This window comes from Alistipes sp. 56_sp_Nov_56_25, from assembly GCF_001915285.1.
Lineage (GTDB): Bacteria > Bacteroidota > Bacteroidia > Bacteroidales > Rikenellaceae > Alistipes > Alistipes shahii.
Genome location: NZ_MNQF01000006.1, coordinates 1 through 55,166 on the forward strand (window position 1 = coordinate 1; position 55,166 = coordinate 55,166).

38 protein-coding genes, 1 tRNA gene and 2 pseudogenes are annotated in these 55,166 nt (G+C 58.7%); 26 read left to right on the forward strand and 15 right to left on the reverse strand.

Annotation, left to right across the window (positions count from 1 at the left end; genetic code table 11):
• Window positions 1-280: 280 nt before the first annotated feature.
• From BHV64_RS03590 to BHV64_RS03615, 6 genes and pseudogenes are all read left to right on the forward strand, one after another.
• A complete protein-coding gene (locus tag BHV64_RS03590; RefSeq protein ID WP_288115564.1) occupies window positions 281-721 on the forward strand; it encodes a hypothetical protein in 441 nt (146 codons plus the stop codon).
• A 3-nt stretch (window positions 722-724) separates the two neighbouring features.
• Window positions 725-1,498, forward strand: a complete 774-nt coding sequence (locus tag BHV64_RS03595; protein WP_288115565.1) for a hypothetical protein — start codon at window positions 725-727, stop codon at window positions 1,496-1,498.
• 160 nt (window positions 1,499-1,658) lie between these two features.
• Window positions 1,659-2,477: a hypothetical protein gene (locus BHV64_RS03600; protein WP_288115566.1), complete on the forward strand. Its 819-nt coding sequence runs from the start codon at window positions 1,659-1,661 to the stop codon at window positions 2,475-2,477.
• A 178-nt stretch (window positions 2,478-2,655) separates the two neighbouring features.
• The gene (locus tag BHV64_RS03605) at window positions 2,656-3,225 is read left to right on the forward strand and encodes a hypothetical protein (protein ID WP_288115567.1); all 570 of its coding nucleotides are present in this window, start codon (window positions 2,656-2,658) and stop codon (window positions 3,223-3,225) included.
• A 320-nt stretch (window positions 3,226-3,545) separates the two neighbouring features.
• Window positions 3,546-3,650: transfer RNA gene (locus BHV64_RS03610), tRNA-Lys, on the forward strand.
• A 166-nt stretch (window positions 3,651-3,816) separates the two neighbouring features.
• Window positions 3,817-4,341 (forward strand): annotated as a pseudogene (locus tag BHV64_RS03615) (phage integrase SAM-like domain-containing protein); the annotation flags it as partial.
• A 120-nt stretch (window positions 4,342-4,461) separates the two neighbouring features.
• On the opposite strand, the gene BHV64_RS03620 reads toward BHV64_RS03615, so the two are convergent.
• Both BHV64_RS03620 and BHV64_RS03625 read right to left on the reverse strand, forming a co-directional pair.
• Window positions 4,462-4,926, reverse strand: coding sequence for a lipocalin family protein (locus tag BHV64_RS03620; RefSeq protein WP_178845695.1), 465 nt, complete (start codon window positions 4,924-4,926; stop codon window positions 4,462-4,464).
• A 19-nt stretch (window positions 4,927-4,945) separates the two neighbouring features.
• The gene (locus BHV64_RS03625) at window positions 4,946-5,485 is read right to left on the reverse strand and encodes a hypothetical protein (protein ID WP_217727328.1); all 540 of its coding nucleotides are present in this window, start codon (window positions 5,483-5,485) and stop codon (window positions 4,946-4,948) included.
• 227 nt (window positions 5,486-5,712) lie between these two features.
• Between BHV64_RS03625 and BHV64_RS03630 the strand changes: the two genes are divergently transcribed.
• The 3 genes from BHV64_RS03630 to BHV64_RS03640 are packed head-to-tail and all read left to right on the forward strand — an operon-like array spanning window position 5,713 to window position 10,377.
• Window positions 5,713-7,020: an alpha-L-fucosidase gene (locus BHV64_RS03630; RefSeq protein ID WP_217727327.1), complete on the forward strand. Its 1,308-nt coding sequence runs from the start codon at window positions 5,713-5,715 to the stop codon at window positions 7,018-7,020.
• Window positions 7,017-9,638 carry a transglutaminase domain-containing protein gene (locus BHV64_RS03635; protein ID WP_217727326.1) on the forward strand — a complete coding sequence of 874 codons (2,622 nt, stop codon included), beginning with the start codon at window positions 7,017-7,019 and terminating at the stop codon, window positions 9,636-9,638. Before BHV64_RS03630 ends, BHV64_RS03635 begins: the two co-directional genes overlap by 4 nt.
• 7 nt (window positions 9,639-9,645) lie before the next feature.
• A complete protein-coding gene (locus BHV64_RS03640) occupies window positions 9,646-10,377 on the forward strand; it encodes a copper homeostasis protein CutC (protein ID WP_217727325.1) in 732 nt (243 codons plus the stop codon).
• A 197-nt stretch (window positions 10,378-10,574) separates the two neighbouring features.
• On the opposite strand, the gene BHV64_RS03645 is transcribed toward BHV64_RS03640, so the two are convergent.
• Complete coding sequence (locus tag BHV64_RS03645; RefSeq protein ID WP_015546327.1) at window positions 10,575-11,189, reverse strand: nitroreductase family protein; 615 nt, start codon at window positions 11,187-11,189, stop codon at window positions 10,575-10,577.
• A gap of 218 nt (window positions 11,190-11,407) precedes the next feature.
• Here BHV64_RS03645 and dinB point away from each other — a divergent pair, with 218 nt between their 5' ends.
• Together dinB and BHV64_RS03655 are read left to right on the forward strand one after the other, a co-directional pair.
• Window positions 11,408-12,478, forward strand: a complete 1,071-nt coding sequence (gene dinB, locus BHV64_RS03650; RefSeq protein ID WP_149885986.1) for a DNA polymerase IV — start codon at window positions 11,408-11,410, stop codon at window positions 12,476-12,478.
• A 62-nt stretch (window positions 12,479-12,540) separates the two neighbouring features.
• A complete protein-coding gene (locus BHV64_RS03655; RefSeq protein ID WP_147344308.1) occupies window positions 12,541-12,759 on the forward strand; it encodes a hypothetical protein in 219 nt (72 codons plus the stop codon).
• Window positions 12,760-12,875: 116 nt separating this feature from the next.
• Here BHV64_RS03655 and BHV64_RS03660 read toward each other — a convergent pair whose 3' ends face one another.
• The 3 genes from BHV64_RS03660 to BHV64_RS03670 form a co-directional block, all read right to left on the reverse strand.
• Entirely contained in the window at window positions 12,876-14,060 is a 1,185-nt protein-coding gene (locus BHV64_RS03660) for a hypothetical protein (protein WP_138266038.1), read from the reverse strand.
• A 135-nt stretch (window positions 14,061-14,195) separates the two neighbouring features.
• On the reverse strand, window positions 14,196-15,488 hold the full coding sequence (thrC, locus tag BHV64_RS03665; RefSeq protein ID WP_217727324.1) for a threonine synthase: 1,293 nt from the start codon (window positions 15,486-15,488) through the stop codon (window positions 14,196-14,198).
• 15 nt (window positions 15,489-15,503) lie between these two features.
• A complete protein-coding gene (locus BHV64_RS03670; RefSeq protein ID WP_044054038.1) occupies window positions 15,504-16,430 on the reverse strand; it encodes a homoserine kinase in 927 nt (308 codons plus the stop codon).
• An 869-nt stretch (window positions 16,431-17,299) separates the two neighbouring features.
• Here BHV64_RS03670 and ilvD point away from each other — a divergent pair.
• The 6 genes from ilvD (at window position 17,300) to BHV64_RS03700 (ending at window position 24,746) form a co-directional block, all read left to right on the forward strand.
• On the forward strand, window positions 17,300-19,126 hold the full coding sequence (gene ilvD / locus BHV64_RS03675) for a dihydroxy-acid dehydratase (RefSeq protein WP_149887715.1): 1,827 nt from the start codon (window positions 17,300-17,302) through the stop codon (window positions 19,124-19,126).
• A 14-nt stretch (window positions 19,127-19,140) separates the two neighbouring features.
• On the forward strand, window positions 19,141-20,877 hold the full coding sequence (ilvB, locus tag BHV64_RS03680) for a biosynthetic-type acetolactate synthase large subunit (RefSeq protein WP_253092202.1): 1,737 nt from the start codon (window positions 19,141-19,143) through the stop codon (window positions 20,875-20,877).
• A gap of 13 nt (window positions 20,878-20,890) precedes the next feature.
• The gene (gene ilvN, locus BHV64_RS03685; protein WP_015546319.1) at window positions 20,891-21,442 is read left to right on the forward strand and encodes an acetolactate synthase small subunit; all 552 of its coding nucleotides are present in this window, start codon (window positions 20,891-20,893) and stop codon (window positions 21,440-21,442) included.
• 38 nt (window positions 21,443-21,480) lie between these two features.
• Window positions 21,481-22,527: a ketol-acid reductoisomerase gene (gene ilvC / locus BHV64_RS03690; RefSeq protein WP_138266035.1), complete on the forward strand. Its 1,047-nt coding sequence runs from the start codon at window positions 21,481-21,483 to the stop codon at window positions 22,525-22,527.
• A 134-nt stretch (window positions 22,528-22,661) separates the two neighbouring features.
• Window positions 22,662-23,768, forward strand: a complete 1,107-nt coding sequence (locus BHV64_RS03695) for an ROK family protein (RefSeq protein WP_015546317.1) — start codon at window positions 22,662-22,664, stop codon at window positions 23,766-23,768.
• Window positions 23,769-23,780: 12 nt separating this feature from the next.
• The gene (locus BHV64_RS03700; RefSeq protein WP_138266034.1) at window positions 23,781-24,746 is read left to right on the forward strand and encodes a type I phosphomannose isomerase catalytic subunit; all 966 of its coding nucleotides are present in this window, start codon (window positions 23,781-23,783) and stop codon (window positions 24,744-24,746) included.
• A gap of 77 nt (window positions 24,747-24,823) precedes the next feature.
• On the opposite strand, the gene BHV64_RS03705 is transcribed toward BHV64_RS03700, so the two are convergent.
• From BHV64_RS03705 to BHV64_RS03725, 5 genes are read right to left on the reverse strand one after another with little or no spacing between them, the layout of a single operon-like run.
• Window positions 24,824-27,073 (reverse strand): PL29 family lyase N-terminal domain-containing protein, encoded by a 2,250-nt coding sequence (locus tag BHV64_RS03705; RefSeq protein WP_288115568.1) that lies wholly within the window; start codon window positions 27,071-27,073, stop codon window positions 24,824-24,826.
• Window positions 27,074-27,093: 20 nt separating this feature from the next.
• On the reverse strand, window positions 27,094-29,670 hold the full coding sequence (locus BHV64_RS03710) for a DUF4955 domain-containing protein (RefSeq protein ID WP_168949574.1): 2,577 nt from the start codon (window positions 29,668-29,670) through the stop codon (window positions 27,094-27,096).
• A gap of 13 nt (window positions 29,671-29,683) precedes the next feature.
• On the reverse strand, window positions 29,684-31,222 hold the full coding sequence (locus BHV64_RS03715; RefSeq protein WP_288115569.1) for a sulfatase family protein: 1,539 nt from the start codon (window positions 31,220-31,222) through the stop codon (window positions 29,684-29,686).
• Between the two features lie 6 nt (window positions 31,223-31,228).
• On the reverse strand, window positions 31,229-34,261 hold the full coding sequence (locus BHV64_RS03720; RefSeq protein WP_288115570.1) for a chondroitinase family polysaccharide lyase: 3,033 nt from the start codon (window positions 34,259-34,261) through the stop codon (window positions 31,229-31,231).
• A gap of 11 nt (window positions 34,262-34,272) precedes the next feature.
• Window positions 34,273-35,487, reverse strand: coding sequence for a glucuronyl hydrolase (locus BHV64_RS03725; RefSeq protein ID WP_288115571.1), 1,215 nt, complete (start codon window positions 35,485-35,487; stop codon window positions 34,273-34,275).
• A 186-nt stretch (window positions 35,488-35,673) separates the two neighbouring features.
• Between BHV64_RS03725 and BHV64_RS03730 the strand changes: the two genes are divergently transcribed.
• The 9 genes from BHV64_RS03730 to BHV64_RS03770 all read left to right on the forward strand — a co-directional run bounded on the left by BHV64_RS03730 (window position 35,674) and on the right by BHV64_RS03770 (window position 50,803).
• The gene (locus BHV64_RS03730; protein WP_195525711.1) at window positions 35,674-38,625 is read left to right on the forward strand and encodes a chondroitinase family polysaccharide lyase; all 2,952 of its coding nucleotides are present in this window, start codon (window positions 35,674-35,676) and stop codon (window positions 38,623-38,625) included.
• Between the two features lie 28 nt (window positions 38,626-38,653).
• Window positions 38,654-41,791: a SusC/RagA family TonB-linked outer membrane protein gene (locus BHV64_RS03735; protein WP_288115572.1), complete on the forward strand. Its 3,138-nt coding sequence runs from the start codon at window positions 38,654-38,656 to the stop codon at window positions 41,789-41,791.
• A 23-nt stretch (window positions 41,792-41,814) separates the two neighbouring features.
• A complete protein-coding gene (locus tag BHV64_RS03740) occupies window positions 41,815-43,644 on the forward strand; it encodes a RagB/SusD family nutrient uptake outer membrane protein (protein WP_288115573.1) in 1,830 nt (609 codons plus the stop codon).
• 23 nt (window positions 43,645-43,667) lie between these two features.
• Window positions 43,668-44,663, forward strand: a complete 996-nt coding sequence (locus tag BHV64_RS03745; RefSeq protein WP_022062216.1) for a DUF5017 domain-containing protein — start codon at window positions 43,668-43,670, stop codon at window positions 44,661-44,663.
• 144 nt (window positions 44,664-44,807) lie between these two features.
• On the forward strand, window positions 44,808-45,905 hold the full coding sequence (locus BHV64_RS03750) for a phosphotransferase enzyme family protein (protein WP_217727314.1): 1,098 nt from the start codon (window positions 44,808-44,810) through the stop codon (window positions 45,903-45,905).
• Between the two features lie 3 nt (window positions 45,906-45,908).
• A complete protein-coding gene (locus BHV64_RS03755) occupies window positions 45,909-46,553 on the forward strand; it encodes a carbohydrate-binding family 9-like protein (protein WP_015546306.1) in 645 nt (214 codons plus the stop codon).
• A gap of 254 nt (window positions 46,554-46,807) precedes the next feature.
• Window positions 46,808-48,757: a 6-phosphogluconolactonase gene (locus tag BHV64_RS03760; RefSeq protein WP_138266025.1), complete on the forward strand. Its 1,950-nt coding sequence runs from the start codon at window positions 46,808-46,810 to the stop codon at window positions 48,755-48,757.
• A 59-nt stretch (window positions 48,758-48,816) separates the two neighbouring features.
• Window positions 48,817-49,617: a glucosamine-6-phosphate deaminase gene (nagB, locus tag BHV64_RS03765; RefSeq protein ID WP_015546304.1), complete on the forward strand. Its 801-nt coding sequence runs from the start codon at window positions 48,817-48,819 to the stop codon at window positions 49,615-49,617.
• Window positions 49,618-49,777: 160 nt separating this feature from the next.
• Complete coding sequence (locus BHV64_RS03770) at window positions 49,778-50,803, forward strand: LacI family DNA-binding transcriptional regulator (RefSeq protein WP_217727313.1); 1,026 nt, start codon at window positions 49,778-49,780, stop codon at window positions 50,801-50,803.
• Window positions 50,804-50,897: 94 nt separating this feature from the next.
• On the opposite strand, the gene BHV64_RS03775 is transcribed toward BHV64_RS03770, so the two are convergent.
• From BHV64_RS03775 to BHV64_RS03790, 4 genes and pseudogenes are all read right to left on the reverse strand, one after another.
• The gene (locus tag BHV64_RS03775) at window positions 50,898-52,007 is read right to left on the reverse strand and encodes a DUF4465 domain-containing protein (protein WP_217727312.1); all 1,110 of its coding nucleotides are present in this window, start codon (window positions 52,005-52,007) and stop codon (window positions 50,898-50,900) included.
• Between the two features lie 170 nt (window positions 52,008-52,177).
• Window positions 52,178-52,606, reverse strand: a complete 429-nt coding sequence (locus BHV64_RS03780) for a GNAT family N-acetyltransferase (RefSeq protein WP_118337323.1) — start codon at window positions 52,604-52,606, stop codon at window positions 52,178-52,180.
• 48 nt (window positions 52,607-52,654) lie between these two features.
• Window positions 52,655-53,257: pseudogene (locus BHV64_RS03785) on the reverse strand (sugar O-acetyltransferase); the annotation flags it as partial.
• Window positions 53,258-53,644: 387 nt separating this feature from the next.
• Window positions 53,645-55,048 carry a mobilization protein gene (locus BHV64_RS03790; protein ID WP_288115574.1) on the reverse strand — a complete coding sequence of 468 codons (1,404 nt, stop codon included), beginning with the start codon at window positions 55,046-55,048 and terminating at the stop codon, window positions 53,645-53,647.
• Between the last annotated feature and the right edge of the window lie 118 nt (window positions 55,049-55,166).

The window sequence follows — 55,166 nt, forward strand, 5'->3', positions numbered from 1 at the left end:
ATCAAATAGAATGCCACGCTATCGGCACCCGTTTTGACCTATAGCGTGGCGTTTTCCTGTTTTTGAGGCGTTTCAGCACCCGTTTTGACTAATAAGTCTCTTTTTTGCTATAATCATCTTTTGGTATAAAGTAGAATCATTCCCGTTCTCGTTTGATTTCATTTCGGATGATTGCGGCTTTTCTTTCCATAAAGGCAATTATCGAATATTAAGAATCTTCTATTGCCTCGGATTTATATTACTTGCATCCATTCTGCCGATATTTTTCAAATCAACTGCTATGCCCCAACTTGCCAAATTCGGAAAGATATGGATTTGGACAGCCATTCTCATATTGGATTTTGCAGCCGCGATGCCTAATATTTATTTTTCAGAGCAGCAGGCTGATAAACTATATATGGGTTTCCGTGAAATGGGAACTGTATATAAATATGCTCCTATATATGCTGTGGGGACAGGCGATTATTTCAATGTGCTTATTCCGCAAGATTCGGTTTACACCTCTTCCGAACATTATCTGAAAGTTTACTATGAGCGTCATGGCGATTTATTGATTCAGCCCGAAACGCGGGATACGATATGGATAGAGAAAGGCGGGGTATGGGCGAATCCAAACCGTCAGACCATTGAAAACAATACAAGTTGCCTGATGCGTTGGCAATGGCAATACTATGCTTGGCATAAAATCAAGGGATTGTTTTGCAAAGAAGAAAACAATTAGGCAATGAAACACGACATAATCATACTGCTTGGGATTTTGCTGATTGGATGTCAAAGCCAGCCCATACAATCGTGTTCTGAATCTGATGATTTGCTCTATGAGCAATATTGGCAGTTTCAAGAATCTATGTTGTTTGGGATTGGAGATGAAGATACCGCAATCGAAAGCCTTTTTAAGTCGGCAGAAGCGGGTTATGCAGAATCACAGAGCCAATTAGGGGGTGGCTATGCCTATCGTCCCGACTTGATTAAACGAAAGGGGGCAGACATTGATTCTGCTGTTATATGGTGGCTCAAAGCGGCTGAACAAGAAGATTATGTTGCACAAAAGGAATTGGCAATATTCCATGTAAGAATGAAAGAGTGGAAACAAGCTAAATACTGGCTCAAACGCGCTGAAAAGAATGGCTTTGAAGATGAAACACTCTATCACGAAATTAGAGGCTATGAACGCAGGAATGTGCAACCTATTCCAAAGGAGAGTAGAATTGCTGTCAAACAGTACTATCAATTTTTGAGTTATGTCCAATCTGGTTATAAATTGAATTTCGACATTAAGAATCTGATTGAATCCGCAGAATCGGGCTATGTTCATTCCCAAACGGAATTAGCGTGTTGTTATGCCTACCGTCCCGATTTACTCGGATGTGAAAAGCCAAATATTGATTCTGCTGTAATCTGGTGGCATAAAGCCGCAGAGCAAGACGATTGGGTTGCACAAGAAAAATTAGCCCAGCATTATGCCGATATTCAAGATTGGAAGCAAGCGAAATTCTGACTGAAACGAGCCAAGAAGAACGGATATAAAGATAAGGAGTTGCAAAAGAAGATTAGGAAAAACTTATAGCATTGATGAAATAATTTTAAAGGCCAATATTAATTACAATCTTCATAAATACTTTACATTAATTAATTATCAATCTATAACACTCAATCCGATGACACGAGAAGAACGAGTAAAAATATGCGAAACCTGCAAACATTGCCAAAAGGACATAGAGCGAGGAATTTTGTGTGGCCTTACCAATGAATATGCAGATTTTGACGATAAATGCCACTTATACGAACCGAGCGAGAAACAACAAGTAAAAACTCGCGCCAGACAAATTATTGCTAGAATGAAAGAACCTTCTGACAAAGGATTATCGTTCGGTGAATGTATTGCTGTTGTTGTAACTTACTTGTTTTGCTTGATAAGTACGCTTGTTGGTGATGAGGCAAAGTCATCAATCGTAATCTTGGCAGTAGGGTTCATGTTGGTAGCATTAATCTGTCTGGATTATTATTACCTTAAGTATAAACGAAAAAAGAAGATATTTGGCGAACTGACGTCATCTGCTATCGAACAAATCATTAAAATCGAAGGTTTCTATCCCTACAAGGAAAACGGGGATATATACTTTAAGTCAGAAAGTATATTCTATCGTATTATGCACGAGGCTCCCAAATTCTCACTGCTTTTACAAAGGCCATTCCAAGGCTATTATAAGATTGCTCTTCTTGCCGCCACCAAGGTTATGAGTAATACCATAGTTGGGAAAATAGAGGTATTGGAACAATCAGGAAAATCGTCACAATTATTCATATCATTTTCTGCCGAGAGTCTTATTCACTACGTGGATGAATTAAGAGTAAACTTTTCTTCCTATTTTGAAATTATAAATATAATGCAGGCCCAATTCTTAGATGAATATCACAAACTGGAAGAAGTTGAACAGGCGCATAATCCATTATATGACACAACATTGATTAACTAATTATGAAACCCTACCTACTCCCCATATTCGCCTTGCTGATTGTCGGATGTGGAAATCAACGCCAGCAACATACGATGTTGAAAAGCGATTGGTTAAGAAAGAATATGTCAAACGAGATTGAGTGACATAATTTTTAAGGGCTATATAAACAGAGATTTTCAAAATTGCGTCACAGAAGATGAAAAACTACTTACTAATACTTACACTATTGATTGTTGGGTGTGGAAATCGACACTCCCAACAAGTAGCAACTACACAATCTATCGAAACAGGGGCAACCGATTCTACGGCAGAGCATGTTACAGAAGAAACCGATATTGAGATATTACCAGATTCCATGAACATTGTAGGTGGAAAATCATTGAATGACATCCGTTTCGGAAACTGGACAGAAAAAGATTGGTTCGACAATGATTATTTTCGTACTTTACGCACGTACATTGATGCGTGTTACAAAGGGGAAATTAAAGATGAAGTTTTAGAGCCCTATAAATTTGCGTTAAAGGGGAAATTTGCAATATTTAACGCAGAGCCATTCATTGGTGGTGGTATGTTTATTTATTTCGTTTTTTTAGATGCTCCGAACAAAATTTTTAATACTTGGATTTATAGTTACGTAGATGAAAATACTGAAACCGTTGTAGATTATCAAGTACGAGGAGTAAAAATTATCGAAGAGGATTCCGAATTTACAAAAGAGGAGATTGTGTCCATAATTGAGGAGCATCCCGAAAATAAATTATGGTAAAACTACATTTTATAGCAGTTCATATAACAATGATATATCCTCGGCCATATGGTCGAGGATTTTTCTTTATAGAAATCAAAGCTACTGAAAATTACTGAAAACAGACGAACGGCGAGAGGGGAAAATTTTTCGCCGATTTTCTGCCAATAAAACAGCCCATAACTCAAAAAACATGAATGACACAAGCTAAATCATCGACAAGCCCCAACGCAACGACTAATTCATTAACCAGCAGAAGATTATAATAAAATTACTGTTTACCCTTTTGTTTACCCTACCCCCCAAAATACAGAATTGCTCGCAATCAGATAATGATTGATGCCTCTTTAGCTCAGTTGGTTACGGACGAAAACGAAGTTTTTGTCCGCGAAGGAGACACGACACTCTTAATGTTGGGGTCCAGGGTTCGAGCCCCTGAGGGGGTACAAAGCAAAAGACTGATAATCAATGATTATCGGTCTTTTTTGCGTTTATACCATTCCTTTCTCTTTGGCATTTTCAGGGCAAAAACAGCCCGTTTGAGGGTGCAGGGTACACATTAGGCTCCACATAGGGAACTACACATCCAACTGCATATAACAATGTAATCAAATGACATTCAAAGTTATATGCCGCAAAGAAATTATTTATAAAAATTCCACCTCTCCATTGTGCCTTTTATTCTTTCAAGGCAAACGCAAAAAGGCAGTCGGATTGGGTGTTTCCGTTGCGCTTAAACATTGGGACGCAGAAGCACAAAAGGTAACAGACGACTGCCCCGACAGGGACAATATTCAGTTTCAGATAACAGCCAAAGTAAAAGAGTACGAGAAGAAAATCCGACGTTTAGAGATTATGGATATTCCCGTAACCTTTGAAAATCTCTTTGAACAGAACAGCAAACGACTGAATTGTTCCATAGGCGAATATCTAAAACAAACAATAGAAAGACTTGAAACGCTCGGCAAATACGGCTCGGCATCCAAACACCGTTCCCTACTCTCCCGCCTGTCTGAATTTAGGTCGCTGAACACTCGGTTCGATGAAATAGATTTAGCGTTCCTGCGTGATTTTGAACTGTTCCTGCGTAAAGAGGGTAACACAAACAACAGCATAGCCACCCAATACGCCATTTTGCAATGTTTGTATATTCGTTGTCATGGAGGCCTGTGTCCTCTTTTTCGGACCCCATCAGAATCAACGCAAAAGCAGCCTGACCATATGGTCAGGCTGCTTTTGGACTTCAACGTCATCGTATTAGAAAACCCGCAGCAACGCACCGGAAAGCGCGGAGCGCACTTCGGGAGCGTTCCGCACCTCTTCGGGAATGGCAGTTCTCGTATAGACGCTCTCCTCGGCCTTATCGGTCTGGCTGATCATCGTCAGCGTTTTTCCGTCTTCGCTCAACTCAAAGGCGTAGCTGGCGCCCCAAGGCTCACCGTCGCGGTAACGGCCCGAAAGCTGCGCACCGTTGACCGCAAAATCGCCGGAATAGCACACAAAGGTCGGAGTTTCCACCTTCTGGAAGATGTTGAACGTCCCGTCGGACAGAAACTCGACGTAGACATCGAAATCCGCATATGCCTCGTTGCTCCACTTCGTCTGGCGCCACTCGCCCACAACGCCCGAATCAATGTTTTTCGAGCCGTCGTCATCCTTCGAACAACCGGCTGAAAACAGGAACAAAACAGCCGCAAACAGGGAATAAATATATTTTTTCATTGTATTTTAACTCTATCGTTTATAACCAGCCTCCGTTTTCAGCACCCGTTTCGCGGGCAATGACGGCAAACGTCTTGGTAATTTCGATGCCGCCCATAACCGACCCCGTTCCGGGCCTGTTGCCGCCGCCCACCGCCTTCACGGTGATGTGCGCAACTCCCGGCTTCGTACATTTGATCATCAACTGACCATTGTACATCTTCGGTTCCACGGCCATGCCGAGTTTCTGCATATCTTCCGCCGAGACTTCGACACCCATATAGGTCAGATCCTTGGCCGAACCTCCGAAATGTTTCGTAAGGGTGACAAGCTCCAGTTTGCCGGTCTTGACTTTCAGACAGGGCGTTCCTTCGATCTGCATCAGCAACTGGTAGGCATCGGTCAAACCCGTACCCATTTTGCCGCGGTATTTTTCGAGATTGATCGTCCCGCCGGAGGTTTTGGACCCTTCAAACCGCGAGTCGATGTCGTTCACCGAGGTGAGCAGCATCGAAACAAACTCCTCGCGCGTGAAGTGTTTGCCCTTGGCCAGCGCATAGGAAAGCCCCAGAGCGGCCACTCCCGAAACATGCGATCCGAGCCTGCGATTTTGCTTCCGGGGGAGCGAAGGGCGGAAGGGAGATCGGAAGCCCGACAGTTGCGCCCGAACATCGCAATAAAAAGTAACTTTTTCGACGCTAAAAAGCTCCGATTGTAACAAACGAAAAGAAAAAACGGGAAAAAGCGGCATGATTGTCGCGAATTTGTATTACTTTTGAATAAAGTATATAATCCGAACCAAATACGATGAAAAACCGCTGGATCGTTGCGGCCTGCGCCGCCGTTTGCTGGACGGCCTCCGCGCAGACGACTGCGCCCTATGCCCCGGCGCCTGAAAACCTGCAAGCCCGGACGGCGTTTCAGGACGCCAAATTCGGCATTTTCCTCCACTGGGGACTTTACTCCATGCTCGGCACGGGCGAATGGACGATGACCAACCGCAATATCAATTATCAGGAGTACGCCAAGCTGGCCAACGCGTTCTATCCACACGATTTCGACGCGGCGGAGTGGGTCTCGGCCATCAAATCCTCGGGTGCCGGATACGTCTGTTTCACGACGCGCCACCACGACGGCTTCTCGATGTGGGACACCGCGCAGACGGATTACGACATCGTGGACGCCACGCCGTATAAACAGGATATTGTAAAGGCGCTCTCCGGCGAGTGCGCCCGCCAGGACATCCGGCTGCACCTCTATTATTCGCTGATCGACTGGTACCGCGACGACTGCCCGCGCGGCAGGACCGGACTGGGAACGGGCCGCCCCGGCACGGCGATCAGCTACGAGCGTTACTACGACTTTATGAAACGCCAGCTCACGGAGCTGCTGACAGACTACGGCCCGGTCGGCGCCATCTGGTTCGACGGGGTGTGGGACCAGGACCAGAACCCGGATTTCGACTGGAAACTCCGCGGGCTGTACGACCATATCCATGCCATCCGGCCGGCCTGTCTGGTGGGTAACAACCACCACCTCGTTCCGTTCGAAGGCGAGGACATCCAGATTTTCGAGCGCGACCTTCCGGGCGAGAACACCGCCGGGCTTTCGGGGCAGGAGATCGGCCGCCTGCCGCTTGAAACGTGCCAGACGATGAACGGCATGTGGGGCTACAAGATCACCGACCTCGATTACAAATCGTCGAAGACGCTGATCCACTACCTCGTGCGGGCTGCGGGCCGCAACGGGAACCTGCTGCTCAACATCGGTCCCCAACCCGACGGGAAACTGCCTGCGACGGCCGTCGAACGGCTGCGGGAGATGGGCGAATGGCTCGCCCGGTACGGCGAAAGCATCTACGGAACCCGCGGCGGCGACATCCCGCCTCACGACTGGGGCGTAACGACGCGCAAGGGCGACAAACTCTATGTGCATGTGCTCGATTTGCAGGACGATGCGCTGTACCTGCAGCTCGCGCAACGGGTGAAGAGCGCCCGGTGCCTGAACAACGGCGAGCGGGTGAAGTTCGACACGCTCCGGGGAAAAGGGATCGTCCTGAATCTGGAGCATGTTCCCGAGGATACCGACCGAATCATAGAACTCACTTTACGATGAAAAAAACGACACAGCTATTCGCCGGCCTGCTTATACTCACGGGCGTGTTGTCGGCGTGCTCCCCGGCCGGCAACGAGGGTTTCATGCGGCGCGTGGAGACCGATTTCCGCCACAAACAGGAACTGCTTCCCCGGGGCGATCTGTTCGGGATATTCGACGAACCGATGACGCGGCAGGAGCGCGAAGCCATGATGTTCCTTTATGCCTATATGCCCGTGGGGGACATGACCGACTACCCGGGCGATTTTTATCTGGAAAACGTGCGCAGCGCGCTGGCCACCCGCCGGGAAATGCCGTGGGGAGACATCGTTTCCGACGAACTGTTCCGGCATTTCGTGCTGCCCGTGCGGGTGAACAACGAGAACCTCGACGATTCGCGCCGGGTGTTCCACGACCAGCTGGCGCCGCGCGTCGAAGGGTTGCCGATGTACGACGCCATCCTCGAAGTGAACCACTGGTGTCACGAAAAGGCCAACTACCAGCCGTCGGATGCGCGGACCAGTTCGCCGCTGGCCACCGTGCGCACGGCCCACGGCCGCTGCGGCGAGGAGTCGACGCTGCTCGTCGCTGCGCTGCGCTCGGTGGGCATTCCGGCCCGGCAGGTCTACACGCCCCGCTGGGCGCACACCGACGACAACCACGCCTGGGTCGAGGCCTGGGCCGACGGACGGTGGCATTTCCTCGGGGCCTGCGAGCCGGAACCGGTGCTCGACCTGGGGTGGTTCAACGCCCCGGCCAGCCGCGGGATGCTGATGCACACCAAGGTCTTCGGTTATTACGACGGCCCGGAGGAGGTGATGAAAACCACGGCCAACTACACCGAAATCAATGTGATTTCGAACTATGCCGCATGCGCTCCGCTCACCGTGACGGTCACCGACACGGCGGGCAGTCCCGTGGAGGGTGCGACCGTGGAGTTCAAACTTTACAATTACGCCGAGTTCTTCACCGTGTCGCGCAAAACGACCGACGGCCGGGGACAGGCGTCGCTGTCGGCAGGACTGGGCGACATGCTCGTCACGGCCGTCCGCGACGGGCGGTTCGGCATCCGGAAGGTCTCTTTCGGGCGGGAGCCGCAGGCGACGGTGGCGCTGGATCACGCGATCGGCGACGAATTCTCCTTTCCCGTCGACATCGTTCCCCCGGCCGAGAGCGCGAATTTGCCGGAGGTGACGGCCGCCCAGCGCGCGGAAAACGACCGCCGCTTCAACCGCGAAGACTCCATCCGCAACGCCTATATCGCCACGTTCCCCGCACAACCGGCCGTCGATTCGTTCGCCCGCGCCATCGGAGTGAAGCCCGGCCAGATCGCCCGGTTCATAACCGCATCGCGAGGCAATCACGGCGAGATCATGGATTTCCTGCGCGAAGCGAGCCGGAAAGGATGCACCGGGCGGGCGCTGCAACTGCTCGCCACGCTGTCGGAAAAAGACCTGCGCGACACGCCGTCGGCGGTGCTCGCAGACCATCTTTATAATACGGACAAGGATGCCGACGCCGCGACCGTGCTGGCTCCGCGTGCGGCCAACGAGATGCTCACCGCCTACCGGTCGTTTCTCCGGCGTGAAATCCCGGCGGCCGATGCCGCGGCATTCCGCAACGATCCGCAGCTGCTCGCAGCGTGGTGCCGCGACAGCCTGACGCTGCGGCCCGAACTCTGCACCGTTTTCACAACCGTCTCTGCGGAGGGCGTATGGCGCAGCCGCGTAGCCGACAAACCCTCGCGCAAGATCTTTTTCGTTGCCGCAGCCCGTTCGCTCGGCATTCCGGCGTGGATCGACCCCGTGACCGGGAACCTCTTCTACCGCCACGCCGGAAAGGATGTGCCCGTCGATTTCGAGTCGGCGAACGACCGGCAGATGGAAACCGGCCGGCTGAAACTGCGCTACGAGCCGATTCCGCGTCTCGACGATCCGGAATATTTCAGACACTTCACGCTCTCGCGCTTCGACGGGCAGTCGTTCGCGCTGCTGAACTACCCCGATTTCGAGCCATGGAGCGCGCGCTTCGACACACCCACCGACCTGGAAACCGGCTACTACATGCTCGCAACGGGCAGCCGCCTGGCCGACGGCAGCGTGCTGGCAAACGTGTCGTTCCTCAACATCGGGCCGAACCGGACGACCGAAACCGATCTACCGATGCGCGACAACTCGGAAGCGGTCCGCGTGATCGGCAGTTTCAACTCCGAATCGAAATTCATCGACGCCCGGACCGGCCGGGAGACCTCGGTGCTGCTCACCGCGGGACGCGGCTATTTCGTGGTCGGACTGGTCGGCGTCGGGCAGGAACCCACCGATCATGCGCTGAAGGACATCGCCGCCAAGGCCGCCGAACTGGAGCAATGGGGCCGTTCGATCATCCTGCTCTTCCCCGATGAAACGGCATACGCGAAATACGCGGCGTCACCCGCTGCCTCGCTGCCGCAAACCGTCACGTTCGGCATCGACCGCGACGGCTCCGTCCGCAGACAGATCCTCGACGCGATGCATCTGCCGGGGAACGTTCCGCTTCCGGTGTTTATCGTCGGCGACACGTTCAACCGCGTCGTGTTCGAATCCCACGGTTACACGATCGGCCTGGGCGACCGTTTCCTGCACACCATACACCAATTATAACCGGATTATGACGACTGAACTCTGCACCTATACCCGCAATGCATGCGACATCGCCCGGCGGACGGGCGTTGAGCGCATCGAACTCTGCGCCGCTCCCCTCGAAGGCGGCACGACCCCTTCCGCCGGACTGATCCGCTATGCCCGGAGCCTGCCGGACCTGCGGCTGAGCGTGATGATACGCCCCCGGGGCGGAGATTTTCTCTACACCGACGACGAGGTGGCGCTGATGGCCGAAGAGATCCGCCTCGCCCGCGAATACGGAGCCGACGGGGTGGTTTTCGGACTGCTGACACCGGCCGGAGAGGTGGACGAGACGCGCACGGCGCAGCTCGTGCGCGAGGCCGAGGGGATGGAGGTGACGTTTCACCGGGCGTTCGACATGACGCGCGATTCCCGGCAGGCGCTCGAAGCGGTCATCCGCACCGGATGCCGCCGGGTGCTCACCTCCGGAGGCCGCAACACGGCGCAGGAGGGCATCGGAACGCTGCGTGCGCTGGCGGCGCAGGCGGCCGGACGCATCGAGGTCATGGCGGGGAGCGGCGTCGGTCCGTCGAACGCCCGACTGCTGGCCGCCACAGGGGTCGACGCCCTGCATTTCAGCGCCCGCCGGGAACGCGAAAGCGGCATGCGCTTCCGCAATCCGCAGGTCTCGATGGGCGGGTGCGCCGGCGTTCCCGAATACACCCTGACCGATGCCGACGAGAGCGTCGTGCGGCAGATCCTTGCCGAGCTCGGCTGACGCAGGAGATTCGGGCATCGGAGGCCGCGGCACCCCGGCAGAAAAAGAATAACAGCACGGCGGGAACGACTCCGAGGAGGTCTCCGGCGCGTTTATCCGTCCTGGGAAACCAGCGCCCTGTTCACCCACAACAAGGAATCTGCGCTGTTCAGCGGGCCGCCCCGAAGGGAGGGGCAGCGGGCGGCGTAAAATCCGACTTACCCGATAATCAGATCTTCCACACGGACTTTAGGGACATAGTGTATGCCGTCCTTGCGGAAATAACGGTGATCGTCGTTTTCGGAAATCTCCACCAATTCGATTTTCTCGATGCCTTTGCCGATGGCCAGGATCAGCAGCGGCTCGGACTCCAGATGGAATTTCTGCCGGATCCGCTCTTTGTCAAACGCGCCGATACAGATGCCGTTCAGTCCGATTTCAGCCGCCTGGAGCAGCATGCTCTGAACCGAAATACCCAAATCAATATCGACATAACGATCTTCCGGAACCGTCGAGCAGACGATGATGAAAGCGTTCGGCCCGGTTCCCGGAAGCGGTAAATGAAGCTCGGGCAAGGCCCCTCCGAGGCGGATTTCGGCCAAGACCCCGGGCGCTTCGTCCGCCAGGACGGGCCGGAATCGCAGGACCTGCTGATTCCGCGCCGAGGGGATGCGGGTATTGACCCCGATAATGCGGCGAAGCTGGTCTTCGCGCACGATGAAGCGGGGATCGTAGCCGCGATGGCTGCGGTTTTTCAGCAACAGCCGGCTCAATGTTACCAGCGGCCGGCGACTGGCCTGGCCGGATGCCGAACGGGCCAGGTACTCTTCCATTTTTCGGCCTAAATAATCATCTGCCATTTTTCATCGGATATATAAACAAGGACAAAGATACGCAATCCGTTCGCATTCCCTCAATCCGGAAGAGATTTTCAACCGCCAATACGCGCCGGCAGCCAACCGGGCCTCAACCTGCCGGTATGAAACGCCGGATTCGACCGGCAAAAAAGAAATAATTTGCATTATCTTTGCGTCCGTCCGACAAACGCCCGATGTCCCAACGCAAGATTATCCATATCGACATGGATGCTTTTTACGCATCCGTAGAGCAGCGCGACCGTCCCGAATACCGGGGCCGTCCGATCGCCGTCGGATATGACGGACCGCGCGGGGTCGTCGCCACGGCAAGCTACGAAGCCCGCCCCTATGGGGTTCATTCGGCCCTCTCGTCCGTGCTGGCGAAGCGGCTGTGTCCGGAACTGATCTTCGTTCCGGCACGGTTCGATGTCTACAAAGCCGTTTCCCGACAGATCCGCGCCATCTTCGGCGAATACACCGAACTCGTGGAGCCTCTCTCGCTCGACGAAGCGTTTCTCGACGTGAGCCACGTCCGTTCGGCGACGCTGGTCGCCCGCGAAATCAAAGCCCGCATCCTCGCCGAAACCGGACTGACGGCCTCGGCCGGAATCTCGGTCAACAAGATGCTGGCAAAGATCGCCTCCGACTATCGGAAACCCGACGGACTGTTCACGATCCCGCCGGAGCGGATCGAGGAGTTCGTAGCCGGACTGCCCGTCGAACGCTTTTTCGGCATCGGCGAAGTGACGGCCGAAAAGATGCACCGCCTCGGCATCCGTACGGGAGCCGACCTGCGGCTCTGGAACGAAGCGGCACTCGTGCAGCAGTTCGGGAAGGCCGGACACAGCTATTACGGCTATGCCCGGGGCATCGACGAACGGGAGGTCACGCCGAACCGGGTCCGCAAGTCGCTCGGAGCCGAAACGACCTTTGCCGAAGACACGGACGACCGGGAACGGCTGCGGCTCGAACTGTCGGCCGTGCGCGAGGAGGTCTGGAACCGGGTGATGCGGCATGAATTTCGGGGCAAGACCGTCGTCCTGAAGCTCAAGTTCGACAACTTCCGGCAGATAACCCGCTCGAAAACCCTATTCACGCCCGTCGATTCGGCAGAGACCCTCCGGCGCGTGTCGGAAGAACTGCTGGCCGCGGCGGATTTCCACGGGCGTAAAATCCGGCTGATCGGCCTTACGGTCGGCAACTCGCCGGAGGCCTGCCCGGAGTGCGTGCAGCTGCGGTTCGACTTCGGGAACCCGGAAACGTAAAGGCGCCCGCCATCACCGGAAACGGTATGGCCTTTGCAAGGCTCCCGTCCAAAAAGGGAGCCATGAAACATACCGATAGAACAGGGGCGGAACAAACCGCCGCCCGGCAGCCGGAACCGACGCAGGAAATCACCGTAACGCAAGTCACCCCCGACGACATTCTCAACGACGGTGGTCCGATCACACCTGCAACCGGGGACGGGACGCCCACAGAACGGCAGCTGGAACAGGACGTGGTGACGGTCAACCCGTCGGTCGACAGCATGGAAAGCCGGGGATAACCCGGCAACATGCAGGCTTACCCCGCAGCATTCGCTGGCTGCCCCTCATGCAGCCGACAAGAAGACGCCCGGCCGCTCCTGCGAGCGGCCGGGCGCATGGCACAACCGGAGAGGGGCTATTCGACCGGCCGGAAGGGGGCATCCGCATCGCCGGTCCACCGATAGAGGCGAACGGTGCTGCTCTGCTGTTTGGTCTCCTTCGAACGGGCGTTCTGCGAAATGTAGAAATAGCCGCCGCCGAGCGGACACAGCCCCGTCGTTCCCCATTTGAAATCCCAGCCGTAGATGCCGCCGGCCGATTTCCCGGCGGGAACCAGCGAGAGCACCTCACCCTCGGTGGGCGTATCGAATCCCTGCAAAAGCTCCCTGCGAGCCGGTTTGCCGCCGTCGATCACAAAGAGCGAATAATTGGGGTACTGGGATTTTTTACCTTTGTAAACCGCGGCATAGCAGTTTCCCGACGCGGGATCATAGGCCAGGTTCTGAATTCCCCACGAGGTATTGCCCGTGCGGACGAAATACTTGTGATCGGGCGCCGCAGGGCCGCTTTTATGCAGACTTCCCTGCGAGAGCGGCTGCTCGAAACGCTTCCAGTCCTTCGTGTCGTAGGCGAGCAGCACCTGGTAATCGTTGTCCGTGCGCAGGGTGTCGCCGTAAACGCCGTAGGCCACATAGAGATAATCGCCGCCCTCCTTCGCTCCGAACCGGGGCGCGAAGGTCACGCCGTCGATGCCCGAACAGCCGAACCGGTGCTCGACCGTCCGTCCGCCGTTCTCCGCCGTTGCGAAATAGTCGTCGACGGCCTCCTTGATATAGACCGTGGTCATCACACGATCCTTTTCGGCATCCATGTCCGGGCGCGTGATGCGGTCCACGTCGAAAATGGCGACGTAGAATCCTGTCCGGTCCTTTTCGTCTTCAGGCGCCACCTGCCCGGCGTCGAGCGTCCGGCGGATGCCCTTGCCGATCGCATCGTCCTTGTATTCCAGCGAGCCGTAAACGCGGCCGTCGGCAGGATTCATCGTCAGGCAGCCCAGATGGCCCGTCATGCCGTCCACGCTGCCTATCAGATTGCCTTCGAAGTCCATCTTCAGCAGTTTGGTCGTGAAGGAGAAATAGATGTAGCCGCGTTCGAGATCGACGGCAATGCCCTGCACGTGGAACGGACCTTGTTCGCCCGAGCGGATTTCGCGCGGCAGGTTACGCAGATCGGGACCGTTTTTCGTCCGGTTGGCGCCCGACGGGCAGGCCGTCAGCAGCAGCGGAACGATCAGCAAAGGGAGCAGACGTTTGAGGTTCATCGGAAGTTTTTTTTACGTTAGCATCGGATTTATTTGCTTTTCCGCAACAAATATAAACAAAAACAACCAAAAACACAACCGAAAACACAACAAAAGAAAGAATCCTCCGCCCGATCGGGCGGAGGATTTTCACATTCAGACGTTCGCCACGAACTCTTCGAGGGCGGCAAGATCGACCGCCAGCGGTTCGGAGAATTGCGGCCGCCGCGTCAGCCGTTCGAGCCGCTCCGGAAGCGGCACCCGCGATCCGGTCACCGATTCGATGACCTCTCCGAACTTGGCGGGATGCGCCGTGGAGAGGTAAAAACCCGGCTTGTCCACGGCCGCCGAGGCCGCATAGCCGACGGCGCTGTGCGGATCGGAGAAATAGCCGTGGCGCTCATACAGCTCGTCGATCGTGCGGCGGATCGAGGCATCGTCGCAGCGGAATCCCTCCAGTTCGGCGCGCAGCATCTCCGGATCGCCGTCGCAGAGCCACAGCATCCGTTCGAAATTGCTCGGTGCGCCGACATCCATCGCATTGGCCGGAGTCCGCACCGACGGCCTCGGGCGGTAGACGCCCGTGCGGATGAACTCGGGCACGACATCGTTGACGTTCGAGGCGGCGACGAAGCCCCCGAGGGGCAGTCCCATGCGCCGGGCCAGCATTCCGGCGGCGAGGTTTCCGTAATTGCCGCTCGGCACGACGACGACAGGACGGTCGCCGCCCGTGGCCTGCCGCCACTGGCAATAACCGTAGAAATAGTAGAACGCCTGCGGAATCCAGCGCAGCAGGTTGATCGAATTGGCCGACGTCACCCGCCGCCGCTTGCGGAACGGGGCGTCGGCGAACAGCTCCTTCACGAGCCGCTGGCAATCGTCGAACGTTCCGGCGACGCGCAGCGGATGGATGTTGCCGCCCAGGGCGGTCATCTGGCACTCCTGCAGGCGGCTGATCTTCCCTTCGGGATAGAGCACCACGACCTCGACGCCCGGCACATTGTGAAACCCGTGCGCCACGGCGCTGCCCGTATCGCCCGAGGTGGCCGTGAGAATCACCAGTTTTTCATCGGCGGCGCCCAGCAGGCCTGTCATCCGGCCCATGAACCCGGCGCCGAAATCCTTGAAGGCGCAGGTCGGACCGTGGAACAGTTCCAGCGTATAGCGTCCCCGACCGACCACGCGCAGGGGCACGGGGAAGTCGTAAAGGCCGTCCAGTTCACGCTGCACGGCCTGCGAATCGAAATCGCCGCCGAAGAACAACCCCGCCAGATAACCCGCCAACGCGGCGTAGGATTCGCTGGCCAGACGCTCCGCAAGGGCCATGTCGGCCTGCGGAATCCGTTCGGGGACGAACAGCCCCCCGTCGGGGGCCAGCCCCATCATCGCGGCCTCGCGCAGCGAACAGCCGTGCGCCCGTTCCCGATCTCTCGTACTGTAATAATTCATCGTCCTTCGCTTTTGTTATTCGACAACCCGCGCCCCGGCATTCGACACGCGGCCCGCATAGCTATTACAACCGATTCCCAACCCTTCGAAATGCCGCTTCATCTCCCCGGAGATCCGCACGGCAGCCTCGTAATTGGAGGCCAGCGCGAAAACCGAGGGTCCCGATCCGGCGATGTTCATGGCCAGCGCGCCTCCGGCCAGCACCTGCTCCTTCAGCGCGTCGTACCCGGGGATGAATCCCTTGCGGTACGGCTCCGCCACGACGTCGTGCATCGAACGGCCGATCAGCGCCACGTCGCGCAGCGCGAACCCGGCGACCAGTCCGCCGACGTTGCCCCACTGCGCAACGGCATCCGACAGGGGAATCCGCTTCGGAAGCGCCTCGCGCGCCTCCCGGGTGCTGACCACGATGCCGGGATGCGCCACGGCGTAGAAAAAGTTGTCGGGCACGGGCAGCCGCACGATGTCGAACGGCCGGTAGCCGCGGACCAGCACCACGCCGCCCAACAGCGCGGGACCTACATTGTCGGCATGGGGCGTGCCGCCCAGCAACGCCTCGCCCATCATGGCGAACTCCACCAGCTGCTTGCCCGAGAACGGGCGGCCCAGCAGTTCGTTGACCCCGTAGACGGCGGCGGCCGACGAGGCGGCGCTCGACCCGATGCCGCTGCCGGGAGCGATCTTTTCGAGGATCTCCACCTCGATCCGCACCGGACGGCCGTAAGCTTCGAGCAAGGCCCGTACGGCGGGCGTGATGACGTTTTCTTCGACATTTCCGGGGAGTTCCATCCCGCTGCGGTTACGGATTTCGAATCCTTCGGCATTTTCCGCAACGCCCACTTCCAGCACGTCGCCCACGCCGTCGAGCGTAAGGCCCATCACATCGAAACCGCACCCCAGATTCGCGACCGTTCCCGGCGCGAAAACCTTAATATGTTTCATACCAATTTTTTTGATGAATTGAACTACCTTTGCCTGATTTTCTGTTTCCGCTCCGGCAGCCTTGGCCGGGATGTGCACACGCAGGTATGCAGACGGAATATTGACTACTGAACCCCCACGGGGGTCGTGGCAGTCGTCGTGGCAGTTGTGGCGGTCGTGAAGAGAGCGGTATAAACACAGCCTACGGGATTGCCGATAAATCCGCAACCTCGCCCTGTCGTCGTGTTATGCCGTTTGGTAACCATCGTCGGCAAATATAAAACAAATATTTTAATAATCCAAATCCATGTAACAATTTGTAAGTGGCCCGCCGTTGCGCAGACGGCCTTTTATTTATATAGGAGCAGCGCAAAAAGGCCGCAACAGAGATTTCGAAAATAAAAATGAAAGCCTTTCGGCCCACACCCGCCGGACCGCGGGAAGAAAACGCCCGGGAACCGCATCCGGAGGCCAAAATACCGGTTTCAAATTGTAAGCAAACACGAGCCGTCACGCACAGTTGCGAACTTCAGGAAAGAATATGCTTCCGGACTGTTACAATATTAAATTTTTTTAGGAAATTATTTGTTCAACTGATTCAATATTCATATCTTTGCCATAGTCAGACAGAAAGCATCCGGCATAACGGGGAGACCCGGCCTGCACGCGGATGCACTGTCGCAGAAAACGAACAAACACGGAAAACCGGCTATGAACGCCCTGAATCATTCGAATATTCACGTCATTACCCTGCTGCTCGTCGTCCTTCGGAGATAACGGGAGAAAGGTGGTGTGCATAGTTGATTGAAAATAAAGCCTTTCTCCCACCGGGGAAAGGTTTTTTTGTTACAGGACCGGACCCGGCAGGAGACTGAAACGAAAACGGAAAGATGAAACACACACTCAAAAGCGCCGTCACCACGACGGGCCGCCGGATGGCGGGAGCCAGAAGCCTCTGGCGCGCCAACGGCATGCGCGAAGAACAGTTCGGCCGGCCGGTCATCGGCATCGCCAATTCGTTCACCCAACTCGTGCCGGGGCACGTACACCTGCACGAAATCGGACAATATGTCAAACAGCGCATCGAAGCCCTCGGGTGCTTCGCCGCGGAGTTCAACACCATCGCCGTCGACGACGGCATCGCCATGGGCCACGACGGCATGCTCTACTCGCTGCCTTCGCGCGAGATCATCGCCGACAGCGTCGAGTACATGGCCTCCGCCCACAAGATCGACGCGCTGGTCTGCATTTCGAACTGCGACAAGATCACCCCCGGCATGCTGATGGCCGCCATGCGGCTCAACATCCCGACGGTCTTCGTCTCGGGCGGGCCGATGGAGGCCGGAAAATTTCAGGGCCGCAGCGTCGACCTGATCGACGCCATGGTGATGGGGGCCGACGAGACGTGCAGCGACGCGCAGATCGCCGAGATCGAGCGCTGCGCCTGCCCCGGCTGCGGATCGTGCTCGGGCATGTTCACGGCCAACTCGATGAACTGTCTGACCGAGGCGCTGGGTCTCTCGCTGCCGGGCAACGGCACGATCGTCGCCACCCACGTCAATCGCCGCCGGCTGTTCGAGGACGCTGCGGCGCTCATCGTCCGCAATGCCGAACGTTACTACTTCGAGGGCGACGAGCGGGTGCTTCCGCGTTCGATCACCACGAAGGCCGCCTTCGAAAACGCCATGTCGTTAGACATCGCCATGGGCGGCTCGACCAACACGGTCCTGCACCTGCTGGCCGTGGCCCACGAGGCCGGCGTCGATTTCACGATGCAGGACATCGACCGCCTTTCGCGCCGGGTCCCGGTGCTCTGCAAGGTCGCCCCCAACTCGCACTACCACATCCAGGACGTCAACCGCGCCGGAGGCATCTTCGCCATTCTGGGCGAGCTTGACCGTGCCGGACTGCTCGACACCTCGGTCCTGCGCGTCGACGGGCGCACGCTGGGCGAAGCGATCCCGGCCTGCGACATTCTCAACCCGGCAGCCGCCGACGCCGCGCGACGCCGCGCGCTCAGCGCCCCGGCAGGCCATTACAGCCGCGAGCTGGGCGCACAGCACTCCTACTACGAAGAACCCGACACCGATCGCACGGCGGGCTGCATCCGCGACGTGGAGCACGCCTATTTCCGCGACGGCGGACTGGCCGTGCTGACGGGCAACATAGCCCGGCAGGGCTGCGTCGTCAAAACCGCCGGCGTGGACGAAAAACTGTTCGTCTTCCGCGGCCCGGCGCGCGTTTACGAATCGCAGGAGCAGGCCATGAACGGCATTCTCGCCGACGAGGTGCAGCCGGGCGAAGTGGTCGTCATCCGCTACGAAGGCCCCAAGGGCGGCCCGGGCATGCAGGAGATGCTCTACCCCACGTCGTACCTCAAGTCGAAACACCTCGACAAGGCCTGCGCGCTGATCACCGACGGGCGTTTCTCGGGCGGAACCTCGGGGCTTTCGATCGGCCACGTCTCGCCGGAAGCCGCCTCGGGCGGAGAGATCGCCGTCGTCCGCACGGGCGATGAGATCGAGATCGACATCCCCGGCCGCTCGATCCGCCTCGCGGTCGACGACGCGGAGATCGCCGCCCGCATGGCCGCACAGGAACGCTTCCGCCCCGCCGGCCGCGACCGCCGCGTTCCGGCGTCGCTGCGCGCCTATGCCCGGCTGGTCAGCTCGGCCGACAAAGGCGCCGTACGTATCGTCGACGATAACGAAGAATAAAAAACGGACCCGCAATGAATACCTCTCAAACACTCCGTCCCGAAGAGCGACGCGCGGCCTCCGACCCCTCGATGACGGGATCGAAGGCCCTGATCGAATCATTTCTCCAAGAGGGCGTCGAAACCGTTTTCGGCTATCCCGGAGGCGCGATCATCCCCGTCTACGACGCGCTTTACGACTACCGCGACCGCCTGCGCCACATCCTCGTACGTCACGAGCAGGGCGCCGTGCACGCCGCACAGGGCTATGCCCGCGTCAGCGGCCGCGTCGGGGTCTGTCTGGTGACCTCGGGTCCCGGCGCCACGAACACCGTGACGGGGCTGGCCGACGCGCTGATGGACTCCACGCCGCTGGTGCTCGTCACCGGACAGGTCGGCTCCGCGCTGCTGGGCACCGACGCCTTTCAGGAGACCAATTTCATCGGCATCACGCAGGCCGTCACCAAATGGAACTGCCAGGTCAAGCGCACCGAGGACATTCCCGCGGCCATCGCCAAGGCCTTCTACATCGCCCGCTCGGGCCGTCCGGGTCCCGTCGTGGTCGACATCACCAAGGACGCACAATGCGGAACAGCTCCGTTCCGCTACGAAAAAATCACCTCGATCCGCAGTTACCTCCCCGCGCCCGTCCCCGACGCGGAACGCATCGCCGAAGCCGCACGGCTGATCGACCAGGCCCGCCGTCCGCTGGTCATGGTGGGTCAGGGCGTCATCCTGGGCAACGCCGAAGCCGAGCTGCGGGCACTGCTCGACAAGAGCGGCATGCCCGCCGCCTCGACCCTGCTGGGTCTCTCGGCCCTGCCGACCGACCATCCGCAAAACGTGGGCATGCTGGGCATGCACGGCAACTACGGTCCCAACATCAAGAATCAGGAGTGCGACCTGCTCGTGGCCGTGGGCATGCGTTTCGACGACCGCGTGACGGGGAATCCCGCGCATTTCGGCGCCAACGCCAAGGTGATCCACCTGGAGATCGACCCCGCGGAGATCGGCAAGATCATCCCGGCCGACGTGGCGGTCGTGGGCGATGTGAAACGCTCCCTGCCGCTCATCACCGAGCGTATCCGCAAACGCGACCACAGCCAATGGATCGCCGGATTCCGCGCCTGCGACCAGATCGAATACGAAGCCGTCATCCGCAAGGCCGTGCATCCCGCCGAGGGGCGTATCCGCATGGGCGAGGCGGTCGCCGCCGTGGCCCGGGCCTACCGCAACGACGCGGTGCTGGTGACCGACGTGGGCCAGCAGCAGATGAACGCCGCGCGCTATTTCGGATTCCGCCGCACGCGCAGCGTGGTCACCTCGGGCGGTCTCGGCACGATGGGATTCGGACTTCCGGCGGCCATCGGGGCCAAGTTGGGCGCCCCCGACCGCGAAGTCGTCCTTTTCGCCGGCGACGGCGGCCTGCAAATGACCATTCAGGAGCTGGGCACGATCTTCCAGTCGAAGATCCCCGTGAAAATCGTCCTGCTGAACAACTCGTTCCTCGGCATGGTGCGCCAATGGCAGGAGCTGTTCTACGACCGCCGCTACTCCTTTACGGAGATGGTCAACCCCGATTTCGGGCTGATCGCCCGCGGCAACGGCCTTTCGTACCGCTGCGTCGAACGGCGCGAGGAACTCGACGAGGCCATCGCCGCCATGAAGGTCTCCGAAGGCGCCTTCCTGCTCGAGGTGCGCGTCGAGGGCGAAGAGAACATTTTCCCGATGGTCCCGGCGGGCGCCCCGGTATCGGAAATCCGGTTCGAATAAAACGAAACAGCGTATGGAACAGGAATACATCATCACCGTGTTTTCAGAGAACAAGGTGGGCCTGCTGAGCCAGATCACCACCGTCTTCACCTGCCGCGACGTGAACATCGAGAGCCTCACGACCTCGGAATCGGCGTTGCAGGGCATCCACAAATTCACCATCGTGGTCCGCACCACACCCGACCAGGTCGACAAACTCGTGCGGCAGGTCGAGAAGAAGATCGACGTGCTGAAGACCTTCGTCTACACCCCCGACGAGGTCGTGCAGCAGGAGATCGCCCTCTACAAGGTGACCCGCAGCCGGGGCGTCGAACAACTCGTCAGGGAACACAACGTCCGCATTCTGGAGATCGACGAGGACTACATCGTCGTCGAGAAGACCGGCCACAAAGCCGACACGCAGGCGTTGTTCCGCCTGCTGCAACCCTACGGCGTACAGCAGTTCGTGCGCAGCGGCACGGTGGCCATCATCAAGTCGCGGCGCGAGCTGCTGAACGAGTACCTTGAAGAAATCGACCGTTTAAGGGCCGAATCCGATGAAGAAGGGAGCAAAAGCGAAAAATAACTTCCAGAACATATAACAAACTCAAAATCACGAAAATCATGGCAAAGATCAATTTCGGCGGCGTCGAAGAGAACGTCGTAACCCGCGAGGAATTTCCTCTGGAAAAAGCGCTCGAAACACTCAAGGACGAGACCATCGCCGTCATCGGCTACGGCGTGCAAGGCCCCGGACAGTCGCTCAACCTGCGCGACAACGGATTCAGGGTCATCGTGGGCCAGCGCGAAGGCTCCGCGAGCTGGGACAAGGCCGTAGCCGACGGCTGGGTGCCGGGCCAGACGCTTTTCGGCATCGAGGAGGCCGCCGAGCGCGCCACGATCATCCAGTACCTGCTCTCCGACGCCGGGCAGATCGCCGTATGGCCTTCAATCAAAAAGCACCTCACGCCGGGCAAGGCCCTCTATTTCTCCCACGGCTTCGGCATCACCTACAAGGAGCGCACGGGCATCGTGCCCCCGGCCGACGTGGACGTGATCCTGATCGCCCCGAAAGGCTCGGGAACCTCGCTGCGGCGCATGTTCCTCCAGGGCCGCGGACTCAATTCGAGCTATGCGGTGTTCCAGGACGCCACGGGCCGCGCCTTCGAACGCGTCGTGGCGCTGGGCATCGGCGTGGGTTCGGGCTACCTGTTCGAAACCGACTTCAAGCGCGAGGTCTACTCCGACCTCACGGGCGAGCGCGGCACGCTGATGGGCGCCATCCAAGGCATCTTCGCCGCCCAGTACGACACGCTGCGCGCCAACGGCCACACCCCCTCGGAGGCCTTCAACGAAACGGTCGAGGAGCTGACCCAGTCGCTCATGCCGCTGGTCTCGGAGAACGGCATGGACTGGATGTACGCCAACTGTTCGACCACGGCCCAGCGCGGCGCGCTGGACTGGTGGAAGAAGTTCCGCGACGCCACGAAGCCCGTCTTCGAAGAGCTGTACAGGGAGGTGGCCGCCGGCAACGAGGCCCAGCGTTCGATCGACCTGAACAGCAAACCCGACTACCGCGAGAAGCTCAACGAGGAGCTGCGCGAGATGCGCGAAAGCGAGATGTGGCAGACCGGCGCCGTCGTGCGCAAGCTGCGTCCCGAAAACAACTGACACAAGGCAAGGTCCTGAAAAAGGCCGGCGGCAGCAGTCGCCGGCCTTTTTCGCGCAATTCGGTTTTGCACCCGTTCAATTTTTATGTATCTTTGCCTGCCGGAACACCGACAATCCAAACAAAACTACTCAATATGTACAGCCATGACAACCGGGTGGTCATCACCCTCGACGCCGGCGGCACGAACCTCGTTTTCGGCGCCATGCAGGCCAACAAATTCATTGTGGAGCCGATCACCCTCCCGTCGCATGCCGAGAACCTCGACAAATGCCTCGCGACAATGGTCGAAGGGTTCCAGGCCGTCATCGACCGTCTGTCCGAAAAACCCGTAGCCATCAGTTTTGCATTCCCCGGCCCGGCCGACTATCCGAACGGCATCATCGGCGGTTATCTGCCCAACTTCCCGTCGTTCCGCGAAGGCGTGGCGCTGGGTCCGTTCCTCGAAGCGAAATTCGGCATCCCGGTATACATCAACAACGACGGCGACCTGTTCGCCTACGGCGAGGCGCTGGGAGGCGCCCTGCCCGAGGTCAACGCCCGGCTCGAAGCGCTGGGAAGCCCGAAGAAATACAAAAACCTCGTCGGCTACACCTTCGGCACGGGACTCGGCGTGGGCCTTGTGATCGACAACCGGCTGAACCGCGGCGACAACTCATGCGTCGAGACGTTCTGCCTGCGTCACAAGAAAATGCCCGAAATCATCGTCGAGGACGGGGCGTCGATCCGTGCCGTGAAACGCGTCTACGGCGAAGCTTCGGGCGACGTGAACCACACCTTCGAACCGAAAGATATCTGCGAAATCGCCGAGGGTAAACGCCCGGGAGATGTCGAGGCCGCGAAGAAGGCTTTTGCCGAAATGGGCGAGATCGCCGGCGACGCCATGGCTACGGCCGTGACGCTGGTGGACGGCCTGATCGTCATCGGCGGCGGCATCACGGCGGCCCGCAAATGGATCATGCCCAGCCTGCTGAACGAGCTGCGTTCGAAGATGCACCAGCTCAACGGCAACGAGTTGAACCGCGTGCAGATGAAGGTTTACGATCTGGACGACGAGACGGAGTTCCGCGAATTCGCCAAGGGCGCGCAGCGGCCCCTGAAAGTCTACGGCACGGACCGCTACGTGGCCTACGACCCGCAGAAACGCATCGGCGTGACCATTTCGAAACTCGGCGCGAGCCAGGCCATTTCGGTCGGAGCATACGCTTTCGCCTTGAGCCAGCTCGACACGGAAAACGCATAAAATAGATCGACCATGTATAAATTTCAACCGATTCTGAAATCCCTGATCTGGGGCGGCGAGAAGATCGCCCCTTACAAGGGAATCGCCACCGACCAGCGCAACATCGGCGAAAGCTGGGAGCTTTCGGGCGTCAAGGACAACGAGTCCGTCGTCGCCGAAGGCCCCGAAGCCGGGACATCGCTCCCGGAACTGATCGCCCGTCACGGCGCGGCGCTGTTGGGCAAAGCCAACTACGGGCGTTTCGGCGAGGAGTTCCCACTGCTGATCAAGTTCATCGACGCCCGGCAGGACCTCTCGATCCAGGTGCACCCGAACGACGAGCTGGCATGGGAACGCCACAAATCCAAGGGCAAGACCGAAATGTGGTACGTGGTGTCGGCGGATAAGGACGCGCACCTGCGTTCGGGCTTCTCGAAGCAGGTAACGCCGGCCGAGTACGAGGCCAGCGTCGGGGACAACACCATCACGGACATCCTGGCCGACTACAAGATCGCACCGGGCGACGTATTCTTCCTGCCCGCGGGACGTGTGCACTCGATCGGCGCGGGGTCGTTCATCGCCGAAATCCAGCAGACCTCGAACATCACCTACCGCATCTACGATTTCAACCGCCGCGATGCCAACGGCAACACCCGCGAACTGCACACCGAACTGGCGAAGGGCGCCATCGACTACACCGTGCTGCCCGATTACCGGACGCATTACGAGCCGGCGCAGGACACGCGCGTGGAGCTGGTGTCGTGCCCTTATTTCACCACGTCGCTCTACGATCTGACCCGCCCCGAGACGCTCGACCTCGCGTCGCTCGACTCGTTCGTCGTGGCGATTTGCATCGAGGGCCGCGGTACGCTCACCGACGACAGCGGCGCAGCGGTTCCGGTGCACCAGGGCGAAACGGTCCTGATTCCGGCTTCGGCCCGTTCGCTCGCCTTCACGCCCGACGGCGGCATGAAGATTCTGACAAGCTGGATCGGCTGATCCGCCTCTTCGGCTCAACGAAAAAACTCCGGCCTGCGAAAATGCAGGCCGGAGTTTTTCGTTACGGCAAGCCGGAATTACTCCGCCTTGAACCACGCCTTCGTGTCGTAGGTCGCTCCCGCACCCGTCTTCACCACCGAAGCGTCGACCGGGAAATACCCCTTCGCCGCATCCATCGAAGAGAACGGAGCTTCCACGCCGTCGCCCATCTGGTTGTTTGCAGGCGTGTAGCTTCCGGTATGCTTCGCCGACCAGAAATTCGTATCGCTGACCGGCGCGGTGTAGAGGTAATTATAGGTTACCTCCGCCTTGTCAGCCGTAAATCCGGCCGTGTCATACACACCCGTCAGATAATTTTTCGCGGTAACACCGGTATAATACCCGACATTCTTGGTCACGGTCAGCCCTGCGAGGACATAAGCCCGGATCATAATGTTCGGCTGGTAAATGTTATAAATCGTATTGTTCGTCACCTCGACCTGAAGCCGGGTCGTCTGGAATGCCTGCGGCCTGTCCCCGCAGTTGATCAGGTAGTTCTGCAAAGGCGTTTCGGCATAAAATACGTTGTTATCCAGACGAATCAACTGCTGCATATGCGCGTCCTTCGCCTTGGTCGAATAGAACGGCTTGTTGGCGACGGTCATCTTCACGATCGAATTCCCGAAATAGACACTCTTGAAATTCTGCGTATTGTGCGAATCGTAAACCACATTGTAGGCGGCATCCACGGTACAATCCTCGACATGCAGCGTCGGATCATAGGTGGCATTGGTCGTCGTAAAGAGGTTGTAATTGCCCGAAGCCGCGATATGCAGGTTCTTGAAAGCCGCATTGTACTTGCAACGCAGTTCCGGCCCGGAGATCGTCGCCTGCGCACGTTCGGGATAACGGCCGATCAGCACGATGTCGCCCATATTGATCGACGCGCCCGAAATCGTGAACGACAGATCGGCAGCATCGGAGTTGTCGACGAAAATCAAACCTCCGGCCGTAATGATCGCAGCGGTCAGTTCGGAGGGCTTGAGCAGCTGCGCTTCCGGATAGACCGTCTTATTGATCGTCAGGTCGCCCAGCGCGATGTCTTTCCCGTCCTGATAATCCTGATAGTAGTCCGTCTCGGCGGTAACGGGAGCCTCCGCCGTCGTGTTCCCGACGCTTGCCACCTCGCTCGTCAGATCGCCGGCATAGGCGACCACGTAGATCGTATAGGCCGTATTGGCTTCGAGATTCCCGACCGTCACGCCCGTACCCGTACCGGCCGTGCCTTCGGCAAGGACCCTGGCGGCGTCGGGAGCCGCTTCCGTCGATTTGAGGCAGAGGTATTTCCAGCCGTCGGCATTGGCCGAGGGCGCAACGTCGAAGGTCAGCGCCGACTGCGTGGGTTCGACCGTCGCGGAGTTGGTCACCGCAACCGTCGGAGCGGCGGGAGCCGTTCCGGTGCTCTCGACCTGGATTTTGGCCACCGTCGAAAGCCCGCCGGCCGCAAAGGCCTCGATCGCCACGTCCTTCGACGTGTCGGCCGTGGCGCGGGTCACGGCTGCGGGGGCCGTCACGATCAGTTCGGCCCTCTCATCCACGGCATCGGTCAGGCGTGCCGACCAGCCCTCGGGAGCCGACAGTTTCACCTGCTCGACACCTCGGATCTCCACCACGAAACGCTTGGTGGCCCCGGCGTCGAACGTCTGCACGCCCTCGGTCGGCGTGACGATCCGGCAGAAGAAATCGTTCACGATCGGAATGCGCAGTTCCTCGCCGCCGAGCAGCCTGATATAGAGGTCGCCGCCGTCGACCTTCACCTCCTCGAAGAACTTGTCGGTCACCGTACCCGAGCCGATGGCCTTGACGGGCTGACCCTTGGTGTCCTTCACATTTTCGAAGGAGGTGCCGCCGTCGTAGCTCACCTGCCAGTAGCCGGTGGCCTCGTCGATGCGGAACCGGGGCGTCGTGCCGTCCTCGGCCACGGCCTTCACGCCGAGCGAGGTGAACGTGGCTCCGTTGTCGGTCGACACCTGCCACTCGCCCTTGTCGTTGATCGAGACGATCGGAATCACGGCCTCGGCCTCGCTGCCCTGCACCAGTTCGATGGTCTCGCCGTTGGTCAGCGTGATGAGATATTTGCCATCGGAGGTCTCGACCTTGGAGATCGTGGCGCCGCCGTAGAGTTTCTGCAACGCCTCGATGTTGCCGTTCAGCGCGTCGACCTGCGTTTCGAGCGCCTGCACGCGGCTCTTCAGGTCGTCGATCGCATCCCACAGGTCATCGTTGTTGTCGCACGACTGGAAAACCGCAGCCAGCGCGACGAAGATCAGGATCAGATACTTTTTCATAATATGTTTGGTTTTTTATTCTATTTCAAAGAATTGAGCCATGCGGGGACATACCCTAACCGCTGGCGCAGCTGCGCTTCGTAGAGCGACAGCGGCTCGACGGCCGCGCCGTTGCTTTCGAGGTATTTCACCTGTTCGGCGCTCTCGTCGAAGGTGACCGCCGCGCCGTGGAATCCGACGATGATCGGCGGCATGGTCTTCCACCACTTGTCCGAGGAGAGCCACCACTTGAACGGTTCGGCCCCGAAATCGTGCGCCGCACGCGTGGCGTTCAGATTCCAGATCGTCAGGTCGCCCAGGTGGTTGGGCACGTTGGTTTCGTCGCCGCCGAAACGCCATTGCACGAATCCGCCCGTGCAACGGTCGACGAGCGTGGCGCGCGGCTGCCTGGAGTGCGACTCGAAGAAGGCGTCGTCACCCCACGTGTTGTTCCACAGCACGGCCCCCAGCGAGGTGTTCGACACACCCGAGGCGTGGTACTGTCCGGCGTTTTCGAAATACCCCGTGCTCGTATAGGGCGGCGAGACAGCCTGCCCGCGGCTGCGGTCGCAGACCTTGCCGATGAAGATGCGCGACGAGGACTGCGAGCGCACGCCCGAGTGGCCGCGGTTGCCGCTGATCTCGATGTCGTAGGCCGAGCAGTTGGCGCTCGACACGATCGACAACGCCTCGCTGACGCCCCTGAAATCGACGCGGCGAATCCACGAATCGGTCAGACGCATCATGTTGAGCGGCTTGTAGGCCCCGTCGTCCTCCCACGAAGCGTGGTGGCCGAAGTTCTCCTTCGAGCGGCCCTCGAACGTGAGGTCCTCGACGCCGACATGTTCATAATGGGGATACTTGCGGATTTTCCAGCCCCATTTGGCCTCCACGGCGTACATGATCGGTTCGGCGAAGGTCACGCGGTTGCCGCTTACGGAAGCCACCTGGTGATAGTCCTCGACCGTAATGGTCTGAATATCGGTCATGTTTCCCTCGACCCGGTGCGGCGCCAGCTCCTGCGCCACCAGCGTCGGGTCGTTGTTCGAAAGCGAAAGGCACACCCAGTCGCCCTTCCCGATGCCGGCCGCCGAAGCCACCTCCACCGAGAACGTGCCGCGTGCGGCGTCGCCCGTCACCGTCGTGAGGTCCGAAAGTCCCGAATTGTGCTTGATATTGATCATCATGGGCGACGACCACATCTGCTCCGAGTTGTTCGGCAGGTTGGGCGTGTCCATGACGAGCGTCGTCTTGCCGCGGCCCGCGCCCTTGAGCACGAAATAACCCCCGCGGATGAAAATCTCCTCGCTGCGGTTGTTCCCCTTCGAGTCGGTGTATTTCTGGTTGGCGGATGTTGGGTCCACCACGTTGTCGTCGTCGTTGTGGAGGACGAAACGCCCCTCGGGGAAATAGATCACCGCCCGGGCATTGGCATTCGCGAGGTTCGCCCCCGCATCGCTCCGCCCGGAGAGTTTCAGCTCCTTGAGCAACGCTGCCAACGCCCCGCGCGAGGACCTGACGCCCGTGGGATCGGCGCCGTAGTCGACGACGTTGTAAACCTTGTAGCCCAGTCCCCAGACATCGGCCGGAGCCTCCTCGCCGTGCTTGTAACCGGCATACGAATAATCGAGCAGGACGTTATCCGCAGTTCCGGCCTTAAAATTCCGCCATGCCAGAGCGGCGTTGGCATCCACCTGCTCGTCGAGCAGCGTCACGTTCAGCGTGACGAGTTTCCGGTATTTCCTGTCCGAATAGACCGTCACCGAGACCGCCGCCTGCTGCGAAGCGGCGTCGAACGTCGCGGGAGCCTTGACCGTCAGCGTCGTCTCGCCAAGCACGGCCGTCCAGCCCGCAGGAGCGTCGATCACCGCCTCGGCGACGTTGTTCTGCACGACCTCGAAGGCCCGGGTCTCCCCGAGGCGGAAAGTCTCGTTGTCGGAAGCCGTCACCGTCAGTCCGAAATCGTCGAAGACGGGAAGCGTGAGTTTTTCGCCGTCGAGCAGTTCGACCGCCAAAAGTCCGGTCGTCGCGTCGTAAGTCACCGACTTGAAAGCCGAACTGTAACTGACGACGACTTTATCCCCCAAGGCATTGACCGGCTGTCCGTTTTGCAAAAGCGGCGCGTAGGTCGCCCCGCCGTCGAGGCTCACGAGCCACTCCCCGTCGGCCGAAACCTTCAGCTGCGGGGTGACGCCCTCGGCGCCGGGCTTATGGTCGCCGCCCGAAACGGGCCATGCCGAAACGTACTCTCCGCCGACCTTCAGCCGCTCGGAAGTGGCTCCGCCGTCGAGGCTCACGGTCCAGTAGCCCTCGGCGTCGATGCCCATGACGGGAACCAGCGCCTCGATCTTCTCACCGAGGATGACGGGCAGCCGGGTTCCGTCGCTCAACTCGATCTCGTACCCCTTTGCGTTGGGTTCGATCCCGACGATGATCGTCGACTCGTCCATCAACTTGTGGAGCGCCACGATGGAGGTGTTCACGCTGCCGATCTTCGCCTCCAGCGCAATCACCCGGTCGCGCAGGCTCCCGATCTCGTCGCGGATGCCGTCGGTGTTCTCACACGATTGCAGCACAAAGGCCGAGGCCGCTGCAATCCACAAAAACAATTTATTCATATCCGATTGATTGTTAGTTATTCGTATCATAGGGAACCACGTCGGACAAGACGCCCTCGCGGAACCACACGTCGTCGTTGTCGCGCAGCAACACAGCCAGTTCGCGGCACAGCGCGGCGAACAGCGCGGGATGCTCCTCCGGCGCGAGGTTGTGCAGCTGGTAGGGATCGGCCGCATCGTCGAACATCAGCACGCGTTCGAGCGTCCCGTCGCGGCCGATGCGCAGCTCCATCGTATGCGTTGCGGTCTTCACGCCGCGCGCCTGGGCGAAGAAACCGCGGACCAGGCCGTCGGCATCGCGCCCGCCGTCGAGGTTGCGCATGTAAAGGGCAGCGCGCGGGCGTTCGGGCTGCACGGCGTCCTGCCGCAGCACGGCCGAGTAGTCTCGCCCCTCGACTCTCACGGGAATCCGCTCTCCGAGGCCCGCCAGCCCCAGCAGCGTCGGCATGATGTCGGGCGTCGAGAGCAGCAGGTCATCCACACGGTGCGGCACCCGCCCCGGATAGCGCACCAGAAAGGGAATGTTCAGCGACTCGCGCCAGATCGAGTTCTTGGGGTCGTCGGTCGAATGGCTGGTCATCGTCTCGCCGTGGTCCGAAGCGAAGACCACGATCGTGTTCTCCGTAAGCCCCGCCCTGTCCAGTGCAGCGAGCAGGCGGCCGAACTCACGGTCGATACCGCTCACGTTGGCGAAATAGTAACGCACGGCGGCGGCCTTGGCCATCGTCGTGTCGGCGTTGTCGCGCACAAGCAGTTCGGTCAGCGACTTGTCCTTGTAACGTTCATACCCCTCCAGGTCGCAGTCGTCGGTCGAAGCGTAGGGCGAATGCGGCGGATTCATGCCGATCATCATCAGGAACGGTTTTTCGGGATCGCGCACGCCGCCCTTGTTTTCGATATATTCGATGGCTTTCGAAACTTCGTGCCGCGGCGACCACTCGTCGACATCGTGACGGTTGCCGTCGGTATCCCAGTAATGGGGATGCTTGTGCACGTCGTAGGTGCCGTAGGAGTACCAGTAGTTGAACCCGTGGCGGCGTTCGGGCGGCGTGTAGGCGTCCCACTCGGGAACGGCGTCGCTGACGTAGGTTCCCGGACGCTGGGGGTTGTTCTTCGTCGGGAAGTCGGCGTGCAGCTTGCCGATGTAGGCGCAGTCGTAGCCCGCCGCCGAGAAGACGTCGCCGATACACTCGGCGTCCTCGCGCAGCGAACTTTCGGGACGCTCCGACATGCAGTTCAGCACCACGCCGTTCCGCTCGGGATACATGCCCGAAAGCAACATGCCCCGGTGGGGGCTGCTCACGGGGAAATTGCTCACCGCCTCGGTCAGCACCGTGGCTTCGCGGGCGAAGCGGTCGAGGTTGGGCGTTGCGACCGGATCGCCCTTCCACCCCACCTCGGCGGCGAACTCCGGATCGCTCCAGAACCCCAGCGAGGAGTTGCGATACTGGTCCGGAAATACGTAGATCACGTTGGGGCGCCCAGCCTCCGACTGCCCGCAGGCCGTCAGGGCGAGGCCCGCAAACGGAATTGCAATTCTAATTTTCAACATCGTGTCTTATTTCATTTCAATCAGGTTCACTTCGCGCGTCGCACCTTCGCGGCACGTGAAGATCAAAGCGGTGTTTTCGCCCGCGGGTTCGATCCGGCACTCTGGCCTATCGTCTGCGGACTGCCAGCGGCCGCGGATCACGACCTCCAGCTGCGACTCTCCCGAGGGATTGTCAATCCACTTGCGGGAGTAGACGCTCCGCTCGGCGCGCCTGCCGTCGGCATCGAACACCTCGTCGCTCGGCCCCTCGTAGAAACGCAGGTCGGGGTCCGCAGCGCTCACCGTCAGCCCTTCGCCATCCCCGCCGATCATCACCAGCGAAGGCAGCGAAACGCTTTCCAGCAACCCCTCGCCCACCTTACCGGCCGCAAAAAGGGCATAGCCCGTAATGCCCGACGGCCTGTCGCGCAGGATATGCGCCGAGGCGTCGCGGCGCAGCACCTCGTAGGGAAGTTCCCGCGCGTAGCGGGCCGCCTCTTCGTCCGAAGCGTGCACGGCCAGCATGTATTCGTACCCGCCGCCGCTGACGGACCCGCTGCCGTGATCTATCCACGCCGTTGCGAAATTGTTCTGCGTCGGGGCGTCGGTCTCCTCGTCGAGCGAACGCTGAAGTGATTTCGAAACGACTACCCTACCTTTCGGCACGAAGTAAGCGTTGCGCAGGTTGTCGCGCAGGACGGCGCCGCCCGCAAGTTCGGCCCGGTAGGGGAACTGCGTCACCGCCTCGCCGTTCACGACGAGCGGATCGGCCGCGTCCGCCAGAAAATTCTGGAACAGCGTCGTATGCACACCGCCCTCGGCCTTGTTTTCGATGTCGGAACCCATACAGACGATGCGGTTGTCGAAGAAAAACCACGACTTGCGCGCCCGCAGCGAACCGTTGTATTTGTCGTGCTCGTGGAGTTCCATCGCGAACACCCCGTCGCGGCCCCTGTGGCTGACGCCTCCGGCGAAGGCCTCGTCGGAGAGGAGCATCTCCTCGTAGCCCGACGCGGTGTCGACGTTCCGGATATCGGCCTTCATCCGCTCCATCGGGATTTTGAGCGCCGTCGTCCCGGGAATGTGCCGCCAGTCCCAGCCCTCCTGCCGGAACCCGCTGCCGAAGGCGCTCACGGGATCGCCGTCTGCAAGCAGCTGCATGCTGCCGTGCGTCAGGTAGCGGCCGTAGTGGTTGGCTCCCTGGTAAATCTCCGCCGACCAGAGATAGCGGCTGTGGCCCGCGACGGTCACCAGCCAGTCGGCGCGCCGGTGCGACACCGAGGCATTGTAGCCGTAGACGCGGTTCCCCGCAGGCGAAGGTTCGGGAGCGAAGCCCTTTTCGGCGAACAGCCGCGTATAAGCGTCTTTTCCTTTGGCCACGCGCAGGTAGGCGGCGGCCAGCTCCGGGTCGATCTCCCCGCGGCCGTCGGGCGTACCCGCGACGGCCAGCCGGGCATAATGCCACGGGACCAGTTCGCCGCGGCCGTCGGGATGACGGCCCGAAAGGGCCAGCGGAAACGACCGCAGATTGCAGTAGAAGCGCATTTCGAGCAGCGCGCGTTTCAGAACGGCATGGCTTTCGGCGCTCACCGCGAACTGCGTCTTCGACAACAGCCACACGGCATTCACGGCCCCGCCGCTGAACCCGTCCACGGCATAGGCCGGGTAGTGACGCCGGTGGTGGAAGACCGTGCCGTCGCTCTTGAAGCAGGGCCCGGTCCCCTCGGTGACCTTATATCCGTTGTCGACCCAGCGGGAGAACGCCTCCAGCCAGGCCGCTTTCACCGGGGTGTCCGGGAGCATCACGATGCTCGCCAGACGGCCGACGAGCGAGGTGTTGAACGCGTCGATGTCCATCCCCGGCTCCGCCGGCGGAAGTTTCACCTCGCCCACGCCCGAAAACCACTCCATAGCCTGCTGCACGTCGTGTTCCAGCCCGGCGCGACGCAGCACGTCGCGCATGATGACGGGAGCCGTGTAAAAATTGCGCATGCTGTACCCCAGGTGGTGCAGGGTTCCCTGCGCACTTCCCGCGGCGAAGCCCTGATCCAGAAGATGCCGCGTCAGCAGCACATACATCCGCTCCAGCTCCGCCCGCTCGGCGGCGTCCGCAGCGGCATCGTGGGCCACGGCGACCTGGAACAGGAAGTCGTTGTATTTGCGCAGCGTCTGGCCGTTGTCGTTGAACAGTTTGCCGACATCGGGATGGCCCAGATTGATATAGGTCTCGGCATAGCGCACGAACCAGATCGGCTTGCCCCGAAGCGTCCCGTCGGAATTTTCCGCAATGCCGTATGCGTCGAAGCGTTTGCGCAGGGTCTTCATCGCCATCGGCTTCCGGCCTTCGAGCAGCAGTTCGCGCAGACGCCGTTCGACGGTCGCCATATCGCGCCGCTCCCCCTCACCGACCGCGGCGGGGAGTGCGGGCATCGGATTGCGCCACGATTGCAGCAGCGTGAGCCAGTGGCTCGTGGTCGCGGCGTTGATGAACGGCGCCTGGAAATCGGCCGTATGGTGCCGCACGTCCTGAAACGAGGAGAGAATCAGGTGGTCGAAATACAACTCGCCCCGTTCGACGCCCTCCGCCGTGACGACCAGCTCGTCCATCCCCTCCTCGGGCCGGCCCTGCATGTCGCGGTCGAAAGCCACCCATGCCCCGCGCCAGCCGGTGAACTCCAGTCCGTAGTCGAACCACGCGCAGGTGCGCCCCTCCTTGCGGAACTCGAAACGCAGTTTCCCGTCGAGCGCCTTCGGGGCGTAGACCCAGAACACGAAGGTCGAAACGGAGGTCTCCCTGGGATTGGGATTTTCCGACAGATAACCCACCGGGGATTCGATGCACACCCGGGCGCCCGCCCGCGACCATTGCCAGCGGAGCGCGTGCGCGCCGTGCTTGTAATGGTCGCCCGAGACGGACAGCGACGAGCCTTCCGACGCCGTGAAAGGCGCCGCAGACTCCTCAAACGAAAGAATCCGCGCATCGGCGACCTCCCGCACCGACTGCGCCGGTGCGGCCCACGACCACACCGACGCAGCGGCGAGAAACAACAGTTTATACATGGGCGTCCGGTTTAAAACAAAGGTTCGCCCGCCTCCAAGCGGCCCTTGCGGATCAGCGCCTCAAGGAAATAGTAATCTGCGTAGTTCAGCGGCACGTCGATATTGCTGCCGTGCGGGATGCTGCCCACGGAGTGCATCAGCAGGAACCCACCGTTGCCGCCCACCGGAGCGCGGTAGGCCGGCGACGAGAGCGACTCGACGATCCGGTCGGCCTTCTGCTTATACAGCCCGTCCCCCGTATAGGTGTACATTTCGTAGAACGCCGAAGCGATGATGGCCGCCGTCGAGACGTCGCGCGGTTCATTGGGAATGTTCGGCGCATCGTAGTCCCAGTAGGGAACCAGGTCGGCGGGCATGTTCTTGTCGCCCAGCATGAAACCGGCCACCTTCCGCGCATGGTCGAGGTAGCGTTTGTCGCCCGTGTAACGGTAGCAGGCCGTATAGCCGTAGACGGCCCATGCCTGTCCGCGCGCCCACGCCGAGTCGTCGGCATAGCCCTGCGCCGTGCAGCGTCCGCGCACGTCGCCCGTCGTCAGGTCGTAGTCCACGACGTGATAACAGCTGTAATCGTCGCGGAAGTGCTCCTTCATCGTTCGGTCGGCATGCTTCACCGCGATATTATAATAGGTGCTGTCGCCCGAAAACTCCGTGGCCTTGAACATCAGTTCGAGATTCATCATGTTGTCGATGATCACCGGGCACTGCCAGCCGCGCTCGCCCTGCCAGCCGCGGTCGGCGTCCCACGACTGGATGACGCCCGGCACCGGCCGGAAACGCGTCGCGAGCGACTTGGCCGTCTGGACGATCACATCCTCGTAGCCGGGTATGTTTTTCAGCCGCAGTCCGTTGCCGTAGCTGTCGTAGACCATGAAGCCCACGTCGTGATGCCATTGCAGGTACTGCACCGAATCGAGGATCTCGGTATGCTTCCGTGCGCGCGCGGCCCATGCCTCGTCGCCCGTCAGTTCGTACATGTACCACAGCGTCCCGGCGAAGAAACCGCTCACCCAGTCGTCGACGGGCACGTAGTCGATCCGCCCGTTCTTCCAGGTCGAGGGGATGCGGATCACACCGCCCGTCTCGCTCGAATCGGCCAGCATGCCGATCTGCTTTTCGGCGACGGCGATGTTTTCGTCAATGATCGAAGCGCGCTTCGAAGGCTGCGAGCAGGCGGCAGCCCCTGCCAGGAGGAGCGCGACGGTCGCATATTTAAATAAGGTCTTCATAAATTAGGTGATTAACATGATTATTTTGGTTAACCAAACCAGCTTTTCGGACAAAGGTAAAGTTTTTTTCGGACATGCAACATATTTTAATAACATTTTCCGATGAATGTAAAATTTTTATTATTTTCTCTTTGAAAAATTTTGGCGAACCAATTTCTTTGTTTATTTTTGACCAAATATGAATCTATGAAAAATATATTAAAACACGCTGTACCAGCGATTTGGATACTATTCGGCACGCTTTGGGGCCAGCATGCCGCTGCGGCAATCGACGCCAAAATCAGTTTCGAAACGGAAATTCCCAAGGCTTTCGTATGCGGCGAAAACAGCACGGCCGAATTGAGCGGCCTCCACTACAAGGACGGGAGCCGTTCGCTGCGCTGGTCGTGGAGCGCGCCGTCGACGCTCCGCTTCAACGACTTCGGACAGCTGATGCGCTCGCTGCGGGTCAAGGGCGCGGGCGTCATGCTCTGGATCTACAACCCCAGGGCCGTCGACGCCGACATGCGGTTCTCGTTCGAGACGCCCACCGGCGAAGTCCCCTACCGGTTCGATTTCCACATGGATTTCACGGGCTGGCGCGCCTGCTGGATCAAGTACAACGACATGCCGGGCGACCACGCCTCGCAGCAGGTATCCCGGCTGACAATCTCGACGCCCGCCGGGGTCGAAAGCGGCGAACTGTTCCTCGACCGCCTGACCTTCTCCGAGGTCAAGCTCCACGACCAGATCACCCCCGACAAGCAGATTCCCGGCAACAACTGCAATCTCTCTCGCGAATTGTGGCACTGGGCGCGCCTCTGGGAGTGGGAGCAGTACGAATACGAAGAGCCGCTGCGCGACGTCACGCCCGCGGAAAAGGCCCAGCTCGACGCCGTGAAATCGCGCATCGAAAGCATCGTCGCGGCCAACATGTCGAGCGCCAACTACATCAACGGCACGATCATCCCGCGCGCCCGGGCGACCTTCGAAAAGGCCGCGATCCGCCGCACCGACGACGGCGGGATCATCGGCGCCCCGCTGCTCTCGAACGACGAGTGCAACCGCCCGAAAGGCGAACTGCGCCTGGACGACATCGAGAACATGCTCAACGCCTTCGCGCTGAACAGCCATATCAACAACGATCCGAAATACGACGACGATTTCTTTCTGGTGATGGACCACGCCATCGACCAGGGCTTCGCCTTCGGCCACGGCAACGGAACCAACCACCACTACGGCTACAACATACGCAAGATCTACGACGCCATGTGGCTCATGCGCGACAAGATCGCCGCACGCGGCAAGACCGACGAATACGTCAAGGTGCTGGCCTACTGGAGCGGCCTGGCGGAGACCCGCAAACCCTACGTCTACGGCCGCGACGAGCTGCTCGACTCGTGGCACACGCTGCTCATCCCCAAGATCGTCAGCGCGCTGATGCTGCCTGACGAGGCCGAACAGTACCGCGCCATGAAGAGCCTCGGCGTATGGCTCTCGGGGAGCCTCGGCTTCACGCCGGGCACCATCGGCGGCATCAAGCCCGACGGCACGACCTTCCACCACGGCGGCTTCTACCCCGCCTACTCGACCGGCGCGTTCGCCATGATCGGCTACTTCTGCAAAGCAACCCGGGGAACGGATTTCACCCTCTCGGAGCAGGCGCGCCGCAACTTCAAGCTGGCGCTGATGACCATGGCCAGCTACACCGATCTGCGCGACTGGGGACTCGGCCTGGCCGGCCGCCATCCCTTCGGCAAGAACGGCCGCATCCCCGACGCCGACGTCAACGCATTCGGTTATCTGGCCGCGCTGGGCGACCTGACGGGCAGCGGCAAGGGCGCGGACCCCGAACTGGCGGGCGCCTACCTGCGCCTGAAAGGCACGGACAAGGAGTTGAACAGCCTCTTCAGGAAAGAGGGGATTTCGGCGGGTCCCACGCCCTCGGGATTCTTCGTCTATAACTACGGGGCCGCGGGCATCCACCGCCGCGGCGACTGGATGGTGACGCTCAAAGCATTCAACACCGATGTCTGGGGATCGGAGATTTATACCAAGGACAACCGCTACGGACGCTACCAGAGCTACGGTTCCGCGCCGATCATCGGTTCGGGCAATCCCGTCTCGGCCGCGGCGAGCGGATTCGTGCAGGAGGGCTGGGACTGGAACCGCGTGCCGGGCGCCACGACCATCCATCTGCCCTACCCCGAACTGGAAAGCCCGCTGCCGGGGACGCTCATGGAGCGCAACCCCGAGCGCTTCTCGGGCGCCTCGTCGCTCGAAGGCCGCAACGGCATACTGGCCCTGCATTTCGTCGAAAAGGACCGCAAGAACTTCACCCCCGGGGCCACGGCATACAAATCCGTCTTCTGCTTCGACAACCGGATGGTCTTCCTCGGCAGCGGCATCGACAACGACAACCAGGCATACCCCACCGAAACGACGCTTTTCCAGCTGCGGATGGACAGCCCGGCCGAACAGATAGAAGTCGACGGCGAGCTTTACGACGCTTTCCCGCTCAACCTTTCCAAGGGAGGCGAGCGGCTGGCGCTCTCCGACACGAAGGGCAATTTCTACGTGGTGAAGAACGCCGCAGCGGTGAACATCACCAAAAAGGAGCAGACCTCGCCCAACGACAAGACCCGCGCACCCCAGACGGGCAACTTCGCCACGGCCTGGATCGACCACGGCCGCGCCCCCAAGCAGGCCGCCTACGAATATGCGGTCTACATCCAGCCCACGAACAAGGAGATCACGCGCCTGATCAAGAAAGACGGCTACGAAGTGCTGCGCCGGGACAACACGGCCCACGTCGTGAAGGACCTCGCCACGGGCATCACGGGCTACGTCTGCTTCGGGGAATACACGGGCCAGGGGCTTGTGCGCAAAGCGACCGGAGAGTCGATCGTCATGGAGCGCACCGACACGGACGGACAGGTCGTGATGAGCGTCTGCACGCCCGACCTCGGCCTCACGGAGAAGACCTACACCACGCGTCAGGAGAGCCGCCCCATCGAAAAAGAGGTGCTTTTGGACGGCGCATGGGAGCTTGCCGCACAATATCCCGGCGTGGAGGCCGTTTCCCACGACACCGGAACGCTGCTGAAGATAACCTGCCGCCACGGACAGCCCGTGGAGTTCCGGCTCAAGAAGAAATAACCATTTTCACCCACAACCTGATTTATTTATGAAAAAAGCACTTAAACGCATGGCCGCGGCAGCGCTGGTGACCCTATCGGTACTCCGGGGGGGGGACGCCTTTGCGCAGAACGCCGTGGACGGACGCGTGGTTGACGCCAACGGTGCACCGCTGGTGGGCGTAACCGTCCTGATCAAGGGGACGCAGTCGGGAACGGCCACGGGCGCCAACGGCAGCTACTCGATCAAGGCCCGGGAGGACCAGACGCTGGTCTTCTCCTATCTGGGCTACACGACCGTCGAGGAGTATGTCGGCAAACGCACGGCGATCAACGTCAAGATGACCGAAGAGGCGTCGCAGATCGGCGCCGTCGAGATCGTCAACATCGGCTACGGAACCACCACGCGGCGCGACCTCACCGGCTCGGTGGCCAAGGCCGACCTGGGAACGATGATGAAGGCCAACGTCACCAACTTCGACCAGGCGCTGGGCGGACGCATCGCCGGCGTGGTCGTCACCACGGGCGACGGCTCGCTGGGCGCCGAAGCCAATATCACCATCCGCGGAAACAACTCGCTCACGCAGAGCAACGCCCCGCTCTACATCATCGACGGATTCCCGTCCGAAGGGTCGTTCGCCGCGTCGATCAACCCCGCCGACATCGAGTCGATCGACGTGCTGAAAGACGCTTCGGCGACCGCCATCTACGGAGCGCGCGGAGCCAACGGCGTCATCGTGATCAACACCAAACGCGGCAACGAGGGCAAGCCCACGGTGAACTTCAGCGCCTCGTTCTCCCTGAACAAGATCGCCAACAAGGCCGACCTGATGGACTCCTACGAATTCGTCCGGCTTCAGAGCGAACTGATCAGCGAGGAGACGATGAACAAGAGCTATTTCAGCGAGGGACTGACGCTCGACGACTACCGCCACATCCCGGGCATCGACTGGCAGGACCAGCTCTACCGCACGGCTTTCCAGCAGAACTACAACGTCTCGCTCTCGGGCGGCAACAAGGAGGGGCTGCGCTACAACGTGGGCTTCTCGGCGCTCGACCAGGACGGCATCATCATCCGTTCGAACTTCCAGCGCTACCAGGGCAAGGCCAACTTCACGCTGCCCATCTCGAAAAAACTCACGCTGAACGCCAACGCCAACTATTCGCGCACGGCGACCAACGGCGTGACCCCCACCACGGCGCAGACCACCTCGTCGTCGTCGGGCTGGCTGATGTACTCGGTCTGGGGCTACCGCCCCGTAACGCCTCCCGGGCAGGACATCCTCGACTCGATGCTCGACGAAGCCGTAGACGGATCGAACGACTACCGCTTCAACCCGGTGAAGACCGCCAAGAACGAATACCGCAAGACGCTGGTGGACTACCTCAACGCCAACCTGGCGCTGACGTGGAAGATCACCCCCGACCTGACGTTCAAGACCACGGGCGGCTACGTCCTGAACAAACGCCGCCGCGAGGAGTTCAACGGCAGCGAGACCTACACGGGCTACGCCGGCTCGCCCAGCGGCAAGGGCGTCAACGGCGCCATCTACTGGACCGACCAGACGAGCTGGTCGAACGAAAACACGCTCAACTACAAGAAGCGCCTGGGGCGCAGCCATAACCTCGACCTGATGGCGGGACTCTCGCTCCAGGGGCAGAAGAACACCTACGACGGCGTTGCGTCGACGCAGATCACCTCCGAGGAGCTGGGCATCGCGGGCATCCACACGGGCAACTACCAGAAGGTCCAGAGCAACTACTACGACTGGCGGATGATGTCGGCCTTCCTGCGCGCCAACTACAATTTCCGCTACAAATACTACCTGACCTTCTCATTCCGCGCCGACGGCTCGTCGAAATTCCCCTCCGACAACCGCTGGGGCTACTTCCCCTCGGCCGGCCTTTCGTGGAACTTCAACCGCGAGAATCTGCTGAAGAAGAGCGAGTGGATGAGCAACGGCAAGCTGCGCCTCTCGTGGGGCCTGACGGGCAACAACCGCACGCAGACCCCCTACGACTTCTATTCGCAGATCACCGTCAACCCGGGTTCGGGCAACTCGCTCGACTATGTGTTCGGCGGCGAGCGCGTGCCGGGCTACTACGTCTCGAACATGGCCAACGAGCGGCTCAAGTGGGAGACCACCGAGCAGTGGAACGCGGGTCTCGACCTCGGGTTCTTCGAGGACCGCATCAAGGTGACGACCGACTGGTACGACAAGGTGACGCGCGACCTGCTGCTCTACGCCCTGCTGCCCGCCTCGTCGGGCTTCGAGCAGGGGATGCTCAACATCGGCAAGATCCGCAACCGCGGCTTCGAGCTGACGCTCGAAACGGTGAACGTCAAGACCCGTCAGTTCCAGTGGTCCACGTCGTTCAACATCGCCTTCAACCGCAACCGGATTCTCGGGCTGGTCGACGGACAGAACACGCTCCAGAGTTCCGTATCGTGGGAGACGCGCTTCAACTCGCAGTTCCCCTACATCTCGCAGGTGGGCAAGCCCACGGGCATGATGTACGGCTTCATCTACGACGGGACCTACAAGGCCGAGGATTTCGACGACAAGGGCAACCTCGTCAGCGGCGTTCCCTCGTTCAAGGGCAACGCGATGCAGCCGGGCGACATGAAATACCGCGACATGAACGGCGACGGCGTCATCGACGACTACGACCGCACGATCATCGGCTGCGGACAGCCCCTCAACACGGGCGGCTTCGGCAACAACTTCAACTGGAAGAATTTCGACCTGAACATCTTCTTCGCGTGGAGCTACGGCAACGACGTGCTGAACGCCAACCGGCTGGTCTTCGAATCGGGATGGAGGAGCCAGACCAACCAGCTGGCCTCCTACGCCGACCGCTGGTCGCCGGAGAATCCCGCGTCGAACATTCCGCGCGTGAACGCCGTCGGCCGCGAGGAGTACTCGTCGCGCGTGATCGAGGACGGTTCGTTCCTGCGGCTGAAGAACGTCTCGCTGGGCTACACGCTGCCGAGCCGTTCGCTGCGCAAGGCGGGCATCAGCCAGATGCGCGTCTACGTCTCGGCCGACAACATCTGGACCCTGACGGGTTACAGCGGTCCCGACCCCGAGGTATCGACCCGCAACTCGGTGCTGACGCCCGGATTCGACTGGTCGGCATATCCCCGCGCATTCGGCTTCACGGCCGGCGTAAACCTCACATTCTAACGGTTTAAACGCAACATTACGCCATGAAAATCAAAAGCATATTGAAACTGGGAACGCTGGCGCTGCTCACCGCCGCCCTTCCGGCGTGCAGCTTCCTCGACACCGATCCGCAGATCATCCCCGACGACGGCTACTACAACAGCGAACAAAAGCTGATCTACGGTCTGGCGGGCGTCTACGGCGTGCTGAACAGCGAAGCGCTCTACGGCAACTACTACTCGCTGCAAATCGCCAACGCCGACGACCTCTGCTACTTCAACAACTACAACAACAGCGAATCGCGTCCCGACCGCTACAACCACAGCGCCGGCACGGCGGCGATCTACGACACCTGGTCGAAGCTCTACGAAGGCATCAAGAACGCCAACCGCTACATCGAGGCCGTCGAAAAGACGGAGATCGACCCCGGGAAACTTTCGGTGGACATCGGGCTTTACATCGCCGAAGCGCGGTTCCTGCGCGCCTACTACCACTTCCTGCTGGCGCAGGCGTGGGGCGATGTGCCCCTGCGCGTCAAAGCGACCACCTCGCCCAACCCCAACGACGTGCAGATGGCCGCAACGCCGCAGGAGCAGGTGCTCAAATGGTGCGCCGACGAGATCGAAGCCACGATTCCCGACCTCTACGAGCCCATCGACAACACCCCCTCGCGCGTCAGCCAGACCGTCGCCCAGGGCATTCTGGCCCGCGTCTATCTCTTCATGGCCGGCGAGAGCGTCAAGCAGATCGACGGACTGGATAAAAAGGAGATGTACCGCCGCGCCGCCTACTGGGCCAACGAGGTGATCGCCTCGCACAAGCACGACCTGAACGAGAGCTACGAGGAGATCTTCATCAACATGATCCGCGACCAGTACGACACGCAGTTCCACGAATCAATGTGGGAGGCCGAATTCCTCGGCGACCGCACCAGTGCGACCGACTGGACGAACGGCCGCATCGGCGACCTGATCGGTCTGCGGTCGCAGTCGGGAACGACCAACTACTCGGAGTGGGCCTGCAACTACTCCTACGGCTACTACAACGGCTCCTACACCCTCTGGCAGCTCTACTGGGAGAACGACCGCACGGCAGACGAAACGGCCAGCGCCACGGTCATCGACAAGCGGCTGACTTGGAACCTGCCGGGCTACAACTACCGCGGAATGAACAACCAGAAAATCTCGTACAAGAACAAGGCGGGCGAGACCGTGACGCGCTACTTGCAACAGACGCAGAGCATGTTCAAGACGCCGTGGGTCTACAACAACAATTTCGCCATGCCCGACATCGAGGGGCTGGACCAGACGATCGAGGACGCGTTTGACCCCGCCGATCTGGTTTACGACCCGACGGTGATGTGCGCCGTCCGCAACGCCGGCAAATGGCGCCGCGAGACGGTCTACGAGAAACAGATGTCGGCCAAGAGCCTCTACACGACGATCAACTTTCCGATCCTTCGCTACGCCGACGTGCTGCTGATGTACGCCGAGGCGATCAACGAATACGCCGGGGCGCCGGACGACCAGGCCAAGGAGGCCATCCGGGAAATCCGCAAACGCGCGGGCGTCAAGACCGACGAGAGCCTGCTGGGCGACTACCGTTCGTTCCGCGACCTGGTGCGCAACGAGCGCGGACGCGAACTGGCTTTCGAGGGGCTTCGCAAGTGGGACCTGATCCGCTGGGGCACGTTCGTCGAGAAGATGCACAACGCCGGGACCAACCAGCCGACGGAGAACAAGTACCGCAACGTCAGCTATACGAACTATGCGTCGGCGAACTACGCCAACGTGACGGCACACCACATCTACCTCCCGATTCCGACCAAGGAGCTGGCGGTGAACCACGCGCTCCGACAGAACCCCTTATGGTAAAACGCTTAATTGCAGAGCATACGATGAATACGAAACGAATCACATACCTCGCGGCGACGCTGGCCCTCGCAACCGCGGCAGCCTCATGCGAACACGAAGAGATCTACGAGCCGCTGGAGTTCTCGGTGCAGCTGGCGCCGACGAACACCTACCGCACGGGCGACCCGGTGGTCTTCAACTTCAGCGGCAACGCCGACTTCATCACCGTCTGGACGGGCGACACGGGACACGAGTACAAGCACCGCAACCGCACGAAGGTCGACATCGCCGACATCGAGTCGTGCGAACTGGAGATCGAGATCAGCCAGCAGTACGGCACGCTGAACAACCTCGTCCTGTTTGCGGGCAACAAATTCGCGGGGCTGAACGGCAGCGACGCCGCCACCGACCGCCCCGTGGTCGAAGCCATCGCGGCGAACGACTGCGCCGACTGGACCAAACTGGAGTTCACGCCGAACAACGCGAACAAGTTCGAAACCTACACCTACGACATCACCCGGTTCGCCGACCGTTTTTCGTGGGGCATGCACCTTTTCTATCCGGACCCCAAGACCACGATGCGCACCTATCGGATCAATCCGAAGATCACGGTCAAGTTCAAGGGCCACGACACGCAGGTCTACAACTACCCGGACATGGAATTCGTCCCCTTCTCGCTGGCTTCGCAGCACGCCGACAACCCCTATATCCATAATGTATCGGGCAACGGCAACCTGAAATTCCAGGGCCGGCCGGGAGCGAACAACACCGCCAATATCGTCTTCCAGGGCTTCAGCGCCGGAGCTTTCCCCGAGATCGACCAGTGGGCCTTCATGCAGCCCGTCGCGCTCAACACGATCTCGCCCGACACGGGCCTGAACATCAAGGGCGTGACCGACGACCTGCCGAGCTACTCGTACACCTACACCGAGCCGGGGACCTACACGGTGACCTTCATCGTCGCCGGCGGCAACTACCAGGGACAGTCGGCGCCCGCTCCCTACGAGGTGACGTTCACGGTGATCGACCCGATCGAATAACCCGTCCGAAAGTTTTCGCAAGCCCGCCCTTCAGCAAGAAAGGCGGGCTTTTTCACAATATCCGGTTGCATTTCTGCGTTTTTTCCAGTAACTTTGGAGGTGAAACTTAACCTTTAACAACCAAAACCGAAACAACCTCATCGTATGAAGGCTGAATTACAGGAAATAGCGTCGCAGTTCGCGCTGGAAGGCGCTATCACGGCAATCGACTCGCTGGGCGAGGGATTCATCAACGACACGTTCATCGTCCGCACGGCGGGCGATGCGCCGGATTACATCCTCCAGCGCAAAAACAAGAGCATCTTTCCCGACGTTCCGGCCATGATGGAGAACATCCGCAAAGTGACGGATCATATCCGCCGCCGCGTCGCAGCCGCCGGGGGCGACCCCAGACGCGAGGCGATGACCGTGGTTGCGACCCGCGACGGAAAGCTCTATCACGTGGACGCACAGGGCGAATATTGGGCCGTTTCGGTTTTCATCAGCGACACGATCGCCTACAACAAGGCCGACTCCCCGGAACTGGCCCGCAAGGGCGGCGAAGGCATCGGCAAGTTCCAGGCCCAGCTGGCGGACTTCACCGAGCCGCTGGCCGAGACGATCAAGGGCTTCCACAACATCCGCCACCGCTTCGTGCAGTGGGACGAGGCGCTGCGCCGCGACGCCGCAGGCCGCGTGAAAGACCTTGCGGAGGAGATCGGCTGGATCGAATCGCGCCGCGACGAGATGCTCTCGTTCTGGTCGAAGGTCGAGGACGGCACGATCCCCACGCGCGTGACCCACAACGACACGAAAATCAACAACATCCTCTTCGACAAGCAGGGCGAGGTGCTGTGCGCCATCGACCTCGACACGGTGATGAACTCCACGTCGCTCAACGATTTCGGCGACGCCATCCGCTCCTACGCCAACACGGGCGACGAGGACGACCGCGACCTTTCGCGCGTGGGCATGTCCCTCGAAATGTTCCGCGCCTATACCGAAGGCTATCTGTCGCAGCGGGCCGGACAGCTCAACCAGGCCGAAATCGACCACCTGGCATTCTCGGCCCGTTACATCACCTTCGAGCAGGTGCTGCGTTTTTTGATGGACTACATCGAAGGCGACACCTATTACAAAACGAAATACCCCGAGCACAACCTCGTGCGCACCCGCGCCCAGTACAAACTGCTGCAAAGCATGGAAGAGCAGTACGGCACGATGTGCGAAATCGTACGGGAAACCGTCGCCAAATACAAATAAGGAATGGAAATTCGCAAGATAGCAGGCATCGCGCCCGACGACCGGGCCGCCGTGGACGAGGCATTCGCCGGAATCGAGCCGCTGCCGGTGGCGTGCTGCAACTGGCCCGCGGAATTTCCCTACGCCCCGGAAGTCAGCTTCCGGATGTTCCATACGGGCGACTGGCTGATGCTGCGCTTCGACGTCGCCGAACGCTACACGGCGGCGCTCGTCACGGAGGACAACGGCGAGGTGTGGACCGACTCGTGCGCGGAGTTCTTCATCGCGCCCGACACAGGGATGTACTACAATTTCGAAACCACCTGCATCGGACGGATGCTGCTCGGGGCGCGCAAATCCCGGACCGAGGCCGAGCACGCCTCGCCCGAGGTGCTGGCGGGCGTGAAACGCTACACGACGCTTCCCTGCGGCGAGCCTTTCGCCGAGCGCGAGGGCGACAACCGCTGGTCGCTCACGCTGGCCATCCCCCCGCAGGCGCTTTTCCGCCATGCGCTGACCGACTGGAGCGGTCTCAAGGCCCGCATGAACCTCTACAAATGCGGCGACAACCTCTCGCACCCCCATTTCCTCTCGTGGCGGCCGATCCGGACGGAGAAACCCGATTTCCACCGTCCCGAGTTTTTCGGGGAGGTGACGTTCGAGAAGTGAAAAAGTGAAAAGTGAAAAGCTGAAAGCCAAGAGACAATCCGGTCGCGATGCGACAACTGCGGGCAACAGGCGAGCGCAATCGCTTGCGAATTGCCGAGCCGCCACAGCAGTCAAGGCGCGTGTTTTTGCGCCTTAAGTCCCCTCCCGAGGGAGGGATTTGGGGTGGGGTCAGACTTGTAAACGACACCAACGGCGGCGACAACACGATCGGCAGCAAACCGACAGAGAGAAAGATTAACAAATTACATAAACGTATGAACAACAAGTATTCACTTCCCAAAGACGGCGGCCTGATTTCCGAATCGGCTCCGCGCGACATCATCCATCGTTACGAGAAGATCCACACCAAGGTCTACGAAAACGAGTACGAAGGCGTGCAGTACGTCGCCGACAACATCGTCAAGGCGATCCGCATGTACAACGAAATCCACTGCTCGAACGAGGTCTACGAGGAGTCGCAGCCCTTCGTGCTGGGCCTCACGACGGGCCGCACGCCGCTGGGTCTCTACCGGGAACTGGTGAAACGCCACCACGAAGGGCAGATCAGCTTCCGGAACGTCGCCGTTTACAGCCTCGACGAGTTCTACCCGATCCGGTCGACCGAACAGCAGAGCCGCAACTACCGCATCCACGAGGAGTTCCTCAACCACATCGACATCCTGCCCGAGAACGTGCACATCCCCGACGGTACGGTTCCCGAGGACCGCGTTTCGGAATACTGCGCGTCGTACGACCACTCGGTGCGGCGCATCGACCTGATGATCATCGGCGTCGGCGAGGACGGGCAGATCGGCTTCAACGAGCCGGGGTCCTACTCCCGTTCGCGCACGCGGCTGGTGCAGCTGACCTACAACACCCGCAAAATCCAGTCGGGCGCTTTCTTCGGGCTGGAGAACACGCCCAAGATGGCGGTCACGATGGGCATCGATACGATCATGCGCGCCAACCGCATCATCCTGATGGCCTGGGGCGAGGAGAAGGCCCACATCGTGCAGCGGGTCGTCGAGGGCGAGATCACGGATCAGGTTCCCGCCTCGTACCTCCAGGCGCACCAGAATATCGAGGTGGTGATCGACGAGAATGCCGCGCAGCTGCTCACCCGCGAGCAGACGCCGTGGATGGTGGGTCCCTGCGAATGGACGCCGAAATTCGTCCGCAAGGCCGTGGTATGGCTCTGCGGCGTGGTTAAGAAGCCCATCCTGAAACTCACCTATAAGGATTACATCGAAAACTCGCTGGGCGAACTGCTCGAACAGGGCCGCGCCTACGACCAGATCAACATCGACGTCTTCAACGACCTCCAGCACACCATCACGGGCTGGCCGGGCGGCAAGCCCAACGCCGACGACTCGACGCGTCCCGTGCCTTCGTCGCCCTTCCCCAAACGGGTGATCGTCTTCTCGCCGCATCCCGACGACGACGTGATCTCGATGGGCGGCACGTTCATCCGCCTCGTGCAGCAAGGTCACGACGTGCACGTGGCTTACGAAACCTCGGGCAACGTGGCCGTGCACGACGACGTGGTGCTGCAAAACATCGACACGGCCCGCGAACTGGGCTACGGCAACCACTACGCCGAAGTCGAAAAGGTCATCGCCGGCAAGAGGAAGGGCGAACCCGAGCCGCGCCCGCTGCTCGACCTGAAAGGCGCCATCCGCCGCGCCGAGGCGCGTGCCGCCGTGCGCTCGTTCGGACTGAACCCCGACACCAACGCCCACTTCCTCAACCTGCCGTTCTACGAAACGGGCGGCATCAAGAAGGGCCAGCTCACGGAGAAGGACATCGAAATCATCGTCAAGCTGCTGCGCGAGATCAAGCCCCATCAGATCTACGCCGCCGGCGACCTTGCCGACCCCCACGGCACGCACCGCACCTGCATGGAGGCCGTGCTCGGCGCCCTCGAAGTCGTGAAGGACGACGAGTGGCTGAAGGAGTGCCACCTGTGGCTCTACCGCGGCGCCTGGATGGAGTGGGACCTCGGCATGGTGGACATGGCCGTGCCCCTGTCGCCCGACGAGCTGATTATGAAACGCCACGCCATCTACCGCCACCTCTCGCAGAAGGACATCATGCCTTTCCCGGGCAGCGATCCCCGCGAGTTCTGGCAGCGGGCCGAGGAGCGCACGCAGAACACCGCAAAGCTCTACGACCAGCTCGGCATGGCCGAATACCAGGCTATCGAGGTGTTTGTGAAGATGTTTTAGCGCATCTTCACAAAAACTTCGATTAAAAAATGAAGCATTGAACATTAAAAAATCACCCCATGCGCTTAATCATTGAAAATACCCCCCAGCAGGTAGCCCAGTGGGCCGCCAATTACATCATCGCCCAGATCAAGAACAAGGAGCAGCACACCTCGTCGCCCTTCGTGCTGGGGCTGCCGACCGGCTCGACCCCGCTGGAGACCTACAAGGAACTGATCCGCCGCCACAAGACGGGCGAAGTGTCGTTCAAGAACGTCATCACGTTCAACATGGACGAGTATGTGGGTCTCCCCGAGGAGCATCCCGAAAGCTACCACTCGTTCATGTGGAACAATTTCTTCAAGCACGTCGACATCAGGCCGGAGAACGTCAACATTCTCGACGGCAACGCCGACGACCTGGCCAAGGAGTGCGCCGACTACGAGGCGCGCATCGTCGAGGCCGGGGGCATCGACCTCTTCATGGGCGGCGTGGGCGAAGACGGACACATCGCCTTCAACGAGCCGTTCTCGTCGCTCAACTCCCGCACGCGCCTCAAGACCCTAACGCAGGACACGATCCAGGTCAACGCCCGGTTCTTCGGCGGCGACATCTCGCTCGTGCCGAAAACCGCGCTGACGGTCGGCGTGGGCACGGTGCTCTCGGCCAAGAAGGTGCTGATCCTCGCCACGGGCCACAAGAAAGCCCGCGCGGTGCGCCACGGCGTCGAAGGCTCCTACAACCACCAGTGGACCATCTCGGCCCTTCAGGTGCACCCCAACGGCATTCTGGTCTGCGACGACCCGGCCGCCGAGGAGCTGCGCGTAGCCACCTACCGCTATTTCAAGGACATCGAGCGCGAAAACCTGATCTCGAAATAAGCGCATTCCCGATACGAAGTCTCCCGCAGGGCCTGCCCTGCGGGAGACTTTCGCTTCCACGCCCCGGATACAGAACTCCCGGCGTCATTTTACGGCCGGATTATTTGCCGAATGCCGGAAAAATTTTATCTTTGTAGAGCATTGCTTATACGGATAAATCGTGGGAGCGTCACTCAAGGACATAGCCTGCAAGCTCAACCTCTCGAAAACGACCGTTTCGTGGGTCCTCTCGGGGCAGGGCGACAAAAAAGGGATCAGCGCGGAGACACAGAGCCGCGTGCTCGCCTGCGCCCGCTCCCTGGCATACGAACCGAACCTGCTGGCCCGAAGCCTCAACACGGGCGTATCGAAAACCATCGGACTGATCCTCCCCTCGATTTCGGACACCTTCTTCGCCCACATCGCCGACTGGATCGAGTCGGAAGCCGAGCGGGAAGGCTACTCGCTGATGATCGCCGGCTCGAACTCCGAAACCGAACGGGAAAACGCCCTGATACGGCTTTTCAGGTCGAAAAAGGTCGACGGCATCATCATCGCCCCGGCCGACGCTTCGGGATGCGAGGTCGGCCGCCTTGCGGAGAGCGGCTGCCCGGTCGTGCTGTTCGACCGCGGCCTCGCGAAAACGGACGCCGGCTGCGTGGTGATCGACAACGAGGCGGGCAGCCATGCGCTGGTCCGTCATCTTGCCGCCCGGGGATTCCGCAAAATCGCCATCATCACGACCTTCCCCCACCTCCCGACGATGGAACTGCGGCACAGGGGCTACCTCCGCGCGCTGGCGGAAGCGGGACTGCACGCCGATCCCCGCCTCTACGGAGAGGTCGCCTATGCCGGCTACCGGCAGCACGTCTGCGATACGCTCGACCGCATTCTCTCCACGGTTCCCGACACCGACGGCTTTTTCTTCACCACGCATATCCTCGCCACCGAGGCCCTGCGCTATTTCCACGACCGGGGCATCGACATCAGCGACGGCCGTCGGGGGCTTGCCTGCATGCACGAAGACCCGCTTTTCCGCCTGGCCGCCCCCCGGATGAGCGTCGCCCGCTTCCCCGTCGAAGAGATCAGCGCCCACGCCGTGCGCCTCCTGCTGCGGCAAATCCGCGAAAGCCAATCGCCCGGCTCCGTCCGCCCGGCACCCGAATCGGTGGTGCTGCCCTGCCGCATGGAGTTCCGGGACGAATAAGCCCGTTCCGTCCGGACATCCCTCCCCCCCCGATACGAAAGACCCGCAAAACGATGAAGTCCTGCGGGTCTTTCTCCGGAAACTAATCTCTAAATTACTTCTCGGCAATCAGTCCGATCTCGTCGATGGCAAAATAAGCGGGAACGAGCAATCCGTAGGCATTCGCCTCATTCGAAGCAGGCGAGAAGGCCAGACAGTCGACCTTGCCCAAAGCGGAAAGATCGACCTTTTTCCAGTCCGACAACTTTTCCGAACCGTTGATCAGGAAGCACTCCGCACTACCGGTCTCCTTGCCCTCAAGCGAGCCGGTAATTTTCACTTTATAATAATACGAAGCCTCGTCAACCTGCGTCGGCTTATAAGGGTAGGTAATCGCGCTGTTGGCCATATACAGATAGCTGACCTGACGCGGCTCCTCAAATTCGATCATCGGAGTTGCATAACCGCTCGTATATCCGTCGAAATAACCGATCATGCAGTTCGACGAACCGTTTGCTCCCTTATCGGCCCATACCATAAACTGGTTCGCATAATTGACGCTCGTAGCCGTTCTCCCGTAATTGGCAGACAAGACGAAACCGCCCCAATAGTCTCCGTAGCCGATGTCGGCTGAAAAATAGGTTCCGAACCAAATCTTCTCATCCGAGGTCGAACAAAGATACCCGCTGTAAACGCCACCTACGGCCAGATCGTCGTAGCTGCCGCCCTTCGCCCAAAAGACATTATGGTGATTTCCCGCCGCAGAACCGCCGCTAACGGTAATGTCGCCGAGCTGTACAGCCTTGCCGTCGATAGCAAGCATCCCCTCGCTCGTTTCGAAAGAAATCAAATTAGACGGTTCCGGCTCCGGATCGGGATTGGGGTCCGGATCGGGTTCCGGATCGGGTTCGCTCACATGCACGGTACAGGTTGCCGACACCGAACCGTATGTCGCCGAGATTTTGGCGGTTCCGGCAGCCACGGCCGTCACAAGACCCGATTCGGAGACCGTCGCGAACTCCTCGGCATCCGAAGACCACACCACGTCGTCGGTGGTATTCGCCGGCGCCGGCGTTGCGGTGAGTTGCAGGGTTTCGCCGACTGCAAGTTCTTTTTCCGTACAATCGAGCACAACCGCAGTCGCAGGGACGCGGGAATCGCCGTCATCGTCCGAGCAGGCGGCCAAAGCGCAGGCCGCAAATGCGAAAAGCAAGAGTTTTTTCATCGTTCGTCTGATTTTAAGTATGTTCGTAAAATAAAAAATCCGGTCCCGGAACCTGTCTCTCCGCAATAAATGCTGAAAATCAGCAAATTGCAAAACAAACACCCAATTTTACACCCAAGAATGTAAAGTTGGGTGTTTTTGTATTATTTAAGAAATCGTGTTCTATGTGCTTATAAGAATTTGCGGCGCATGATAAAATTTGTCAGCTCCAGTTTGTTTGCCCTATACTTCTGTATTTTGACTATTTCATATCCCTTCTTCTCAAAGAACGGTCTGGCTGTCAGGCTTACTTCGGATGTGATTTCAACAACTCCCAATTGCTTGGCAATGCGTTCAACTTCAGAAAGAAGCTGTGTGGCCACGCCTTTGCCTTGCCAGTCCTTGTGTACGAACATGGAATGCAGATAGCCGTCCTTATTCATGGATGAAAAGCCTACCATGTGGTTCGCTTTATCAAAAGCACCTATAAAATGATTGTGTGACAGAAGCTCTTTCAAATGCTCCACACTGTCACCACAAGATGCCCAATCTTCTACTTCTTCTTTTGTATAATGTCTGATATTAACATGCAGTACGGTAGAGCGGAATAACTCCTGCATTTCGGGAATGTCCTTTTCTTCGAGTGGGAGAAGCCTATATTGAGGGTTTAACCATTTAATCACTTTGCATGGATTTCCAACGGCAACACAATCAGCCGGAATAGATTTGGTCACTACACTTCCGGCACCAATCACACTCCCTTTTCCGATAGTGATTCCTGCAAGAATAATGCTGCCGCCACCAATCCATACATTATCTTCTACTGTAATAGGTAAAGCCTTTGTCCTGAAAAATAGTATCCTTGAATCTTCCTCCCAATTTCTCACAAACCGTTCCTCAAAATTTATCGGATGAGTAGCTGTGTAAAATTGCACATTTGGAGCAATCAAAACCCTATTACCAATATGAATCAGATTTTCATCCATCATTGTACAGTTATTATTGATAATGGTTTGTTCACCAATAAAGATATGTTTTCCGCATTGGCAAGTAAAGTTCTGTCCTACACTTGAATGATTACCAATTCTTCCCAACATTTTGGAAAGAATTTCTTTCCTTTCATATTCTACCGTCTTTATGTCATTTAAGACACATAAATAGTCTTTTGTCCTGTTTATCATTGCTAACAGTTCTGTATCCAAATAGTTACAATATTCTCCTGACAAAAAACGTTGGTAATTGCTTATTTCTTTATTCAATTCATTTACCATTATGAACTCATCCTTTGTTTCTTTTACTATTCTGAATCCCAACTTAAATATATTCTTAATTCAGGTGTATTTATAATCTCTCTTGGGGGAGTTTCCATTCCTTTTGGGATGAAAATAGCCTCATAAAGAAAATCTCTTAATAAGAAAGATTCCTCTTGATATAAAGGGCGGATTCTGTAATTTATTGTATTGCTCATATTGTTCACACTTTCGTTTCAAATCTGACATATTGTTTTTGCTGTATTTTCAGATACCAAATTGGTTGATTGCAGCTGTTATCCATATAATTCATTTTTTAGTAATGCCATAAAGATACAAAAAAGGAGCGACCAAAATGCTATTTGACTACTCCTTTCGGTTATATTTGAACTATTTAACTTTAACGAATTACAATTTGAATCCTCTGCTTTTTCTTGGTTCTTCCACTGATTGTCGTAAACCTTGCCGAAGTTTCTCCCATTGCTCCTTAAACCATTCTCCGATTGGTTGCCTGTTTACGGTCAGTACCAATTTATTCTCATCAACCGAACTTTTCTCAACCTTGAAAGTGTCATTCTTGATTTCAAATCTTTGCCTATGCTCTTCGGAATAGATTGTTCCATTGCATCTGATAGCTTCCTTTTTCGTCAAAAGGCTGTTTATCATATCTTTGGTAAATCCGATGGCATAACATAGTCTTTCCATTCTCAACATTTCTTTGAGTAATGGAAACCAGTTGAATGCCTTTTCAAGAATGGTGTTCAATCGGGATATTTCCTTGTCTTTGGCTTCAAGCTCTTGATTATATATTCCTTGCAGGTTACGAATCTGCTTGCCGTGCTGTTCCTGCATTTGTTGCATCTTAACTTTTAATTCATCAATGCCCTTGTCACGTTTGGCAATTTCATGACGTAAATTCTCGTTAGATTGTTCCAAATCTTTCAATTTACCGCTGCCGAAAAGAGAACCTACACCGCTGGTTATGGCAGTGGCTACATCGGTGGCTGTCTTCTTTAGTTTGTCTGTGCGTATCTCTGCTTTTACCTGTTTGAGTTCCTGTTCGGCAAGGCTTACCTGTTGCTCCTTGTATATCTTGGTTTCCTCTATACGTTGTAGTTCGGCTTTCTGCTTCTCAATGATGAAGTCGTTTCGTTCCAAATGCTCCTTACCTGTAACAGCTTTTGCCTGCCCACGTTCCATCAGGAGAATATCGGAAGCAAGGGTCTGCATGGTTGCCATATCCTCGTCATTGAGCTTTCGGCTCTTTCCGGTTTCGTGGTTCATCCAGTCAAATACGATATGAGCATGATAGTTCGGCTTGAACCATCTGCTTCCGATTTGAAAGCTTTCTTTGTCTTCCGCTTCCGGCTGACTGTTCAACCAATGCCCTTCATCTTTGTGCAGGAAAATCTGTAGTGGAGTGATGCCCCAGCGTCTTTGACACTCTTCACCGAATTTGCGTACATCAGCCAATGTGGTGTCCGGTCTGATAAGCAATACTCCTTCACGGATGGGTGAACATCCCGCCACCTTGATAATTTTTCCATTCTTTCCCTTGCGTTCCCTTTCCTTTTCCTGCATGGCACGTTCGGTCTTTTCCTTGACCATTTGCTTGATGTTGTCATAATGAGTTCGCAGTTCGGGAGTGCCGAAGTCGGGATTTATCCACTGCTCGTTGTCGGTGGAAAGTTCGGGAACGATATAGATTCTGGATTCCCCGATATTACGCATATACTCGGCAGTCCTTCGGTTGTGCGCCTCGCTCGATGCGATGTTGCAAGGCTTGATATGTATGCTTGATTTTGTTGCCATAGCTTCTTCCTTTGTTTGTAATTGATTATTTTGCTCGCTTTCGCAGAGGGGTTCTTAGGGGTAACCCATAAGCGGAGATTGCAAAGAGAGGGTCACTCTTTGCTCGGGGTTCTCAGGG

Bases quoted from the DNA above. Each gene is read 5' to 3' on its own strand.
- BHV64_RS03655 (WP_147344308.1), top strand. From the start codon at position 12,541: ATGAAACATACCGATAGAACAGGGGCGGAACAAACCGCCGCCCGGCAG.
- ilvC (WP_138266035.1), top strand. From the start codon at position 21,481: ATGGCAAAGATCAATTTCGGCGGCGTCGAAGAGAACGTCGTAACCCGC.
- BHV64_RS03760 (WP_138266025.1), top strand. From the start codon at position 46,808: ATGAACAACAAGTATTCACTTCCCAAAGACGGCGGCCTGATTTCCGAA.
- BHV64_RS03720 (WP_288115570.1), bottom strand. From the start codon at position 34,261: ATGTATAAACTGTTGTTTCTCGCCGCTGCGTCGGTGTGGTCGTGGGCC.
- BHV64_RS03670 (WP_044054038.1), bottom strand. From the start codon at position 16,430: ATGAAACATATTAAGGTTTTCGCGCCGGGAACGGTCGCGAATCTGGGG.
- ilvB (WP_253092202.1), top strand. From the start codon at position 19,141: ATGAATACCTCTCAAACACTCCGTCCCGAAGAGCGACGCGCGGCCTCC.
- BHV64_RS03605 (WP_288115567.1), top strand. From the start codon at position 2,656: ATGAAAAACTACTTACTAATACTTACACTATTGATTGTTGGGTGTGGA.
- BHV64_RS03600 (WP_288115566.1), top strand. From the start codon at position 1,659: ATGACACGAGAAGAACGAGTAAAAATATGCGAAACCTGCAAACATTGC.
- BHV64_RS03590 (WP_288115564.1), top strand. From the start codon at position 281: ATGCCCCAACTTGCCAAATTCGGAAAGATATGGATTTGGACAGCCATT.
- BHV64_RS03635 (WP_217727326.1), top strand. From the start codon at position 7,017: ATGAAAAAAACGACACAGCTATTCGCCGGCCTGCTTATACTCACGGGC.
- nagB (WP_015546304.1), top strand. From the start codon at position 48,817: ATGCGCTTAATCATTGAAAATACCCCCCAGCAGGTAGCCCAGTGGGCC.
- BHV64_RS03700 (WP_138266034.1), top strand. From the start codon at position 23,781: ATGTATAAATTTCAACCGATTCTGAAATCCCTGATCTGGGGCGGCGAG.
- BHV64_RS03645 (WP_015546327.1), bottom strand. From the start codon at position 11,189: ATGGAAGAGTACCTGGCCCGTTCGGCATCCGGCCAGGCCAGTCGCCGG.
- thrC (WP_217727324.1), bottom strand. From the start codon at position 15,488: ATGAATTATTACAGTACGAGAGATCGGGAACGGGCGCACGGCTGTTCG.
- BHV64_RS03755 (WP_015546306.1), top strand. From the start codon at position 45,909: ATGGAAATTCGCAAGATAGCAGGCATCGCGCCCGACGACCGGGCCGCC.
- BHV64_RS03780 (WP_118337323.1), bottom strand. From the start codon at position 52,606: ATGCAGGAGTTATTCCGCTCTACCGTACTGCATGTTAATATCAGACAT.
- BHV64_RS03660 (WP_138266038.1), bottom strand. From the start codon at position 14,060: ATGAACCTCAAACGTCTGCTCCCTTTGCTGATCGTTCCGCTGCTGCTG.
- BHV64_RS03790 (WP_288115574.1), bottom strand. From the start codon at position 55,048: ATGGCAACAAAATCAAGCATACATATCAAGCCTTGCAACATCGCATCG.
- BHV64_RS03710 (WP_168949574.1), bottom strand. From the start codon at position 29,670: ATGAATAAATTGTTTTTGTGGATTGCAGCGGCCTCGGCCTTTGTGCTG.
- ilvD (WP_149887715.1), top strand. From the start codon at position 17,300: ATGAAACACACACTCAAAAGCGCCGTCACCACGACGGGCCGCCGGATG.
- BHV64_RS03725 (WP_288115571.1), bottom strand. From the start codon at position 35,487: ATGAAGACCTTATTTAAATATGCGACCGTCGCGCTCCTCCTGGCAGGG.
- BHV64_RS03750 (WP_217727314.1), top strand. From the start codon at position 44,808: ATGAAGGCTGAATTACAGGAAATAGCGTCGCAGTTCGCGCTGGAAGGC.
- BHV64_RS03630 (WP_217727327.1), top strand. From the start codon at position 5,713: ATGAAAAACCGCTGGATCGTTGCGGCCTGCGCCGCCGTTTGCTGGACG.
- BHV64_RS03595 (WP_288115565.1), top strand. From the start codon at position 725: ATGAAACACGACATAATCATACTGCTTGGGATTTTGCTGATTGGATGT.
- BHV64_RS03740 (WP_288115573.1), top strand. From the start codon at position 41,815: ATGAAAATCAAAAGCATATTGAAACTGGGAACGCTGGCGCTGCTCACC.
- BHV64_RS03730 (WP_195525711.1), top strand. From the start codon at position 35,674: ATGAAAAATATATTAAAACACGCTGTACCAGCGATTTGGATACTATTC.
- BHV64_RS03640 (WP_217727325.1), top strand. From the start codon at position 9,646: ATGACGACTGAACTCTGCACCTATACCCGCAATGCATGCGACATCGCC.
- BHV64_RS03775 (WP_217727312.1), bottom strand. From the start codon at position 52,007: ATGAAAAAACTCTTGCTTTTCGCATTTGCGGCCTGCGCTTTGGCCGCC.
- BHV64_RS03620 (WP_178845695.1), bottom strand. From the start codon at position 4,926: ATGAAAAAATATATTTATTCCCTGTTTGCGGCTGTTTTGTTCCTGTTT.
- BHV64_RS03695 (WP_015546317.1), top strand. From the start codon at position 22,662: ATGTACAGCCATGACAACCGGGTGGTCATCACCCTCGACGCCGGCGGC.
- BHV64_RS03745 (WP_022062216.1), top strand. From the start codon at position 43,668: ATGAATACGAAACGAATCACATACCTCGCGGCGACGCTGGCCCTCGCA.
- dinB (WP_149885986.1), top strand. From the start codon at position 11,408: ATGTCCCAACGCAAGATTATCCATATCGACATGGATGCTTTTTACGCA.
- BHV64_RS03705 (WP_288115568.1), bottom strand. From the start codon at position 27,073: ATGAAAAAGTATCTGATCCTGATCTTCGTCGCGCTGGCTGCGGTTTTC.
- BHV64_RS03715 (WP_288115569.1), bottom strand. From the start codon at position 31,222: ATGTTGAAAATTAGAATTGCAATTCCGTTTGCGGGCCTCGCCCTGACG.
- BHV64_RS03735 (WP_288115572.1), top strand. From the start codon at position 38,654: ATGAAAAAAGCACTTAAACGCATGGCCGCGGCAGCGCTGGTGACCCTA.
- ilvN (WP_015546319.1), top strand. From the start codon at position 20,891: ATGGAACAGGAATACATCATCACCGTGTTTTCAGAGAACAAGGTGGGC.